The organism is Streptomyces sp. NPDC051105, from assembly GCF_040682795.1.
In the GTDB taxonomy this organism is placed as follows: domain Bacteria; phylum Actinomycetota; class Actinomycetes; order Streptomycetales; family Streptomycetaceae; genus Streptomyces.
Map to the genome: position 1 here is coordinate 230,687 of NZ_JBFBBR010000012.1, position 48,162 is coordinate 278,848.

A 48,162-nucleotide genomic window follows, 5' to 3' on the forward strand; every position below is an offset into this window, starting at 1 on the left:
GCGCGGCTCCGCCGCCCCGCGGGTCGCGGGACGGCGGGGTGGTGACACGGCGCCCCGACGGTGCCGCGCGTGGGCGGTCAGTCCCGTCCGGCGCGCGGCAGGACCTGGACCGTGTCGCCGACGGCACGCTCGCCGGTGGCGTCGGACGTGACGTTGACGAGGCTGCCCTCGACGGCCATGGCGGTGGAGCCGCCGCCGTCCAGGTTGAGTGCCTGTACCGCGCCGAGTGAGCGCATGAACCGGGCGGCCTCGGCGAGCGTGAAGCCCTCGCTGACACCGGGCTGCCGGCCGTCGACGGTCACGAGGAGCAGCCGCCCGCGACCGTCGATGCCGGCCAGGGTGCGCGGCTGGCGCACGTTGGACCAGGCGAACCCGAAGGAGAGGTCGAGCGGGTCGAGTGTGCCCTCGGTGGCCGCGTCGATGTGGACCCGGCCGTCCTCGACCAGAGTCGGGGCCGCGCTGGCGATGCTGTCGTCGGGACCGAGCCGGACCTGCCTGCCCGAGGCGTCCCGCACCGTCTCGCGCAGCTCCAGCCGGCTGCCCGTTCCGGCGTGCTCGGCGAGCCAGGCGGCTGCGGCCCCGGTGCCCTGGAGGACCGAGCCGCCGGCGGGCACGGAGCCGCCCCGGTCACCGCGGGAGACGACGACACCACGCCGGTCGAGGACCACCTGGACGCCGGCGCCGGTCGGCAGTGGCGCCCCGAACTCGGAGGTGAACTTCACCAGGTCGTCCGCGAGCGAGCAGGTGATGTCCTGGCGGGGGAGTTCGGTGGGCACCGCGCCGGGGCGGCCGCAGTTGCGCACCTTGCCCGGAACCCGGTTGATGCCCTCCACCGCGCGGACGGCGGAGCCGGAACGGACGGTCACGGTGGTGGACAGGTCCGCGACCCGGACGTGCCGTCCACCGTCGGCGAGGATCAGCGCGGCACGGGAACCGGCCGCCATGGACTGCAACTCACCGTGCACCGCGGACAGCCCGGCCGAGGTGCCCTGGACGCCGTCCGCGTCGGAGGTGACGAAGAATCCGCCGTTGACGCCGACCAGGGAGCCCAGCCGGGCGGCCACCGTCGAGGTCTTCTCGCGGTCGGCGGCGTCACCGCCGTCGCTCACCTCGATGGTGCCGCGCAGCCGGGCCGGATCGACGACGGCCACGTGGATGCGTTCCGCGTCGGCGCGCCGGCGTCCGTCGTAGCCCGTCCACTCGACGGAGGTACGGAAACCGGCGGCCGAGATCGCCGAGGCCCCCGTCACCGCTTCGGCCTGCGTGGCGTACCGGCCGACCCTGACCTGCCACCCCATCGTGCCGTGCGGCGTGTCGGTGTACTGGTCCCATGTCACCCGTTCGAGGCGCGGTGTGAGCCCGGCGGCCCGCAACTGCCCGGCGGTCGTGTCGGCCCAGCCGCGGTCACCCAGCGGGGCCCAGGTGGCGGCACCCGTGAGGCGGTTGACGGCCGGAGCCTGGACGGTGACCGTCCACACGCCGGCGGCCCGAGGGTCACTGAGCACCCCGGTACGGACCTCGACCCCGGGCGCCACGTAACGAGTGGCCCACGCGACGGTATCCGCGGCGGGGTCCCCGGCCCGTGCGCTCGCGTCGGCCGGCGGAACGAACGCGACCAGGGCCAGCACGGTCCCCAGCACGAAACCCCGTCCCGCCCTTCGGCGCACACCCCGTACCGCACACCCGAACGTCTCGGCTCTGACAGACATGCCTCTCCCGACGTACGACTCGCTTGTGCGGCGCCACCCGTCATACCCGCACCGCCCCGCCATCCCACGCCGACACGAAGACCCGTGAGTGAAGCGCCGGACATCTGGCGGAAAACCCTGTCTGACATCCGACACACCCTCATGTCCCGCCCTATGAGCGAGCATCGGCCTCCGCGATCTCCGCGTACCGTGCACGGCTCACTCGAAGCCGCGGCGCTCGCCGCGCCCCGCGTTCGGGAAGGTCCCTGCCCTCAGATATGGACGGCGCGTTCATTTCATGGTTATATGAACGAGTCGTTCATATGAGTGAGCCAGAAAAGGAGACCCCCATGAGCACCCCCACCACCGACCGTGTCGCACTGGTCACCGGAGGCTCGGGCGGCATCGGCCGCATCGTGGCCGAGCGACTCGCCAAGGACGGTTTCGCGGTCGCCGTGCAGTACGCCGGAAACAGGACCAGGGCCGAGGACACCGTCGCCGCGATCACCGCCGCCGGCGGCAGGGCCCTGGCCGTGGGAGGCGATGTCGCCGACGAGAGTGCGATGAGCGCGGCGTTCGACGCGGTCGAGTCGGCCCTCGGCGGCATCGACGTGGTCGTGAACACCGCCGGCATCATGGTCCTGGCACCGATCGCGACGTTCGACCTCGCCGACCTGGACCGGATGCACCGCACGAACATCCGCGGCACCTTCGTCGTCTCCCAGCAGGCGGCACGCAGGGTCCGCCAGGGTGGCGCGATCGTCAACTTCTCGACCTCGGTGGTCCGTACCCAGCTGCCGGGCTACGGCGCCTACGTCGCCAGCAAGGCCGCAGTCGAGGGCCTGACCCTCATCCTGGCCCGTGAGCTGCGCGGCCGGGACATCACCGTCAACGCCGTCGCGCCCGGCCCCACCGCCACGCCGCTGTTCCTGGACGGCAAGGACGACGCCACCATCGCCAACTTCGCCAAGGCGACCCCGCTCGAGCGGCTGGGCCGGCCCGAGGACATCGCCGACGTCGTCTCGTTCCTGGCCGGCCCCGCGCGCTGGGTCAACGGACAGGTCCTCTACGCCAACGGCGGACTCGCCTGACCCCGGCCGCACCCGCACCACCCCGCCCCTCCACCGTCACCGCGGAAAGGAACCACGTCCATGTCCACCACCGGCAACGTCGTCGTCATCACCGGCGCCTCCAGCGGTTTCGGAGCACTCACCGCCCGTGCGCTGGCGGACGCCGGCCACACCGTCTACGCCGGCATGCGCCAGACCACCGGCCGCAACGCGCCCCAGGTCCAGGCCGCCGCCCTCTACGCCGACGAGCACCACGTCGACCTGCGGTCCATCGAGCTCGACGTGAATTCCCAGCTCTCGGTCGACACCGCCGTCGCACGGATCGAAGCCGAGCACGGCCACATCGACGTGCTGATCCACAACGCCGGCCACATGGTCACCGGGCCGGCCGAGGCTTTCACCCCCGACCAGCTCGCCGAGCTCTACGACGTGAACGTCCTGTCCACCCAGCGCGTCAACCGCGCCGTGCTGCCAGGCATGCGCCGGCGCCGGCAAGGGCTGGTGCTCTGGGTGTCCAGCACCAGCGTCAAGGGCGGCACCCCGCCCTACCTCGCCCCCTACTTCGCGGCCAAGGCCGCCATGGACTCCCTCGCGGTGTCCTACGCCGGTGAACTCGCCCGCTGGGGCGTGGAGACCTCGATCGTCGTCCCCGGCTCGTTCACCAGCGGCACCAACCACTTCGCTCACTCCGGCCACCCCGACGACACCACCGTCGAGGCCGAGTACGAGAGCCGCTACCCCGGCCTGATGGACCAGGTGGCGACAAAGCTCGCCGCCCTCGCCCCCGAGGACGCGCCCGCGTCGCTCGTATCCGACGAGATCGTCCGCATCGTCGCCCTGCCCGCCGGACAGCGCCCCTACCGGGTGCACATCGACCCCGCCGACGACGGATCCGAGGAGGTCTCCGAGACCGCAGACCGTATTCGCCGCGGCTTCCTCACCCGCATCGGCCTTGCCGACCTGCTCACCGTTCAGAGCTGAAAACCCCTGGCCCGGGACGGCAGGAGGGACGTCAGGCCCAGCGTCCCCGACCTACTCACGGAGGAGGCACCTACCATGAGCACCATCGAGATCCCCGCCGCCATCCAGACCTTCGTCGAGGCGACCAACCAAGGCGACGCCGAGGCGTTCGCCGCCGCCTTCACCCACGACGCCGAGCTCAACGACTGGGGTCGCGACTACCACGGCCGCGACGGCGTGCGCGCCTGGGACCGGACTGACAACATCGGCGTACAGGCACACCTCGCGCTGGACGCGATCGAGGCCGGCACGTCATCCGACACCTATGTCGCCACCCTGACCGTGACCGGCAACGGCTACAACGGCACCGGCCCCATGACGTTCCGCCTGCGCGACGGGCTGATCGCGAGCCTGCGCATCGCTCCGTGACCGCGCGACATGACCCACGCGGACTCGACGCGGGCAGCGCCCACCCCACCTGGAAAGCCACACGACACGCCCCCGGCAACCGAACAGGAGCACACATGGCGAACGACGCGAACCGACCCGCCGCCGGGGAGGGCAACGCTCGCGGACGGGGGCGCCGGCCCGCGGACGAGGTCCGGGCAGACGTACTGCGCACCGTCGGGGACCTGCTGCTCAGCGAAGGCGTCGGCGACCTCACCTTCGAACGTGTCGCCCGGGCCTCGGGCGTCAGCAAGACCACCCTCTACAAATGGTGGCCCTCCAGAGGTGCGCTCTCCCTGGACGGCTACTTCCACGCCGTCGAGGACACGCTCGCCTTCCCCGACACCGGGGACATCCGCGCGGACCTGCTCGCCCAGCTCCGCGCCTTCGCCCAGGTCATGACCCAGACCCCGGGCGGTCGCATACTGGCCGAGCTCATCGGCGAGTCACAGACGGACCAGGACCTGGCCACGGCCTACCGGAAGCTGTACTCGTCGCAGCGGCGCCGGCTGGCGGGACAACGCCTCCACCGCGCCCAGGAGCTCGGCCAGATCCGCACCGACGTCGACGTGCAGATCCTCGTCGACCAGCTCTGGGGCGCCGTCTACCACCGGCTGCTGATCCCCGACGAACCCGTCACCGACGACTTCATCATCGGCCTCGTGAACAACCTGCTGGACGGAGTCCGCCCGAAGTAGTCCGGTGATGAACCCGGTGACAGCGGCGGGAATGCGGTCCGCCGCCGTCCGAAAGACGGCGGCGAACCGTACCCCTCTCATGGATGACGGCGGACCGCACCCTTTTTCACACACGGCGCAGGACACTCGGCGCGGCGCGGGGAGGCGTTCGCCGATTCCGGGCGGCCGTCAGGCGCACCCGGCCGGGGTGGCCCGTGAGGCGTCGGAGATCAGCGCCTGTTGGGCCGTCCTGAGCCGCTGGACATCGGGCTTGACGACCTTGCGGTCATACGTCAGCAGGCCGTTGAGCTCACCCTCGACGTCCGAGATCTGGGTGTACACCGCGCCGTTGCCGCCCTCGCAGGCCAGCGCGTGGACCTCGGCGAGCTTGGCCAGGTAGTCGTCGGTGTAGGTCGCCGGGTCGACGTCGACGTACGACTGCTGCACGGACCAGGCGTGTCCCGGTACCGCCAGGCCGAGGCCGCCGTACTCACCGCTGACCAGGGCACGTCGGCCGTCGGGGTGGGGCGGCAGGGCAGGACTGGGATAGCCGTGTTCGTCCATGATGTCGCCGGTGCCTCCGTCGTCGCCGAGGTTGAGCCCGGACATGGAGTTGACCAGCCGGGTGGGGTCCCAGGACTTGGCCTGGTCGGCGATGCGGGCCATGTCGTACTGGCCCCAGCCCTCGTTGAAGGTGACCCACATGACGACCGACGGGCTGCTGTAGTGCTCGTCGATCATCTGCTTCATCTCGCGTTCGTACTCGGCGCGCGCCTGAGTGGACGGGTTCACTCCGGCCGTCATCGCGGGCATGTCCTGCCACACCATCAGGCCGAGCCGGTCGGCCCAGTAGAACCAGCGGTCGGGCTCGACCTTGATGTGCTTGCGCACCGCGTTGAAGCCCATGCTCTTGTGCATCTTCAGGTCGTAGGCGAGCGCCTCATCGGTCGGGGCGGTGTACAGGCCGTCCGGCCAGAACCCCTGGTCCAGAGTGGCCATCATGAAGACCGGCTTGCCGTTGAGGAGGGTGCGCGGGACACCGTTCACCTTCTCGACCCTGATCGACCGCATCCCGAAGTAGCTGCCGACACGGTCGGCGCCGACGCTCACCTTCAGGTCGTAGAGGAACGGGTCGTCGGGCGACCACAGACGCGGGTTCCGGATGCGCAGGGTCAGAGGTGTGCCGCTGCGACCGGTGACGGTGGCCACCTCGCGGTTGCCCTCGTAGGCCGTCGCCGTGACCGGCAGGCCGTCGCGGACGCCCTGCGGCTCGACGGTGAGAGTGCCGGCGTCGACGTCCGGGGTGAGCTTGAGCTGGTCGACGTGGTCGGCGGCCACCGGTTCCATCCACACCGTCTGCCAGATTCCGGAGGTCGGCGTGTACCAGATGCCGCTGGGGTCCAGGCGCTGCTTGCCGACCGGCGGGTTCTCGCCGTCGGCCGCGTCGGTGGGGTCGTAGACGCCGACGATCAGCTCCTGAGTTCGGCCGGGCTTGAGGGCGTCGGTGACGTCGGCACTGAACTTGTCGTATCCGCCCTGGTGTTCGGCCACCTTGGTGCCGTTGACATAGACCTCAGCCCGCCAGTCGACCGCGCCGAAGTTCAGTTGCAGCCTCTTGCCGGAGCCGATCTTCCAGCCGGCCGGGACGGTGAAGGTGCGCCGGTACCACATGCGGTCCTCGTGCCGTTCGAGCCCGGACAGCTGCGACTCGACGGGATACGGGACGAGGATCTTCTCGCCGAGCCTCTTGCCCACGGGCGGCTGTTCTCCCGCCGTGGCCGCCGCGAACTGCCAGGTGCCGTTGAGGTTCTGCCAGGCACCTCGCGTGAGTTGGGGCCTCGGGTACTCCGGGTGGGCGTTGCCCGGCCCGACCTGGTCGGCCCACTTGGTGCGCAACTCGTACGTCGACCTGTTGGCACCGCTGCTCCAGAAGGAGCTGACAACGTTGCCATTCGTGCCGGTCAGGCCGCCTTGACCGTCGTAGCGCAGGTCGGCGAGGCCGGACGCGGTGCCGGTCTTGTTGCCGACGACGGGCTCCTTCAGCGTGATCAGCAGCTTCCGGGGGTCGGTGGAGTCCAGCCGGGCATCGCCCAGGGGCCAGGCGGCGCCCCCGATCACGGCGTCGAGGTGCTCGCCGAGACCGGTCGGCGGGGTGCTGAGCGGCTGCGCGAACTCGAGGGCGAGGGTACGGCCGCTCGCCAGGACGGCGGTGGAGACGGCTCCGTCGTAGTCGTAGCCGTCGGGCAGGCGGAACGCCGACTGCGGTACGGCGGTCTTGGTGCCGCCGGGCGCGGTCCAGCGCAGGTGGAGGTTGGAGCCGCCGTAGTGCTCGAAGTACTCGACCTTGATGTCGTAGGCCTTGCCCGCCGTCAACTCGACGGGCTGGCCGGTCTGTTCGCGGTCCCAGTCGTCCACCCAGTGGTCGATGACCGCCTTCCCGTCGACCCACAGCCGGAAGCCGTTGTCGCCGATGATCGAGAAGGTCGTAGGGCCGGACTTCTCCGGGACGATCTTCCCGGTCCAGCGGACGCTGACGTCGTCCGACTGGCCGGTGGCGAAGTTCAGACGCGGCTCCAGGGTGTCGAAGTCGAGGTTCGGGTCGAACCCGGTGGCTTTGAGCTCGTGGAAGTCGAAGGCGCCGGGGGCGGACTGGGTGTAGTACTCGCCCTTGAGGCCGTGGACTTCGACGGGATCGTCGGCCGCGGTGGCCGCGGGTGCCGCGGTGAGGCCGGCAAGGCCCAGTGCCGCGGCGAGCAGCAGGGCGAGGCGTTGTCCGAGAGGTCTGATGCGCACGAATCCTCCTTGGGTGAGGAAGGGTGGCGGCTCGTTGCTTCAGTCTGTACAACGTTGGAAGGAACGGCAGTTGGCATGAGAGCACGGCTCTCGACCTCTGTCCAGGGCCATGACAAACCCCGGGGTACGGGGCACTCGTCGACGCTGAGGAGATCCCTTGCGGGTCAGCCTGAGGGACGTGGCGGAACGCGCGGGCGTTTCGATCAAGACCGTGTCCAACGTTGTGAACAACTATCCGCACGTCACCCCGGCCATGCGCGCCAGGGTGCAGGCGGCGATCGACGAGCTGGGCTACCGGCCCAATCTGACCGCGCGACATCTGCGCAAGGGCCGGACGGGGATCATCGCCCTCGCCGTTCCCGAGCTCGGCAACCCGTACTTCGCGGAGCTGGCCGGCGCCGTGATCGACGCGGCCGCGGAGCACGAGTTCACCGTTCTGCTCGACCACACGCGGGGCGAGCGCGAACAGGAGATCCTGGTCAGCCGAGGCTTCCGGGGCGGTGTGATCGACGGGCTGATCCTCAGTCCACTGACCCTGGAGGCCGAGGATCTGCGGGGCCGGTCCGGTGACGTACCGCTGGTGCTGCTCGGCGAGCGCGAGTACGGCCTGCCCTTCGACCACATCGCGATCGACAACGTGGCGGCGGCCCGGTGCGCGGTGCGTCATCTGCTGGGCCGCGGCCGGACCCGGATCGCCTACCTCGGCGTGCGCACCGACTCCGTGAACCAGCCCGCCCACCTCCGACTGGACGGCTGGCGAGCGGAGTTGGCGGCGGCCGGGGTGCCCGCGCCGGACAGCCTGGTGGTGCCGGTCGGCGGCTGGGACCGGGACGACGGGGCGCGTGCGATGGCCGAGTTGCTGGACTCCGGCGTCCGTCCGGACGCCGTCTTCGCCTTCAACGACCTGATCGCGATCGGGGCGATGCGGGTGCTGCACGAGCGGGGTCTGCGGGTGCCCTGGGACGTGGCGGTGGTGGGTTTCGACGACATCGCGGAGGGTCGTTTCGGTGCTGTCACCCTGACGACGGTGTCGCCGGACAAGCAGGCCATCGCGAGGATGGCCGTGGCCTCGCTGCTGCGCAGCCTGTCAGGCCGCGAGGATCCCGGCGGCCGCGAACTGACCGCGAAGTTCGAACTCGTCGAGCGGGAGAGCACCCTGGGCCGACGGTGACGAGATTTCGGACGGAAGGCTTTACACGCCCCTTCCAACGATGTAAAAACCTCCCCTGAACGACGAGCACGCCGAGTTGACGCAAGAGCAAGCCTCCCCGAGAGCGCTCTCAGCTCCGGGGCCGTGCCGTTTGGGGACACTCATGAAGCCCACCGCACTTGCCCGTCGCACCTCCGCTCGAACACTTCTCGCCGCCGGCCTTGTCACGAGCCTCGCGCTCGCGACTGGATGCACCAGGTCCGAGGACGACTCGGGCACGAAGCCCGCCACCTCGAAGCAGGACGACGCCGGCCAGGTGGTCGCCTCGCCCGGCGCCGCCACCGGCCCGACCTGCACCATCGACGCCTACGGCGGCCGGAAACTCGATCTGAAGAGCGCCACGGTCGGCTTCTCCCAGTCCGAGAAGGAGGCCAACCCCTTCCGGATCGCGGAGACCGCCTCCATCAAGGCCGAAGCCAAAGCCCAGGGCGTCAGACTGCTCACCGCCAACGCCCAGTCGCAGTTCTCCAAGCAGATCAGCGACGTCCAGGACCTCATCGCCAAGGGCGCGAACCTGCTGGTCATCGCCCCGCTCAACTCCGACGGCTGGGAGCCGGTGCTGCGCACCGCGGCCGCCAAGCACATCCCGATCGTGACCATCGACCGCAAGATCAACGCAGCGGCCTGCAAGGACTATGTGAGCTTCATCGGCTCCGACTTCGTCGAGCAGGGCAAACGGGCCGCGGACCAGATGATCCAAGCGACCGGCGGCAAGGGCGAGATCGCCATCCTGCTCGGCGCGGCCGGCAACAACGTGACCACCGAGCGCACCGCGGGCTTCGAGGACCGCATCAAGGAGAAGGCACCCGGCCTGAAGGTCGTGTTCCGTCAGACCGGCGATTTCGCCCGTGAGAAGGGCCAGTCGGTCACCGAGAACCTCATCCAGTCCAAGCCCGGCATCACCGGGATCTACGCCGAGAACGACGAGATGGGTCTCGGCGCCGTCAACGCCCTCAAGGGCGCGGGCAAGAAGGCCGGCGACGTCAAGATCGTGACCATCGACGGAACCCGCAACGCCGTACAGAGCATCGTGGACGGATGGATCTACGCGGTGATCGAGTCCAACCCGCGCTTCGGGCCGCTCGCCTTCCAGACCCTCGACACCTTCACCAAGGGCGAGAAGGTCGGGCAGGACATCGTTATCAAGGACAGCGCCTACGACAAGAGCAACGCCCGGTCGGACCTCGGCAAGGCCTACTGACGTGCTCTCGGTGACCCAGCTGTCCAAGACCTTCCCCGGCGTGCGCGCGCTGTCCGACGTGGACTTCACCGCGCGTGCCGGACAGGTGCACGCGCTCGTCGGCGAGAACGGCGCGGGCAAGTCGACGCTCATCAAGGTGCTCACCGGGGTGTACCGGCCCGACCACGGCGAGGTGACGTACGACGGAGAGCCCGTCCGCTTCACCACACCGCTGCAGGCCCAGCAGGCCGGTATCTCCACCATCTACCAGGAGGTCAACCTCGTCCCGCTCATGAGCGTGGCCCGCAACCTGTTCCTCGGCCGCGAACCGCTGGGCCGGCTGGGCCTGATCGACTTCCGGCGCATGCACCGCGAGGCCGACGAGGCACTGCGCGGACTCGGCATCCGGGTCGACGTGCACCGACCGCTACGCGAACTCAGCGTCGGCGCACAGCAGATGGTCGCGCTCGCCCGCGCCGTCGCCGTCGAGGCCCGCGTCGTCATCATGGACGAGCCGACCTCCTCCCTCGAACCACGCGAGGTCCAGACCCTGTTCGAGGTGATCCGCATGCTGCGCGAGCGCGGCGTCGCGGTCGTCTACGTCAGCCACCGCATGGACGAGCTGTACGAACTCTGCGACACGATCACCGTCCTGCGCGACGGACGCGTCGTGCACACCGGCCCGCTCGCCGAGCTCGACCGGCTGCGGCTGGTGGCGATGATGCTCGGCCGGGAGATCGGCGAGGTACGGGCGGAAGGCATGACCAAGTTCTCCGGCTCGCACGATACCGACGCCGAACCGGTGCTGACCGCGACCGATTTGACGGTACGTCACAGTCTGCGGAACGTGTCGCTGTCGGTACGGCCCGGCGAGGTCGTGGGCCTCGGCGGCCTGCTCGGCTCCGGCCGCAGCGAGACCGCGAAGGCCATCGCCGGGGCCCTGCCCACCGACACCGGCCGGGTCGCCGTCGCCGGCGTCCCGGTACGGGCGGGCTCGACCGCCGCCGCGATCCGCGCCGGCATCAGCCTGCTGCCGGAGGACCGCAAGAGCGAGGGCATCCTGCCGGGTCTGTCGGTCCGCGAGAACATCGCGCTCGCCGCGCTGCCCGGGCTGTCGCGCTTCGGCCTCGTCGCCGATGCCCGCGTCGACCGGATCGTGGACACGTTCATGAAACGGCTCCGGATCAAGGCCGCGGGAGCGCACCAGAAGGTCGGCGAACTCTCCGGCGGCAACCAGCAGAAGGTCCTGCTGGCCCGCTGGCTCGCCCTGCACCCGAAGGTCCTGCTCCTGGACGAGCCGACCCGCGGCATCGACGTCGGCGCCAAGGCCGAGGTGCAGGCACTCATCGACGAACTCGCCGACGACGGACTCGCCGTGCTGCTGATCTCCTCCGACACCGAGGAACTGATCGAGGGCAGCGACCGTGTGGTGGTCCTCAAGGACGGCGTCGTGGTCCGCGAGCTGACCGGTGACGCCGTCACCGAGGGCGAGCTGATGCGCGCCATCGCCGCCGTACCCGCTGGAGAAAGCGATGACTGAACTCACCTTCGCCCGTGGCACGCTGGACCGTACCCGGCTGCTGCGCCTGCTGCAGGACTACGGCGTGTACGCCGGCGTCCTGGCGCTGCTGCTGTTCAACTTCGCCTTCACCCCCCACTTCGCCTCCTCGGAGAACTTCCGCACCCAGGCCGTCCAGGTCGCCCCCGTCCTGGTCGTCGCGCTGGGCATGGCGCTGGCGATCGGCACCGAGGGCGTCGATCTGTCGGTGGGCTCGGTGATGGCCCTGGCCACCTCCCTGCTCTCGCTCTACCTCGGCTACGGACCCTGGGTCGCCGCGTTGATCGCGTTGTTCGCGGGTGCCGTGGTCGGCGTCGCGAACGGCGCGCTGATCGCGTTCGTCGGCGTCCAGCCCATCGTCGCCACCCTCGCCCTGATGGTCGCCGGACGCGGACTGGCCCTGGTCCTGCTGCCCCAGCTCAAGGACGTACGCGATCCGGGCCTTGCGGCACTCGGCTCCGGCGACGTGCTGGGCGTGCCCTACCTGGTCCTCATCGCCGCGGCGCTCGCGGTGCTGGTCGCGTTCGTGATGCGCCGCACCACCTTCGGGCGGCAGGTCCTGGCCATCGGTGACAGCCGGCCGGCGGCCCGGCTCGCCGGACTCCCGGTACGCCGGGTCCTGGTCGTGGTCTACGTCTGCTCCGGCGCCCTCGCCGCGATCGCGGGCGTGCTCGCCACCGCCCGTCTCGCCGCGAGCGACCCCACCTCCCTCGGCACCCTGATGGAACTGTCCGCCATCACCGCAGTGGTCGTCGGCGGCACCCCGCTCAGCGGCGGACGGGTGCGCATCGGCGGCACCGTCGCGGGCGCCGTGCTCATCCAGTTGCTCACCACCACCCTCATCAAGCACGATCTGCCGCCGTCGTGGACCCAGATCGCCCAGGCCGTGGTGATCGTCCTCGCCGTCTACGCGGCCCGGGAACGAGGCAGGCGATGACCACGCAGACCGAAGAGGCCGGAATGCCGACCGACACCGTGAGCCGCAAGGGCGCCGGTCCCGGGCACATGAACCGTTCCGAGCGGCTGAGCGGGCTCGCCCAGCAACACGGCGCCCTGGTCACCCTCGTGGTCGCCATGGCCGTGGCGTCGCTGAGCTTCGACACCTTCCGCACGGGCGACAACCTGGAGAACATGGCGCTGTCCTCGGCGTTCCTCGCCGTGGTCGCCCTCGGCATGACGTTCGTGATCGTCACCGGCGGCATCGACCTGTCGGTGGGCTCGCTGTTCGCCCTCGGCGGCGTCCTCGCCGCCTGGGGCTCGCAGTACGGCACGGCGGTGGCCCTGCTGCTGCCCCTTGCCGTCTGCGGACTGATCGGCCTGGTCAACGGAGTACTCATCGCGCACGTCCGGCTGGCGCCGTTCATCGTCACCCTGGCGGCGATGCTGGGCGCCCGGGGCATCCTGCTGGCCATCACCGACGAAGGCTCGAAGACGTATCTCGTCGACAAGGACTCCTTCTTCGCCACCCTCGGACAAGGCTCCTGGGGCGGCATCGGAGTACCCGTGTGGATCACCGCGGCACTGTTCGCGCTCGGCGCCGTCGTGCTGCGCCGGACCAGATTCGGCCAGTACGTCTACGCGGTCGGCGGCAACGAGGACGCGGGGGCCCTGATGGGCGCACCGGTGGCCCGTACGAAGATCTCCGTCTACACGCTGTCGGGCCTGTGCGCCGGGCTCGCCGGCGCGCTGAACGCGGCCTGGCTGCTGTCCGGCGTGACCATTCTCGGCAGCGGCATGGAGCTGGAGGCCATTTCGGCCGTGGTCATCGGCGGCACCCTGCTCACCGGCGGTTTCGGCTTCATCAGCGGCTCCCTCGTCGGGGTGCTGCTGCTGAAGGTCATCCAGAACGTGATCAACCAGATCGGCTCGCTCGACTCCGCCTACCAGCAGGTCGTCAGCGGAGCCTTCCTGGCCGTGGTGGTGGTTGCCCAGACATGGCTGGGCCGGAGACGGAGAGTGCTGTGAAATCATCCTTGTCGAGATCCCGCCGCAGGCCGGGGCGCCGCGCCGTCGTCGGGACGGTGGCCATCGCGGCGCTGGGGCTCTGCCTGGTCACCCCGGGCGTGGGGGCGGCGGACACCGGGAGCCGGCCGAACCGCCCCTCCGCCGTCACGGTGCAGGACGCCCGCTTCGAAGTCCTGTCACCGACACTGATCCGTACGGAGTACGCGGGCGACGGCCGCTTCGAGGACAGCCCCACCTTCAACGCCGTCGGCCGGGACGCCTTCACACCGCCCCCCTACACCTCGTCCGTCAGCGGCGGTGTCCTGACCATCACCACCAGCGCCATGACCCTGCGCTACCGGGTGGGCTCCGGACCCTTCGACGCCGACAACCTGACGACCACCTTCAGGGCAGGGCAGACGCCGGTGCTCGCGGCGCCCTGGCAGCACGACATCTGCGCCGTCGGTGCCCTGTGCGAGGCGGAGGACCAGCTGTACGACGGCCCGGGTCTGGCCACGGATCACAGCGGGTTCACCGGCAAGGGCTTCCTCGCCGGTTTCGAGGTCGACAACAACTCCCTGGCCACGGACGTGCAGGCATCGTCCGCCGCTACCTACGATCTCGCCGTGCGCTACGCCAACGCGGTGGGCGGCGACGGACACCACGAGGCACGCACCCTCAGCCTCAGCGTGGACGGCGGCGCGGACAGGACGTTCACGCTTCCCACGACAACGGACTGGAACACCTGGGGCGTGGCCCGCCTGCCGCTGACGCTCGGCGCCGGACCGCACACCGTCAGACTGCACCGCGCCGCCGCCGACTCCGGAAGCGTCAACATCGACAGCCTCGCCCTCCTCACCTCCGGTGCCACCTACCCCACCCGAGCGAAGACCACGGTCAACGGCTGCCGGTTCGGGACCAGTTGCGAAGCCGAGGACGCCCTCCTGTCGGGCTCCGCCGTCATCGCCACCGATCACAGGAGTCATGCCGGCTACGGCTTCACCGCCGAACTCAACCAGGGATCAGGTATCTCGGACCGGATCACCGGCGTACCCGGCGACGGCACCTACCTGCTGAACCTGCGCTACGCCAACGGCACCGGCAGCGACGGCCTGCACCAGCCACGGACGATCGAAGTCGGCACCGGCGACGGGACCTCCCACACCCTCACCCTCCCGGCCACCGACAACTGGGACACCTGGCAGTCGGCCTCCGTCCCCGTCCACTTGAAGTCGGGAACCGACCAAGTAACCCTGAACTGCCCGGAGTCGACCAGCTGCCACGTCAACCTGGACACCCTCGCCCTGAGCCGGCAAGGAGAGGCCGCCCCCGCACCCCACCTCGCCCTGGGCGGCTACCGTCGCAGCCTCGACGGACTCAACGGCGACACCGAACCCACCCCCTGGACCACGCCCGGACTCCTGCACCGGGACGGCTGGTACCTGCTCGACGACACCCCCTCAGCGCTCTACGACACCGGCACGAAGAAGGCCACTCCACGCCCCGCCCACGGCGGCCGGCCCTACCAGGACGGCTATCTCTTCGGCTTCGGACACGACTACCAGCAGGGTCTGTCCGACCTCGCCACGCTGACCGGGCCGTCACAGTTGCTGCCCCGCTGGGCCTACGGCGTCTGGTACTCGGAGTACATCGACCGCACGGCGAGCGACTACGAGAACACCATCCTGCCCGCGTTCCGCGCCGCGGACGTCCCGCTGGACGTGCTGGTCACGGACACCGATTTCAAGTCGCCGAACACCTGGAGCGGTTGGAACTTCGACCCGGCCAAGTTCCCCGACGCCAAGGCCTTCTTCGACTGGTCCACCGGCCAAGGGCTGCACAACACCCTGAACGTGCACCCGAGCATCCTCGGCTCCGACCCGCAGTTCGCGAAGGCCCAGAGCACGGCCAAGGGCAAGCTGAGGAAAGGCGGTTGCGCAGGCAGCGCCGGCTCGGACTGCTACACCTTCGACTTCGGCGATCCCGACCAGCTCAAGGCCTACCTCGACCTGCACCGTCCGTTGGACCAGGCCGGCAACGACTTCTGGTGGCTGGACTGGTGCTGCGACGCCTCCCGCTCCTCCCGCTCCGGAGCCACCCCGGACGCATGGATCAACCAGAGGTACGCCGACCTCACCTCCGAGACCAGCGACCGCGGCTTCGTCCTGTCCCGCGCCTACGGCTCCCTCCAGGCCGGCGGCTACAGCGGCGGCGTAGGCCTGCCCACCGGCCCCTGGGCCGACAAGCGCAGTACGCTCCACTTCACCGGTGACACGACGTCGAACTGGGGCACCCTGCGCGCCGAAATCGGCTATACGCCGGGGGAGTCGGCCGCCACCGGCCTCGCCGCCGTCAGCCACGACATCGGCGGCCACAACGACGGATACGGCATCCCCGGAGCCGAGACGTACACCTCGAACGGCCAGACCCACCGCACCACCAAGCTGCCCGACGACCTGTACGCACGGTGGGTGCAGTTCGGCACCTTCCAGCCCGTCGACCGTCTGCACAGCAACCACAGCGACCGCCTGCCGTGGCAGTACGGCCCCCAAGCACGGAATTCCGCGGAGAAGTTCCTCCGGCTGCGCGAGGCGCTCGTGCCGTACACGTACACCCTGGCGCACGAGGCCAACACCACCGGCGCCCCGATCGTCCGCCCGCTGTACCTGCGGTACCCGGAGGAGGAGAACGCCTACACCAAGGCGGACAGCGAGTACCTCTACGGCCCCGACATGCTGATCGCACCCGTCACCACACCCGGCACCGACACCACCACGTCGGTGTGGTTCCCTCCCGGGCAGTGGACGGACTACTTCACCGGCCGCACCTACACCGCACCCGCCGGCGGAGCGACGTACGACATCACGACCACCCTGGACACCATGCCGGTCTTCGTCCGGGCGGGCGGCATCGTCACCACCCGGTCCGACAACGTGCCCAACGACACCCAGAGCCCGCTCGACAAGGTCAGCATCACAGTGGCCCCGGGAGCATCCGGCGCGTTCTCCCTCTACGAGGACGACGGCACCACCTCGCATGCCGGTCGTACGGCAACCACCCGGATCCGCTACACCGAGCACAAGGACGCACACCTGCTGAAGATCGCCCCTGCCAAGGGAACCTTCCGAGGACAGGCGGCCCACCGAACCTGGACCGTGTCCTTCCTCGGCGTGAACGAACCACCGACGGAGGTGACGGCGGGCGGCACCCGCTTGACCCCCTCGGCCTGGCACTGGGACGCCGACACCCACGTACTGCGGATCACCACACCCGCGCACGATATCCGGGCTGCCACGGCCGTCGCGTACAAGTAGAAGGCCGGGACTGGTGCAGGCCCTGCCGCGCATGTCGTGCCTGGCGGCAGGGCCTGGTAGCCCTCGTCATCACCCCTCGTCGGCCAGGGGCGGGGACCAGGGCTACTCCTCGGGGGCGGCCTCGGTGCGGGTGACGATACGGCGGATCGTCTCCAGCGGCAGCTTCGGCGAACCGTCGGTGTAGAGGAGGCCGTTGGTCTCCTGGGCGGTGTCCATGAACTGCGTGTAGCAGAAGCCCGCGACGATCGGGCTCGTGTGCAGTACCCCGAAGATCTCGCCGAGCAGGGCGGCGTACTGCGTGTCCGAGCTGGTCCGCGTGTAGGAGAACTCGTCCTCCTCGGCGCCCACGGAAAGACCGCCGAACTCCGTGACCATCAGAGGGACTTCACCGGCGCGGTAGCGCTCCGTCTGCCGTGCGTCGAGGGAGAGGGTCCGCCCGGCCGGGCCCGGCGAGGCCAGCAGCGCTTCCAACCCGGCGACGTCGCCGTAGCGGCGGGTGAGCAGGCCCGTTATCTCTACCTGGCAAATGTTTGCGCAGGTGGAGAGAACCATAGCGACGCAGGCACATTAGACATGTGATGGGGCACGCCATGATGTGCCAGAGCCGGCCTCGCTCCCAACACCTGCAATGACCGGACTGTCGCACAAACGGTCCATATCAATCATTAAGCCTCAAAATGGTGCACGGGGCGTAGACCGGCTTCACGAGGGAAAGCCAGACCTACGCGGTGCCGCCAGGGGGTTGCACGGCGCCATGGGGGGAGTCGGGGGGCATGCGCAAGTCACAAGAGACTCGAGTCATCGCGACCATGTCGAAGATCGACGGCGCGACCTGCGCGGGCCTCGTGGTGGGCACTCCGGTGCAGTGGTCCGTCGCGCCAGTGAGCGGCCGCTCGCCCAGCATGCTCATGCAGGCGTACGAAGGAAGACTCCCGCGTATACCGGCAATGGGACGCGAGATGTTCACCCTTGAGGCGCCGCCCGGCTGGGCGGCCCGGCTGGACCCGGTGATGGAGGAGCTGTACGTCACCTCGCCGGTCAATCCCCGGTTCTGCCACGGGGCTGTACCGCCGCTGCCGCCCGGCTGGCGGGAGACGGCTGTGACCGCAGGGCGTGTCCTGCTGTTGGTCACCGACTTCCTCAAAGACTATCCAGCCGGGTCTGGCGCCGACTTGGCGGATGCGCTGACTGGACTGGCGACCCATGGTCTGCTGCACGGCGGCATGATCGAGTTCGTCGAGTCTGCGGTGCCAGCGGAGCCAGACTCGGGTCTTGCCCTTCTGGAGGAAGACACTCCGCCTCCACTCACCCTCGTCCGAGCGCCAGCCGACGCCCTCGTGGAACTGGCTGAGCTCGTGGCCGACCGGGTCTTGACACTGGATCAGGCGAAGTCTCGTGCGCGCCAAGTTGGCTGGATCACTTTCGAGCAGCGGAAAGCCGACAACCGGCCCAATCCACCAGCGGTACCTGGTGGCGACTCAGCGCGCACTCTGATGAGTGGTTCGCTGACGATGCGCCCCGGGGACGACCCGAGGGAGCTGCTGCGGGAGATGACGGACAGGGAGATCGCTGCCGTGACCCTGCCCAGCGGCCCCATGCCGCTGGAGCACGCTTTGCGGGAGCACTACTACTACTTGTGCCTGCTCGTAGAGATCGCCGACGCCCGAGGAGGACCGGAAGGCTCGCCGCTTTGGCTGGCCGCCGCTGCCCCCGCCGTTGAGGCCGCCGCTCATCTGGTGTCCGTCACCGGCGATAGGGCGGCGTTCGAGGAGGCGGACGAGTTGGCCCGGCGGCGCGTTGCGTTCCTTCGGTCACAGCACCTCATTGAGCCCCTCGACGACGCGCTGATCGCGGCGGCCGAGCTGCGGCTCGCTCTGCTCGGCCCGCTTCATCTAGGTGGCGACCAGTACGCACGTAGCGGCCTGCCTTGCACGACCGCCGAGCTGGTGTCGCAGGCGTACCTGGCCCAGGAGGACGGTCTTCAGCCGCCCGACATCAGGACGCACATATCCGACGCGAACGCCTTCCTGGATGAGGCGCTGCAGACCACCCAGGGCCGGGCACGCGCGCGTGCGCTTGTTCTGCGCATCCAGGCTGGGATTCCGCGAGACCAGCCGTACTCCCTGTCGGGAGAGCAGATCCGGGCTCTCGCGGGGGAAGCCCGATCTTGTTTTCGCGGTGCGGAAGGGCCGGTTGTCGACCTGTTCCTCGCCCGGCTGCTGGAGGACATGCCTTCGGGTGCCGTTGCTGGTCTCTTCGCACGTCCGCTGGAGTCTGTCGTGGACGCCTACGGCGAACCGGGCACCCGCGCCCTCCTGTCCCAAGGTATCGAGATGGCGCGTGCTCTGGGGGAGCGGGATCTGCTGCACCGGATGCTGCCCTGGTCCGACGAACTGCCGGAACCGCTGTCGGACGCCCACGTCCGGCAGGAACTGGAAGCCAGACTGCACTGCCTCCCCGACGACAGCACCCCATGTCCGCCCCGAGGAGCCGATCTCGACGCCCTAGCAGGCCGGCTCTTCTCCTCCAGGCCGCGCTTTCTGTCCTCCTCTCACAGGACACGCCGCGAGGCGGCGGCGCGGACACATCTCGCTGCACACGCCCTGGCCGAGGGCCAGACGGAACTCGGCCTGCGTCTGCTGCCTCCCTTCGAGTCGATACGCACCCTCGGCCACAGTTACTCCCTGCTCTACGCCGACCTGCACTACCAGGCGGCCACAACGTGCCCGGCGCTTCCCCAGACGCCGCGGGGCGACCTGGACATGCAGGGCCCCGGATTCCTTCTGTGCCAGGCGGCACAGAAGTACTCGCTGCTCGGTCTGTACGGGCTGGCTCGGGCCTGTTTAATTCAGGTGCTGGAGCACGTCCAGGATTCCTCCGACGACGATTTCCCCGCCGTCGCATCGGCTGTCGCGGCAACCACGCCCGTGATCTACCCGATCCGGGACCGAGCACTCGCCCGGATCTGCCGGGACGTCGTGCACGCCACCACACTGCGCGCCTCCATGGAAGCGGAAGGGGTGTCCTTAGCAGCATTGATGGCGCTGCATCACGCGGCCAAGGGCGCCACGTTCTCCCAGTGGTACGGCATCCGGGAACCCTTCGAGATGCCGGAGGCCGTCATGCATCAACTGACGCGGTTGCGGGCGATCGCTGATCGCGGAGAGGCCGGCCCCTATGCCTCGAACGAGGGTGACTACGACGTCGGCCTGCCGGGCACGTCGCTGGGAGACCTTCTTGTGCCGTTGTCCGACCAGGAGATCGCGCCGGGGCGGACTGGGGCCGAGATCGAGCAGAACGTCAGGCGCCACATCGACGACATGATCAACCGGGTGCTAGTGCAGGCTGGTGTCAACGGCTCCTACGCGGAGACCGACTGGGACCGCGTGCAAGAGAGCCTGGACGGTCAAACGGTGTTCCTCAGCTGGTTCGTTCCGGCGACGCCCGGATTCGAAACCGACTATGCCGTCCTCGCGATCACGCAGGAATCGGTAACCGGCGCGTTCGTACATTCTGGCCCCAGCACCCGAAACTCAGGCGCTGAAGGCCATGATGGAGACGAGAGGATGCCGCCACCGCACGACCACCTCTTGGCTGACACGGTGGACAAGATACGGGTCGAGGTAACTGACGATCCTCAGTTTGATCATGTCACACCGGAGGCGGCGGACCTGCTGGCACGTCCGCTGATCCCGCCCCAATGGCTGGAGGAGTGGCGCGAACAGGGCAAGGACCACCTACGTATCTGGGCGCATGGGCCCCTGCACTACCTTCCGTTCCATTTGCTCACGTACGGCCCCGAGGCGCGGCTTGTTGCCGACGACTTCACGGTGTCGCTGATCGGCGGGCTAGGCACGTCCTCCCCACGGGGCTCTGCGGCACGCCGCCCGCCCCGAACCGCAGTCCTGGCCGCAGCCAGTGGCGGTGAGGCGTTCGGACTGACCCGCGAGACTGTTCTAGAGGAGCACGCGGCCGATATCGCTGACCTGATCGGCGCATCGGCGGTCGTGGGTCCGGCTGCCACGCGGCAGAGACTGCTCGAAGAGCTGTCTACGGCGGACGTGGTTCACATCGCGGCCCACGGCACGCAGGACGCGGCAGCGCCCTGGTTTCACTGCCTCTACCTGAGCCCGGACGAGGACGACGACGGCCGGGTATTCGCACAGGACATCCTCGCGACCGACCTCCGAGGGGTCCGGCTCGTCACGCTCGCCTCCTGCGAGTCCGCGCTGGGCCGCTACGACATCAACGACAACCTGCGCGGCATGCCAGCGGCGCTGCTCCTCGCCGGAGCGCAGGCAATCATCGGCTGCCTGTGGCCTGTAAGACCCGAGCCTGCGACGCACTTCTTCGGAGAGGTGCACCAGCGCATCGCGCGGGGCTCGACACCTCTGGAGGCCTTCCGCGGGGCCCAATTCGCCACACGGGCCTGCTGCCCCGACTACCGGGACTGGGGCGCCTTCACATTTCTTCAAGGCTGGCACCACACCACGCTGGAGGCGATGTGACCAACACAGACGGCTGGACCATTCCCCTGCAGGACGTCGAACTTGTCCCAGAGCGGACCCTCGGCACGCCCACCGCCCAACAACTGGCGCACAGGCTGTCATTCGGCCAGGACATCCTGCCCGTAGCCGAGCCTTACGCTTTCCCAGAGTGGTGTTCCTACGCTGAGGGACTCGCCCATGCGCGTACGTTCCGGCTACTCGCCATGGTGTGCTCTTTTCACCCCGAGGAACCGGACAGTTCGTGGATCATGGAAAAGGGTAAACTTGCACTGTCCCTCAGGACGGAAGGTGAGACACCCCCCAGGGCCATCGGCCGTCGTATCGATCCCGGGGAACGGACACGGCCGGTGAACTCGGTACCTTCCACCGTATCTTTCTCGTTCAACGCAGGGCTGTTCGGCGCTGGGGTGCAGCATCCGCTAGGAGGCTCCGCCACAGGTTACGACTGGATCGTGCAGGGCTACGGGGAGAACCAATCTCAGCTCCGCTGGCGCTTCCGGAGTACCAAGCATCACCCACTCGTTGGTGATCACCCGCTGGCAGTGTTGATCGAGTACGACCCCGCGAAGGAGCACCGGGTCGAGATTTTGTTCTCGGCCGAGCTGAAACACCCGACCCTCGGACTTCGCCGGCACCGAGGCCAACTTCCCGTTCGCAGCATTCCTTTGACAACCTGACCGAACCACGTCAGCGGAATCCGGGTGAAGCTGTCGCCGTCCCGGGGCAGTGGCAGACTTCGGTCTGCCACTGCCCGTGCAGTCAGTTCTGGTCCTCGGAGCGGATCATGCGCCGTAGGCTGGCGCGGGCCGCCGCCAGGTCGTCCTGCGTTTCGCTGAGCTGTCCGGTCAGTTCGTCGACGCGGGCTAGCGCCTGTGCGAGGTCGCCCTCCAACTGCTGCTTGTCGGCAGTGAGCTCGTCGACGCGGGCGCCGAGGTCGGCGGTGCCGAATTGCTCGACCTGCTGACCGAGGCTGCGCCGGACAGCGCTACCCAGGCGCTCGACCTCTTCGCGTAGGCGTCGGTTGTCCTCCCGCAGAAGTTGCTGCTCGACCTTCCACCAGGCCGGCGCCTTGGCGCCAGCGCGCGCGTAATTTGTCGCCGCGCGGTCCTGGCGACGGCGGGCCGCCTCAACGTGCTCGCGCACACCTTCGGCGTAGACGAGCCAGTGGGAGACTTTCGCGGCGCGGGCCCCGCCAGTAAAAGTGACCGGCTCGTTGTCGGCGAGCATCTGGTCGACGACCGACAGGACGCGGGCGCGCTTGTCGCGTGAGTCCTTCTGCCGGGTCTCGCGCAGGACCTGGGCGGGGGTGCGGGACTCACTCATCGGTGCTTCTCCGGGCAGGGATGGAGGGGACGGGCAGGACAGGTGGAGGTGCTGCGGCGCGGACCTTCCGCAGGACTGCGGACGCCTCTTCGAGGTGGCGGCGTTCATCGTCGGGTATCGCTTCAAGTTGGCGGCGGATGCTGGCGACGACGTTCTGGAAGGAGTCGATCTGATCGGTGAAGTTGCGGACGACGAACTCCGCGGTCCCCAAGGCCCTGGCCATCTCGCGGTCGGCCTTGAGGGCCCGGATGTGGTCCTCGACCGCAGGGAGGAAGGAAGGGTCGGGCCGGTAAAAGGCGCACCCGGAGCACTGGAAGCAGATCGGGCAACGCCCGCCGCCGGCCTTCACGTTCGACGGCTCGGTGCAGTTGCCGAACGGTACGGCGACCGAGCGCGCTTCGTACGCGGTCGCGGACGCGGTCGGTGTGGGGTTGCCGGAGCGGTCGACGACGTGCTTGCGCATCGTCTCGACGGCCTTGCGGCGTTTCTCCATCGACACCTTGAAGTAGCCCATGCGAAGGCCTGCGAGTCGGCCAGGAGGTGCATGTCCTCACGGCGCAGCCCGAGCGCCTCGCCGATCCGCATGCCGGTGCACCACAGCAGGAGCACCAGGAAGTGGTCCCGCGCGTGGCGCGTGGCGTCGATCAGGCGGGCGATCTGCTCGACCGTCAGCCACTCAATCCCCGAGTCGACACCTGCGAGCTTCAGTATTCGGGAGCGGACCGTGCGGTGCTGGTTGTTCTCTCCCGGATGGGGGGGCCGCCAGGCCCGCGAGGCGCTGTCACCGGCTGGGGCTAGGGTCCCTGGTGTGAGTGACTACTACGACCTGTTCCTGGCGGTGGACCTGCCGCCGGACCTGCCCGAGCCGGTACTTCTGGAACTGAGGTGGCTCCTCGGGCAGGGGGACGTGCCGACAGAGTTGAAGTCGACCGACTGGGAGTCATGGGGCGGTCCTTGGCAGGCCTTCGCCGGTGGCTCGGCGAGCCACTCGTTCGACGGGGCCGATGTCTCCCTGCTGGTCCGTGCCGTGGACAGGCCGAACACGGACGGCGGCGAACCGTGGGCCCTGACGGTCCGGACCTGCGTCCACGAGGACGATTTCGGGGTGACGATGGACGTCGTCGGGTGGCTTCTTCGACACGCGACCACACAAGGGTGGGTCGGGTTCGTCCGCGACTCCGGCCTGGGCCAGGTCCAACACCTCCTGCGCCGCGAGGACGGCTTCGATCTTGTCGATGTCCGCCCGGCCGTCATCCAGAGGAGCGTTCCCTGGTCATCGGGGTAGCCCGTCTCGAAGCGGGGCATGGGAAACGACGGGACAGGCCGACTGGCGGTGTTCTCGGCTGGGGCTGGGCTGGGCTGGTGGCGAGGCGAGGCGGTAGGAGTCGGTGCCGGTACCTGGGCCGGTTCCCGTCCCGGGACGGGATGTCCCATCTGTGTCAGCTCCTCATCGGCCCTCGACGGACCTGTCGGTGCGGCCTGTAGGGAGGACGGTCGATTCGAGCGGCTTCGAAATACTGACGAACCGGGAGCTCTGCAAAATGGGTCAGTCTCCGCAGGTGTGGGATGGGACACCTGGCTTGAGGGAGGTAAAGGGAGATGCCAACCCCTTCGAATAATGGCACGAGTTCGAAGAGTGGCGCGCGTTCCGTCGTCATGTTCAAATCCGATCGGACCTTCAGGGTCTGGCGTTATGGGGTCGGCCATTCTCAACTGCTCCTTCGGGCCGTTCCCGACAGCGTGGATACCGTATGCCTGGACCTGCGTTTCGAAGGTGTGAGTGCCATGCAGTTGGTCCAGCACTACAAGTCGATCGAGCTCTGCTCCGCGAGCATGGCCGAGGCCGAGGAGATTCTCGGATTCTCCGGAACCAGCCCGTCCGGCAGAGAGATCCATCTGCCTGTCGTCCTGCGATCCAGGAGCGGATCAGGGTTTGTACTGTGCCGAACCGTTACCGCTGAGCGTGGCGGAGAAGACCCCGTCGGATCCGACTTCGCATGCGAGCAGCGCAGCGTCATCTGGAGTAGTCGCCCACGGTCGTAGGCGGACGGCGAGACGGCGACGACGAGTAGCGCCCCGCCGGAGCAGCCGTGACGATGACGGGCAGGCTCAGCGCAGCACGACGTCGAACACCATGTGGAAGAACGCGTCGATGGGGGAGGAGGACTTGTCGGCGCGGGCCGCGATCAGGGCACCTTCCCAGGCGCTGAGGACGAAGAGCGCGGTCGCCGGCACGTCGAGCGAGGCGCTGACCTCGCCCGATTCCTGGGCCTCGGCAAGCACGCGCTCGATGTGCGAGGCCCACTGCTGGAAGCCGCGCTGGACCGCCGAGCGGATCTCGTCGGAGTGGTCGGCCACCTCGGCGCCGAAATTGCCGACCAGGCATCCGCGGACGAAGCCGCTGTCCATCGTGTCCGAGCCCATGAACTCGAAGTGCGTCCGGAGCCGTTCCAGCGGAGGACGCCCGGCCGTGTCGAGCATGTCGAAGCGCAGACCGGCGGCATAGCGGTCGAGCGCCTCCAGAGCGCAGTCCTCTTTGCTCGCGAAGTGGTTGTAGAAAGAACCCTTCGGGGCGCCGGCGGCCGAGGTGATGTCGCTGATGCCGGTGGCGTTGAAGCCCCGGGTGCGGAACTGCTCCAGTGCCGCCTGCGCGATCTCCTCGCGCTTCGATGCGCGTGCCATTCTGATCACCTCCCCCTCAATATGTCCGGTCGTCTTAGGCGCTGTCAAGCCGGGGTCGCGGGGCCCGTGTGCTTGCCCGGCCGGGCTTGACGCCGTCTAAGACGACTGGTCATATTGAAAGTGACATCGCCACACCGAACCCCGCCGGCCCGTGCCGGCCGGGCGGTACCAAGGAGCCCTCCATGTCCACCACCTACCGAGCCTTCGAGGCCACCGGAGTCCACAACCTCCAGCTGGTCGAGCGCGAGCTGATCGACCCGGCGCCCGGACACGTCCGGCTCCGGGTGCACACCTGCGGCGTCTGCCACACCGACGTCCTCGCCGTGGAGGGCCTGCGTGCCGACCCGTCGAGTCCGATCGTGCCCGGCCACGAGATCGTCGGCGTGATCGACGCCGTGGGGCCCGGCGTCACCGCCTGGCACCCCGGCGACCGCGTCGGGGTCGGCTTCCTGAACGGACACTGCGGGGAGTGCGAGCCGTGCCGCCGGGGCGACTTCGTCAACTGCCTCGACCAGGGGCAGACCGGCACGAACATCGACGGCGGCTACGCCGAGGTGACCTACGCGCGTGCCAGCGGACTGGTCCGCATCCCCGACGGCATGTCCGCGGCCGAGGCCGCCCCGCTGCTGTGCGCCGGACTGACCACCTTCTCGGCGCTCCAGCAGGACTCCGTCCGGGCGGGCAGTCTGGTGGCCGTGCAGGGCATCGGCGGCCTGGGACACCTCGCCCTGCAGTACGCGCGCAGCCTCGGATACCGGGTCGTCGCCGTCGCTCGCGGCAAGGACAAGGAGCCGCTCGCCCGTGAGCTGGGCGCTCACGAGTACATCGACAGCTCGGAGACCGACCCCGGCTCGGCGCTGGCCGACCTGGGCGGCGCCTCGCTCGTCGTCGCCACGGCGTCGAGCGGCGCGTCCATGAACCCGCTGCTGCGCGGTCTGGCCCCCGGTGGGAAGCTCGTCGTCGTGGGTGCCGCGCCCGACCCGCTGTCGGTGTCCACCGCCGACCTGATCTTCGGTACCCGGAGCATCGTCGGCAGCCTGACCGGCTCGTCGATCGAGAACGAGGACAACCTCGGCTTCACCCTGGCCCACGGCATCCGCCCCGCCATCGAGACGATGCCCTTCGAGCGGGCCATGGACGCCTACGAGCGGATGCTCTCCGGCAAGGCGCGGTTCCGCGTCGTCCTCGACGTCGCCGCCTGATCGTCGTCCTCGCCGTCACCGCCGGACCCGGCTCCCCCCTCGCGCGGGGGCCGTACGGTCACGGCGGTCCGGCCTCGCGAGCGATGGCCGAGGCCGCCGGCCACGCCATGCCGGGGGCCGCGCGGGTCCCGCAGATACAGGTCGCGTGCCGTGCGGTTCTCGGGGCGCGACCGTGGTGACGGTGGATCTCGGCACCAGGTCCGTTGCCGGGCACGCGTCCGCCGGGGTGGGCGTCCGCTCCGGACGGTGCTCCCTCGGTGCCTCCCCTCCGCCAGGGCTGACTACAGGTCCAGCAGCGCCTGCTCGACGGCCTCCGTCAGAGCCGGGTGGATGTACAGGACGTCGTGCCCGATCCGGTCCACCGTCAGTCCCAGGGACATGGCCTGGATCAGGGGCTGGATGAGCGTCGCGGCCTGGGGCCCGATGATGTGCGCGCCCAGGAGCATGCGATCGGCCGGACTCGCGAGGAGTTTGACGAAACTGGTGGTGTCCTCCAGGGCCCATCCGTAGGCGGTCTGGGCGTAGTCGCGAACGCTCACCAAGCGGTCGATGCCGCGGCGCCGCGCCTCCTGTTCCGTGAGACCGACACTGGCGATCTGCGGACTGGTGAACACCGCGTGCGGCGCCACCCTGTTCGGCAGCGTCCGCACGTCCCGCGGATGGAGGATGTTGTGCCGCACCACCCGCGACTCGGCGTTCGCGACGTGCTTGAGCTGGAAGTGGTTCACCGCGTCGCCGAGTGCCCACACCCCGGGCACGGACGTGCGGTAGGCGTCGTCGGTGACGATGTGACCGTGTTCGTCCAGCTCCAGCCCGCCGTCGACGGCCCGCAGCCGGTCGGTGTTGGGCCTGCGGCCGACGCACACCAGCAGCATGTCGGCCTCGACGGCGTGCTCACCGTCCGGACCCGCCACCACCGCCGCCACACCGTCGCCCTTCGGTGCGAGCCAGGTGATCTCGGCGCCGAGCAGCACACGGTGCCGCTGTGAGGCGAGTTCGGTGAAGCGCTGCGACACCTGCTCGTCCTCCGCCATGAGCAGGCGTGGCCCGCGCTGCACGATCGTGACGTCCACGCCGAACGAAGCGAAGACGTGGCCGAACTCGGCCGCGATGAAGCCGCCGCCGAGCACCAGCATGGACGCGGGCAGGGCGTCGATCCGCATGATCGTGTCCGAGGTGTGGAAGGCGACGGTGTCGAGGCCGGGGATGTCCGGCACCACCGGCCTCGACCCGACCGCGACGACGAACGTCTCGGCGGTGATCCGCTCCGTCCCGACCTCCAGCACCTTCGGGGCGACGAAGCGGGCAGTCTCGGTGAAGACGTCGACGCCCTGTCCTCTGCGGTACTCCACCGCACTCTCGTGCAGCGGATCGATGCGGTCGAACACGCGGTCCCGGACGGACTTCCAGTCCACGTGCGCGACGCTCGCGTGGACTCCGAGGCGCCGCGCCGCCCGCGCGCCCTCGGCGGCGTCCGCGGCGACGACGAACATCTTGCTCGGTATGCACCCCCGGTTCAGACACGTGCCGCCGAAACGGTCCGGTTCGACGATGGCGGTCCGCAGGCGATCGAATTCCTCGGACAGCAGCATGTTGCCGCTGCCTGCCCCCAGGATGACGAGATCGTAGTGCCGCATGTCTTCCACCTTCCGTGGGCGGGACACCGGCCTTGCGCCGCATGGCTGTGAGCGTGCGGTCCTACTGACCACAATTCTGTCCGCATGTGCCGCTTACCACCACTGCCGGACGTGAGGGCGGCCCGGCCCGCGGCCGGCGCGCCAGGACACCGTCCCGTCCCGCCGGTACGCCGATGGTGCGCTGGTCGGCCCTGCCGCCGTAGGTGATGCGCACGATGGCGCGCCAGATCCCGCGAGCCGGGGCGGAGTGCGCCTGCGGAGAGGTGTCACGCCGTGGTCTGCCATCCGGGTTCCAGGCAGTCGAGGAGGGCGTGGAAGGCTTTGTGGGCCCGGTCCCAGTGGCCGTCGGCCAACGGGGCGATCAGCAGGCCGAGGGAGGCGTCGGTCAGGAGGGTGGCCTGTGTGCGCGCCCGCTCTTCGGTCATGCCGAGGTCGCGGAATACGGAGGTGTACAGGAGGTTCCATTCGGTGACGATGTCGCGCATGACGTGCCCGTAGCGGCCGGGGTGAAGCACGCTGGCGCTCATGATCTCGAAGTAGAGAGGGAACGTGGCGCGTACGTGGGGGTCGCTGAATTGTCGCCACACCTCCTCCACGAAGCGGCGGAGGTCTGCGGGGCTCGCGGGCGGGCCGGTGGCTTCCAGTAGTGCGCGGGTGCGCAGCAGGGGCCGACGCTCGTAGACGTCGAGGGCCTCGGCGACCATTCGTTCCTTGGTGCCGAAGTAGTACAGGAGCATGCGGTCGCTGGTGCCCAGGGCCTTGGCCAGAGGTCGCAGGGACAGGTCCGCGACGCCGTTGCGCACGACGTACTCGCGGATCCGGTCGAGAAGGTCGCGTCGCTTGGCCGGATCGGGTGGGCGAGGCATGTGCAGGCTCCTGGGTGAGCGTGATCGAGCATTCCGTGATGTCGGTTATTTAGTCTTTGTTGCGGTATTTACTGTAGCGGGGGCTACGTCTATATTTGAGATGTAGCGACTGCTACGTGCAGTGGCCTGGCGTGCGCCTGGCCCTTTCACCGGCCGACCGGCCGGTCGTCAGTGAAGGGACTGATCCCCGTGGCCACCTGGGTCATCGGCTACCGCGTCGCCGCCTTTCAGCGGGGCGGGCGGCCCTCTCGTGCCGCTGCGCCGTCGCGGCTCGCCCGGCAGTGGGCTCTGTGGTCCCGCCTGCTCGCACCGCTGCGGCCGTTGGACGCACCACGTGGCTGTGCCACCGCCTGGGATGCCTCCTGGCCCCTGCAGCGGGAACTGACCTCCGTGCGCCAAGCCCGACGTCTGGTGACCGCGCAACTGAGCGACTGGGCTGTCGGTGATCTCGCCGACACCGCTGAGCTACTCGTCAGTGAACTGGTCACCAATGCTCTGCGTCACACGCGCGGTCCGCTCCGGCTCAACCTGCAGTTGCGCGATTCCCGCCTGCTGTGCGAGGTCGAGGACACGGAGTCCACCAGCCCCGCGCGCGGCCCGGCCGACCCGGACGCCGAGAACGGCCGGGGCATCGAGCTCCTCGACCTGCTCGCGGACGCCTGGGGTAGCGTCCGGACCGCCACCGGCAAGACCATGTGGTTCGAGCTGCAGGCCGAAGGTCATCCTCGTGAGGCGCAAGCACCGTGCTGATGGTGGCCTGTGGAAGTCGCGGTCGGCCGAAGCGGAAATTCAATCGGACGCCATTACTTGATCGTGAGGCCGGTCCTAGGCTGAAGGCATGGTGACCAGGGGCGAGCGTTCAGGTCCAGATCCTCGAAGCGTGATGCGGTGGTCGCTGAGCCTGCACGTTGCTGTCGTGCTGTTGCTTTCCGCCTTCCAGTCGGCATCGTCGCGGCCGCGCTCTGGCTGCTTCTGGGTACGCCTCGGCTGCACGTAGCCGGACCACTCAAGCCCGGAGACATTTACGACGGCATCAAGATCGCATTGGCGGTCGTTGCCGGAACTGCGGTGTCGTGGCTCTGGTCGTCGGCTACCGGCGCCAGCACCTCAATGAGGTGCGTGAGGAGCGTGAGCATGGCAGGTCCTTCACCGACCGGTTCGGGGCCGCAGCCGATCAGCTCGGGGCGGATCAACCAGCGGCCCGGATGGCGGGTGCGTATGCCATGGCCCGGCTCGCCGACGAGTGGCGCCAGGAGCGTCAGACCTGTATCGACGTGCTGTGCGGCTACCTGAGGATGCCCTATGCGCCCGATCCGCCGGCCGACGAGTCGGCCCTCGTCGCCTGGCAAGGCGAGTTCCGCGGCGCCCGCTTCACCGGCGCCGACATCATCTTCATCAACGCGCTCTTCGCTGGCCACGACGCCGGCGGATATCCGCGCCGGAGGGCGCCTCAGTCCGCAGGCCCGCCGCCGAACGGGATGCCCAGCCGGTGGGCCACGGTGGTCAGGGCCGGTCCCAGGGGGAGCGCGACCCGGGTGAGGGCGTGCGGGTCGCCCCGGGTCGGGTCCTGGTTGACGATCAACACCGGCTTTCCCTCCTGGTGCGCCTGGCGGACGAACCGGAGCCCGGACATCACCGTCAATGACGATCCCAGGACCAGCAGTGAGGACGCTTCACGGACCAGCCGTCGGCAGTGCTCGACGCGCTGTGGCGGAACCGCCTCGCCGAAGAACACCACATCTGGTTTGAGTACGCCGCCGCAGTCGGCGCAGGGCACGATGCGGAAATCCCCGACCTGCGCGTCGGTGAGGTCGGCGTCACCATCCGGGTTGATCCCGGCGGCCACCGGGTCGAAGCCGGGGTTCTCGGCCTCCAGCCGCCGGGCGAGTTCGCGGCGCGGGCTGAAGGCGCCGCAGGAGAGGCAGACGACCCGGTCGAGGCTGCCGTGGAGTTCCACGACGCCCTCGCTGCCGGCGGCCTGGTGCAGGCCGTCGACGTTCTGGGTGATCACACCCGAGACGTGGGCGTGCCGTGCGTAAGCGGCCACGGCCCGGTGCCCGGCGTTGGGGAGGGCCCGGCCGAAGGTGCGCCAGCCGAGGTGGCTGCGCGCCCAGTAGCGGCGCCGTGCGTGGGCGCTGCCGGTGAAGTCCTGGTAGGTCATCGGGGTGTGCCGGGTCAGGCTCCCGCCTTTGCCCCGGTAGTCCGGGATGCCTGACTCCGTGGAGATGCCCGCGCCGCTGAGCACCAGCACACCGCCGGTGCTCAGCGCGTCGACGACCGGTTGCAGGTCGGTGGTCCCCGGCGGCAGATCCGCAGCGGGGGTCCAGCTCAGGGTGGGGCGCATGCGCATGCCGCCAGGGTACGGAGTCGGCGGCGGCTCAGGGCCGGCTCAGGGGGAGCAGGACGACCCGACACTCTCGGGAATCAGGGTCAGCGGCTCAGGCAACCACGGCAAAGCCGCCACGGTCTGCGCCGTCACAGCGGCATGCGAGGACACCTGGCTCGACCCCCACCACTCTCTCGATCCGAACATGATCGAGGGCGCCTTCGACCTCCACGCGCTGATCCTGGACGACATCGACCGACTGCGCATGCGCTGGGCCGATGACCTGTGCGCCCTGGGCCTGAGCCGATCGCTGATGAGCTTCCAGGTCACAGCAGGGATACACCGCCCAGACACGAGTCCGAAAAACTCGTCGGCCGACTGAAGCGCTCCGTCACGCCGGGGCAGTCGCCGGTGGCACGGGCGACGTCGATTCGGTATGTCTTCCGTTCGCCAGGTGTAGATCAGGGGTGTCCGGCATCGGCGGGCGGGGACTCCAGCCGGCCGCGTCGCCGACCTGTCCGAAGAGCACCGCTAGGCCGAGTCGCGGATCACCAGCTCCGGGTCGAAGATGACGGACGTCGCATCGGTGCGGCCGCCGTGGATGTGCTCGTCGAGCAGGCGGGCCATCTCCGCCGCCATGTCCTCCACCGGCTGGCGGATCGTGGTCAGCCGGGGCCGGCAGGTCACGGCGATGCTGGAGTCGTCGAAGCCGACGACCGCGACGTCCTCGGGGACTCGGCGTCCGCGCTCCCGTACGACCTGGCAGGCGCCCTGCGCCATGAGGTCGTTGGCGGCGAACACACCGTCCGTGTCGGGGTGGCGGTCCAGCAGGTCCGACATGGCCGCGAGACCGCTGTCCAGCGTGAACCCGCCCTCGGCGACCGGGACGTAGGGATGGCCGTGGCGGGCGAGCGTGTCACGGAACCCGGCAAGACGCTCCTGGCTCGCCGCCACGTCCAGGGGGCCGCAGACGGTGGCGGGTCGTCGACAGCCACGCGCGAGGAGGTGCTCCGCGGCGAGGCGCCCGCCGTCCCGGTGCGCCAGGTCCACGTAGCTGAGCGGGACCGGACGGGAGGGACGAGCGAAGAGCACGGCGGGAAGCCGGGCGTCGGCGAGAAGGGCGGGCAGCGGGTCGTCCGCGTGGGTGGAGACCACGAGGGCGCCGTCGGCACGGCCCTGACGCAGGTAGGTCAGCACCTCCTCGCGTGCCTGGGCGGACTCGGCGAACATGAGGACAGGGTGCATCGAGCGAGGGCGCAGGAAGCCGACGATCCCGCTGACGACCCGTCCGAAGAAAGGGTCTGCGAACACCGACGCGGCGAAGGCGTCCTGGCCGGCGTCGCTGGTGTCCCCGGCGCCGGACATCACCAGGGCGACGGTCTCGGCCCGCCGGATCACCAGGGAACGGGCGGCCCGGTTGGGCGCGTAACCCGTCCGCTCGATGGCCCCGCGGACCACCTCCTGTATCTCGGGATCCACGTTGCGGATGCCGTTGACGACCCGGGACACGGTCGCCCGGGAGACACCGGCCTCCCGGGCGACGTCCTCCAGAGTCGGGGCCCTTCTGCTCATGCAGGCACCCTAATGGACCTGCGAATCAGGAAATAGAGCGCTCTCCCGGAGCGGGGCGTGCACTCCGGGAGAGGTACGTCCGTCAGGCGTAGACGCCGAACTCGTAGAGCGAGTAGCCCCAACCGGTGCCCCGCGCCGTGCCGTTGACGCGGACGTAGCGGCCGGTCCCGGTGACGTCGAAGTCGTCGATCCCGCCGTTGCCGTCGGACACGGTGTGTACGGTCTGCCAGGTCTGGCCGTCGTCGGAGGTCTGGATGGTGTAGGCCTTGGCGTACGAGGCCTCCCAGGACAGCTGGACGTGCCGGAACGTGGTGCGGGTGCCGAGGTCGACCTGGAGCCACTGGGGGTCGCTCCAGTCACTGGCCCAGCGCGTGGCCTGATCGCCGTCGACCGCGTTGGCCGCGGTGCACGGGCAGTCGCCGTAACTCGCCTGGTAGGACGAGGCGGTGGCGGGTTTGCCCCGTGCCACATTGGTGCCGGACGGAATCGGCGGGACGACGCGGATCGAGCGGGTCTCGACGCCGACGTTGCCCCGGCCGTCCGTCGCCTTGACGTAGACCTTCCAGACGCCGGGGCGGTCGGGCGCGGTGATCCTGAGGCGGCCGCCGCCGAGGTCGGTGGAGGGCAGCGAGGCCAGGTTCTTGCTCTGGTCGATGTAGTTGCTGTTGTCGAGGACCTCGTAGGAGATCCGGTCGCCGTCGGGGTCGGTGGCCTTCACGGCCAGGACGAGGTCATGTCCGGCCTGCACCTGGCCCGCGCCGCCCTCCACGGTCAGCTCGGAGATGACGGGCGGGGTGTTGTCGTGGCTGGTGTCGCCGCCGTAGGCCTTCTTCACGGCGTAGTACGACAGGCGCTTCTGGCCGGCGGGGAGCAGGTTGAACCAGATGCCGCCGAAGTCGTACTCGGTGCCGTAGTGGAACATCGTGGCGCCGAGCGCGACCCCCTTGTGCCCGGTGACGCAGCCCCAGGCCCGCGTGTAGCCGTCGGCCTTGGCCTGGTCGGAGGGCTCCGACGGGACGCCGTTGGCGTCGTCGGGGACCTCCCACTCGCCGGCCGGCCCGGTCTCGGTGACGATGTAGGGCTTGGTGTAACCCCCCTGCTGCCAGGCGGACTTGATGTCGCAGACCGCGTTGTAGGAGTTCACGGCGTACAGGTCGAGGTCCGGCGCGTTCTTCTTGAAGTAGGGCCAGGCGCCGACCCAGGCGTCGGTGGACGTGACCGGGTGGTTGGGGTCGACTGCGTGGATCCTCTTGGTGATGTCGTTGACGAGGGTGGTGTAGGCGTCGCGCTGTCTCCCCAGTTCGTCGCCGCTGTAGCAGTTCTGCAGCCCGAGTACCGACTCGTTGCCGACGTCCCACATGAGCACGCCGGGGTTGTCCTTGTAGGTCTGGACCCACTTGGGGAACTCGTCGAGCACTTGGTTCCTGTAGGCCGTGTCGGTCAGGTAGTTGACGCAGCCGCCGCTGCCGGGTCCGCCGCCCGGCTGCAGCCAGAAGCCCGCGACGACCTTGATGCCGTGGGCGGCCGCGGAGTCGAACAGCGGCTTGCTGGTGGCGTCGGTGCCCCAGGTGCGGATCGTGTTGACGCCCATGGACTGGAGGTCCGGCAGGTACTTCTCGGCGTCCGCGACGCTCGGGCCCCAGGTCAGGCCCTTGATCTGGTACTGCTGCCCGTCCACCGTCAGCTGCCAGGCGCCCTGGCTCCCGGTGACCTTGACGACACTGCCCGCGGCGTGGGCCTGGGCGGCGGGCAGAGCGGCGAGGAATCCGGCGGCCAGTACGCCGGCGGTGAGGGGTGCCGCGATACGGCGCGTGCGGGTGAGCGTGCGGGTGCGGGGTCGTGGGGTCATGCGCGAACTCCTCAAGGCAGTCGGTAGTGCTCGTCGAGCGCGGCGCCCGCCTCCGGGTGGGTCTCGTCGTAGCCGCGCGCGTCGCACTGGAGCCCGCCGACGACGCAGTGGTCGACCAGGGCCTTGAGCGTGGGGGAGTCCCAGGCGTTGAAGAAGTCGTAGTGGAAGCTGTGACCCGCTCCGCTGGACAGTCGCACCTTCGACATGTCGCCGTTGACCGGGAAGGCCATCTTGAACTCGATCATCGGCAGCGCCACCGGGTGGTCTGCCGGGCACATGGTGTCGTTCGTGCCGGGCTTGACCACGGGGTAGGCCATGTGGCTCTTGTGGTCGGGGGTGTCGAGATACTTGCCGTCCCAGCAACTGGGCGCCTGGAACCGGATGTTGAGCTGGACGTCCGCGCGGTCGGGGCAGGTCGCGGGGAACTCGGTGTTGAAGTAGCTGTCACCGCACTCCCAGCCCTCGACGAAGCCGGGGTGGTGCCGGAAATCGTCGGCGCTCTGCATGGGGCTGCCGACGACGAAGCGCAGGCCCTTGGGGAAGGGCCGGACGCTGGTGTAGTCGGTGACGCCGGCCTTGTAGTAGATGACCTGCGGGCCGACGGGCAGGATCTGCTGGTCGCCGTTGTAGAGGGTGGGCATCCAGTAGCCGGACAGGTCGCCGGGGGCCTTGCACGTGGTGCCGCCGGCCGACAGCGAGGCGGTCGTGCTGTTGGCGTCGGTCGTCGTGTTGCCCATGAAGGTGTGGTCGTGGGACTTGCCCGGCTGCTGCGGGTAGACGATGGGGTCGTCCGGCCTGGTGTGGGTGACCGAGCAGTTGGCCTGGAACTCGTGGAAGTAGCGGTGCGGCGGGTCCTGGGTGGACGGCGTCACGCCGGTGACGGGCGGGTTGGCGGGGATGTAGCCGTCGCCGTCCGGATCCTCCGGGGAGTTGGCCGTGGACGCGGCCATCGCATGACCGGAGTGGGTGGCCGCGAACGACTGCGCGGCCGCGCTGTGCGGTGCGGGCGGCCCGGCGCTGACGGCGACGCCGCCGAGGCCGAGCGAGGTCAGCAGGAGCGCGCCGGTGATCAGCGTGGCTGACAGGCCTTTCGATCTCCGTGGCATGGAGACCTCCTCCTGAACGGTGGGGGTGTCAGAGGTCGTCGCCGGGAGTCCCCATGACGTGACGTCAGGCGAGCCGACGTGGGGGCGCCGGGGGACGTTCGGGAGAGCGCTCTCCCGCCGAGGAGTGTTGAGGGCATGTCATCAAGGTGTCAAGGGATCCGGCAGAAGAGGACCCGGAAAGATTTCAGCTTCAGAAGGCTTGCCGAGCGCCGGAACTCATGAGTTAAATCAAGTCATGAACTAAGCGAGCCCGCAGCGCTCTTGGTGCACCCTGCCGGGCTCCCTGCAGGCTCCCCTCCTCACGCATCCGCAGAGACCTCCATGAGACTCAGATCCGTGGGCGTCGCCATCGCTGCCCAGCGCCGGCCCGCCCTTCCCGTTCGCCGGCCGACCACTTGCCGTCGACCGGTTCGGGGGCCGCCTTGAGGGGCGGCCCCGACCACACCGACCACACCGATTGGGCGACTTCCAGGGCAAAGGCGCAGTTCATCGGGAATGATGCCGCCCGGGTTGAGTACCGGGCACCGGTGGAGCTGAGTAGATGCGCTCACGCCCCGCCCCCCCCCGCTGGCCCTCAAAGATGAAGGTCTCGTCATTGAGACCGGGAGACCTCATGCTCAGCCGCCTTGCCGACGTCCTGTTGCCGGCCGTCGGCCGACTCACCGTGACCGCCGACGCCGGTGCCGCCTTCGCGCCTGGCAGCATCATCGTCGCCAACCACACCTCCCTCGCCGATCCGGCCATCGTTCTCGCCGCGCTGCGCCGCCTGGGCGCCGAGCCGGCCGTCATGGCGGCCGCGGGCCTGTGGCGCGTCCCCCTGCTGGGCCGCGCGCTCGCCCGCGAGGGCCACATCCCGGTACACCGCAACGACCGCCATGCTGCTCGCTGCCTTGATCTCTCCGCAGCCGCCCTGGGCGAAGGACGCATGGTCCTCATCTACGGCGAAGGCAGACTCCCGCTCCGCACGGACGCCGCCGAAGCCGCGCCCGCCGCCTTCCGCAGCGGCCTGGCGCGGCTGGCCGAACGCACCGGCGCCCCCGTCGTACCCGTCGGCCAGGCAGGAGCCCGGCGCATCACCTCGGGCGGGACCGGCAAGCAGATCGCAGGGCTGGTCACCGCGCCACTGCGCCGCCCGTCCCTGTACGTCCACGTCGGGGCGCCGATCACACTGACCGGTGACCGGGCAGCGTGTACCGCACAGGCCCACGGCGCGGTGACGGCCGCATGGAGGACGGCGGCCGGACGCCTCGGCGAGCCCGCTGTACCGGCAGCCCGTCGAAGCTGACCGGCAAAGCGCTGAGGCATTCCGTACGACGGTTCCACCGCGCGCATGGTCGCGACCGGCTCACTACCGGTCGGCCTGCCCGACAGCGCTCCCTGGCGCGACCAGGGGTTCTACTGAGAGCCCTTGGAGGGCCGCTCTTCCCCGGTTCGAGACGAACTGGCCGCGCGACGGCACGCGTTCACCTTGAGCCGTTCCGGTCGCCGACGCCGCAAGCGGGTTCGGGCCGAAGGCGCCACTGCAGCGACCAAAACCGGTCGCGCCGGCAGTCCTCGCCCATCAGGATGGCGGCCATGCCGAGCATCGAATTCCTGCACTACCCACGCTCCGAACACTCCTCCCTCCTTCTATGGGGCGTCCGGATCGACGGCACGGATCTGCGCGTTCACGTCGCCGACGCCACCCGCGCCCTGTGGAGCCGGGAACACGACGAGGAGACTCCGTCGGAGCAGGAACGCTTTCTGCTGTCTCAGCACGACGGCCTTCCTGTCCCGGAGGTCGACGACCGCATGCGCCATTTTCTCGGGGATCCAGCCCCGGAGTTCGCCGACGCAGCCGGTACCACCCCGGTTCTTGGCTGCTCCTGCGGCATCTGGGGCTGCTGGCCCCTACTGGCACTCATCACCACTACTCCGACGACCGTCACCTGGTCATCGTTCCGACAGCCCTTCCGCAAGGAGTGGGGCGAACTTGCCATGGGGCCCTATGTTTTCGCCCGCAACCGCTACGAGGACGCACTCGCAGAACCAGTCCGTCTGCTCAAGGACCCACTGGAAGGCCTGCACGAGGAGACGAACCCGTGATCGCGGCAGTTCACGCGTTGCCAGGGTGCGCGGTTCCCGTTCCCAGCGAGGCCGTCCGCGCCGGGTCTCGTCGATGCCCAGGACTGCGACCTGCGGCAGAGGTGCCTCGGTGACGTTGCGGGCCTGCGTGCGGACTGCTCCCATCACAGTCGGCCGGGCCGCAGATGCAGCATCCCGCGCGGCCTGGATGACAGTGGAGTCGGCATCCCCTACGCGGCGCCCGGCCGCACCCCGCAGCCGGGCGGTCAGCCTGGCACCGGCCGGGATCTGCGGGATCTGCTCGGTGAAGGACCGGCGAGGGCAGCCGCCTCGCGGCACCTCCAGCGGCGATCGTGCCGGCGGAACTCCAATCCGCTCTCGCCGTAAGGGAGATCGCGCAGCCGGGGCACCGCAGAGTGTGCCGAACACTCCGAACACTCCGCAGGCCGGGCAGGCCCTGGCTGTCTCGTCGGCCGTGACCAGGTGACCTCGGCGCCTTCTGCCGTCCAGCCGCTCCACCCGCGCGACGGACACCCCGTCGAGGTCGAGCAGCAACGTCGTATCGTTGCGCAGGCCCGTGGCTCCTGGATGATCGTTCTGCGTCGAGAACAGAGATGATCACGCAGGTCCACGGGGGGCATCCTGCATCCGGGACCGTGCCCGAACGCGTCATGGCAACCGGCCGGGTGTGGTTCGCTGTCGGGGTGACTCAGGACTTGGAGACCGTCGCATTCGAATCCGCCGAGGCATTCCAGGCATGGCTCGGCGAGAACCACGCCGTCTCGTCCGGCATCTGGCTCAGGCTTCGCAGGAAGGGCCCCGGAATCGTCGCGCTGGACTACGCCCAGGCGCTCGACGTGGCACTCTGCTACGGCTGGATCGACGGCCAGAAGGCCAAGTTCGACGACCAGTGGTGGCTCCAGCGGTTCACCCCGCGCAAGCCGCGCAGCAAGTGGTCCAAGGTCAACCGGGACAAGGCGGCCGCCCTGATCGAGCAGGGCCGGATGCATCCCGCGGGGCAGGCCGAGGTCGACCGCGCCAAGGCAGACGGCCGCTGGGAGGCGGCCTACGACGGCGCGAAGACCGCCACGGTGCCGGACGACCTCACGGCGGCCCTGACCGCCGACCCGGCCGCAGCGGAGTTCTTCGAGACACTGGACCGGCAGAACCGCTACGCGATCCTGTACCGCGTCCAAGACGCCAAGAAACCCGAGACCCGGGCGCGCCGGATAGAGAAGTACGTAGCCATGCTGGCGAAGGGCGAGAAGCTCCACCCGTAGTCACGGAGAGGGACCGCAGCCGTGTAGTGCCCAGGTCCCGGCGCGCCTGCGGCAGGGAAACCAGGCGCTGGGAAACGACGCCAACGGCTGAGCCGGAGGTCAGCTCGCGGGCTCAAGCGCAGCCGTCTCCTCGTCGTGCTCGCGCAGCATCCGGATGGTAGTCGCAACGCCGAATTGGGGCAGGACGACATGTCGCGCCCTCAACTGTGCGCCCTCCAACGAGCTATGGACGCGCAACGCACGCATGTTTTCGCCGCCGGGCGAACTTCGAGGCGCTCCGTCGGGATCGGCTCACCGCATTGCTCGCAGCGCCCGTAGTCGCCTCTCTCCAGCCGTTCCAGGGCGCCATCGAGATCGTTCAGATGCTCGCGCGCCTGGGACAGCAGAGCGGCGACGTGCGCCCGCTCGAAGGCCGTGCTCGCCCCCTCCGGGTCGTGCTCGTCGTCAATGGCCACCAACGCGTTCGCCTCGACGATCCCTTCGAACTCACGGCTAAGGGCGGATATCTGGTGCAGCGTGCCCACACGGTCGGCCGCGAGCAGCGCCCGCATCGACTCGCCCTGGGGCGCGGGAAAAGCGGCATTGATCCATTGATCGCTCATATCGGGGGAAACCTCATTGTCTTATGACGAATTCCCGGGTGCTCGGGCGACGACGGCCTCAGCGATGACGTGGGCGGCCACGCTGGTACTGCTTCGGCCACGGGACGTCGTCACCGAGCACATGGGCCGCGCGGAGCGGCCAGGTCGGATTGCGCAGCAGTTCGCGCGCGAGCATGATCGCGTCGGCCGAGCGGTCCACGAGGATCTGGTCGGCCTGCTCCGGCGCGGTGATCCTCCGGCCACTGCGCCCGTACGGCGTCGGTGACCTGGACCAGGAAACGGCTGCGCCCGTCGAGATCGCCTCCGTACTCGTCGCTGCGGTGGTTGGACAGCGGTGACAGGAACTGGTGCAGCAGATAGCCGTGCGCGGCGTGGATCTCCAGGACCTCGAAGCCGGCGGCCAGCGCCCGCGCGGCGGCCTCGCCGAAGGCCCGGACCAGAGCGCGGATGTCGTCCGCGCCGAGTTCCCGCGGGGTAGGCCAGTCGCCGAAGGGCAGCGGTGACGGTGCGACCGTCTGCCATCCTCCGTCCTCCGGTTCGACGTACACGTCACCCTCCCAGGGCGGTGCCGTCGACGCCTTGCGGCCGGCATGGGAGATCTGGATGCCGGCAATGGCCCCTGCCCGTGGACGAAGTCGGTAATCCGCTTGTACGCGGCGGCCTGCCCGTCATCCCAGATGCCGGCGTCGGAAGGGGTGATCCGGCCCTCAGGTTCCACTGCCGTGGCCTCCTGCATGACCAGGCCGGACCCGCCGCGTGCCAGGGAGCCGAGATGCACCAGATGCCAGTCCTGCGGATAGCCGTCGACCGAGCTGTACTGGCACATGGGGGCCACCCAGGCCCGGTTTGGGAAGGTCGTGCCGCGGAGGGTGAGCGGCGAGAGGAGACGGCTCATCGGAGGCCTCGCAGGAGGGATGGGGGACGCCGGGTGGCCCCGCAGCCGTCGAGCCGTGACTGCCTGGGTTCGTGCGGGGCGCGCCGCACGGTGGGTGCACCCGAGTACCCCGGCCGCTCGTGGCACACACACCACCGGCCAGGCGTGCTCACCCGCGCGGATGTCCGGGCACGTGGCGGTCCCGGGCCGTGATCGCGTGCACACCTGGGTCGTCGTCCTGATCGCCCTCTTCGGCTCTGGCTCTCGCACACCTTCCTGGCCCCCGCCATCGAGTCCGGTACGTGCTCCGGAGTGAGCGTCGTGAACGGCCCACACACCTAGACGAGCAGATAAGGGGAGGTCGCGGTAATTCCTGCCCGCACCGGACCCGGCCCCGTCCATGTGTCGGCGTGCCCGCACCGCGAGCTGGTGACACGCCGCTTCCGATCCCCTGGACCGCCGCGTCCGCGACCACCTCGCCCACCTGTGCCTGCCAGGTATCCGTCAGGAAGCCGGGGCGGAAGTCCTGTGCGATCTCCGCAGGTCCCAGGTCCGCAGGCTCCAGGTGAGGTGCGATGCAAGGCGACCGCTACCTGACGCTGAACTTCATACTGCAGACGTCGTCCAGCCGTGCCGGGTGTGCCTGCGCCGGCTCACCGAGAACCGCGCAGTCGAGTGTGTGACAGCCGTCGAGTGTGTGACAGTAGACCCCCGCGTGCGCGGCCATCGTGGACATGGATTGCGCACCTGTGGCTGTCCGCTCGGGGCGACGGTCAGGGCACGATGTAGTTGGCGGCGCGGAACAGTTCGTACCATTCTGCCCGGGTCAGTGGTACGTCCGATCCGAGGGCGGCGTCCGCGACGCGCCCCGGTGTGGTCGTACCGATGACCACCTGCATCCGGGCGGGGTGGCGGGTGATCCAGGCCGTCGCGATGGCAAGGGACGGCACACCGTACTTCGCCGCCAGGCGATCGATGACGGCGTTGAGCTCGGTGTAGCGATCCGAGCCGAGGAACGGTCCGTCGAAGAAGCCGGCCTGGAACGGTGACCAGGCCTGCACGGTGATGTCGTGCAGTCGGCAGTAGTCCAGAAGCCCGTCGTCACGGCTGACCGACTGGTCCAGGCCCTGCATGTTGGCCGCGACGCCTTGCGCGACGAGCGGGGCGTGCGTGATCGACAGCTGGAGCTGGTTCACCACCAGCGGCTGTGTGACGTGGCGGCTCAGCAGATCGATCTGCCGGGGGGTGTGGTTCGAGACACCGAAGGCCCGCACTTTGCCCGCCGTGGCGAGGTCGTCGAAGGCACGCGCGACTTCTTCGGGTTCGACCAGGGCGTCGGGGCGGTGCAGCAGCAGGATGTCGAGGTAGTCGGTGCCGAGAGCCTCGAGCGAACCGTCCACCGACTCCACGATGTGTTCGTAGGAGAAGTCGAAGTAAGGGCCCTCGCGGACGATGCCCGCCTTCGACTGGATGATCAACCCTTCGCGCTGCGAGGAGGTCAGCCGCATCGCCTCGGCGAAACGGCGCTCGCAGCCGTGCAGCTCGCTGCCGTACACGTCGGCGTGATCGAGGAACGTGACGCCGGCGTCCATGGCGGTGGCGAGGAGTTCGCGCACCTCAGCGTCGCTCTTGTCTTGGATGCGCATCAGGCCGAGCACGATGTTCGGGACGACCATGTCGGTGCCGGGCAGTTTGAACGTCTTCACGATCGGGTCCTTGTCCGTAAGTGGGTGTGCGGTGCCGAGAGCGGGCGCCTCAGGCCGCCGACAGGCGGGAAATCTGCTCGAGTGTGAGCTCGACATCGGTGGCGGCCGCTGAGTCACGGATGCTTTCGGGGCGAGAGGACCCGGGAATCGGGACCACCACGGGCGCGAGGGCAAGCTCCCAGGCCAGGGTCACGCGGTAGACGCTGACGCCTGTCTCGTCCGCGACCTCGCGGAAAGCGGCGTGGCGCGACGAGAGTTCGGGCGCGTTCGCTATGCCGCCCAGGGGGCTCCAGGGCAGGAACGCGATCCCTAGTTCGGCGCAGTGTTCCAGCTCGCGCAGGCTGGAGCGGAACCTGGGCGAGAACTGGTTCTGGACCGAGACGAGGCGACCGCCCAGGATCTCGTTCGCCTCGTCGATCTGCTCCACGGTCGCGTTCGAGATGCCCGCCATGAGGATCACGCCCTCGTCGAGCAGGTCACGGATCCCACCGATCGAGTCGGCGTACGGGACGCGCGGGTCGGGGCGGTGGAACTGGTAGAGGCCGATCGCCTCGACGCCCAGGCGCCTGGCCGACTCCTTGGCGGCCTGTTTGAGATAGGCCGGATCGCCGTTCACGGTCCAGCTGCCGTCGCCGGGCCGCAGGTGACCACCCTTCGTCGCGACGAGCACGTCGTCCGCTCCCCGGCCATACGAATGCAGAGCCCGGGCGATGAGCTCCTCGTTGTGTCCGACCTCGTCGGCGCCGCGGTGATATGCGTCCGCTGTGTCGATGAGCGTGACACCGGCGTCGAGCGCGGCGTGGATCGTCGCGATCGATCTGCCGGCGTCGGGGCGGCCCTCGATGGACATCGGCATGCCGCCGAGCCCGATCGCCGAAACCGTCTGTCCGCCGATCGTGCGTTGCTTCATCGGTCGTCTCCTCCGGGTGTGGAAGACAGGTGGTCGAGGTCTTCGCGTACGGAAGGCCTTCCTGGCCGAGCCTAGGAATCGATGATTCAGAGGTCCAACAGTTGTTGCTCATAGCATTGAGAAACGAAGTCGATGAATATATCTGCGGCAGACGCGATACGGGCTCCGGCTCGGGCACGAGTGTCGTCCGGCGATTCGGTACCTTGACCGGGTTGGTATGCCCGTCGACCACGTCCGGGCTCCAGGACCGCCGCTCGGAGGGCGAGATCGACGGCGCCGAGGGGCAGCGCCTGCTGTGGATCATCGGTGCGGGGTCGATGATCCTCTCGTTCTCCGCAGGCAGACGCCCTTACTCAGTCGTGTTCCGCCGCCCCCGAACCGCCCTTGGCCTGCCTGATTGCCGACCGGGCACCCCTGGCACGGGGGAGACTCCGAAGCGACCCTGGACATCGGTCCGATCGCCTGCATGGAGTACCTCAAGCATGCCGACGACTTGGTGCTGCTCCCGGACATCGCGGTGGGCAGCGAAGGCGCGGGGCTAGCACATGGAGAAGCGCGCCTGGGCTGGCAGGCGCTTGCCGACCTCCTTCGTCGGCTTCTGGCTCTCTGCCCCGGTTGTCCGCAGACGAGAGGGGCCCGGCAATCGCAAGGGGGCACGGCGAAGGGGAGAGAGGGAAGGTGTCGTCCGTCTGGAAGCTGACTGCCCGTCGGCGTCCCCTTGCTGCGGGCTGCGGGGGACGCCGAGGGGAGTGGTCAGCCGGGCCAGGTCCCGGTCAGCCGGCGGATGGCGGTGGCGCCGCCGCGGTCGACGGCGGCTTTGACGCCGGCGAAGATCGCTCCTTGCAGGGCGGCTGCCGACAGGACCTCGGGCCAAGTGCGGTGTTCGTCGGTGGCGTTGGGGGTGTCGTCGTCGTGGCCGAGCCTTTTCCAGACCTGCTTGAACGCCGCACCGGCCACCATGCCGCTGAGGGCGCCCATGGCCATGCCGAGTGGCTTGTAGGCGATCTTGCTCGCTTTCATCGGTGCTTCCTGGAGCGGCGGATGAGCAGCAGGGCGACGAACGCGCCAGCCGCGGCGAGCAGCGGGGCGCGGTTGGCCCGTGCCGCCTGCAGGCCCTGGCCGGCCTTTTCGCGTGCCGGCTCCGGCGTCTTCTCCCAGGCCAACTGACCGGCGTGAACTGCCTTGTCACGGACCTGCTCCGTGGCGGCGGCGGCCTTGGCCCGCACCGGCTCCGGGGTCCTGTCCTGCACCTTGTGGACTACGCGTGATGCTGTGTCCCGCAGTTGGGTCTTGGCCTGTGCCGCCTTCTCCTCGACCTGTTCCCTGACGGCGTCCGTCTTCTCCTGGGCGCGGGCTCTGACATCAGCCTTGGCCGCGAGCGCCTCAACGGTCTCGCCGAGCTCCTCGCGGGTCGCCTCGACCTGCTTACGGAGTTCCTCCGTGGAAGGTGCTGCCTCATCGCCCGTGTACGGCTTGTCCTGGGTCATCGCTGTGCCTTCTCCTTGATTTCGGCTACGTCGGCCTTGACGCTGTCGATGGTCTGTTCGGGTGCCGGCGGGGATGCCTTGCTGATCTGCCGCTTGCCGAGAACCGCCATCAGCGCGGTGACGGCGGCCAGAACGGCCGTGACGATCAGCGCCGCCGCCCACACATCCATGACGAGCGAGAGCGCGGCGATCACGGTGGCCACCAGCGCTTGCAGCGTGAGAACACCCACTAGTCCCGCACCGCCGAACAGCCCGCCGCCCTTGCCGAACCGCTGGCCCTTCTCGGTCATCTCCGCCCGCCCCAGGCGCATTTCGTCGCGGACCAGCTGCGACAACTGCTGCGAGGCACGTTGGACCAGCTCGCCGACCGGTTCCTGTGCTCCACTGTCGGCGCGTGGGGAACCCTCTGCGGTCATGGGCGCTCACCTGTCCTTCGTCGGCGTTTCGGCAGTTCCTGTGACGTCCGGCGTCCGTTCGTGCTCGTCGGAGGCCGTGAACCGCCGTGGGCGGCGACCAACCGGTCTTCTTCTGCCGCCGTTTGATCCTGTCTCCGTGTACCCCGGTAACGGCACCTCACCGCTGCTCGGAGCAGACGTCACTACGGCGGTCCTGAGCTGACACCGTGATTGCGGGGCGTTGCCGAACCCCAGGTGCGGTACGCCTCCAGGTTCGACAGCTTCAGGCCGTAGCCGGTCAGATGGAGCTGGATGTACAGGGTCAGGCTGGAGTGCCGGCAGGAGAGGACGAACCGGTCGCGGCCCAGCCACTGGTGGTCGCCCGGGTCAGCCACATGACGTTCTGGAACAGCAGGTGCGCCAGCGGGGCGAGGCTCATCGCCGTCCCGGGATGGCCGTTGCCGACCTTCTGCACCGCGTCGGCCGCCGGCACCCGGACGGTGTCCACCGCCCGTACATCCACCGCGTCCCACTCGGCGTCGTCCGCCATGGGCAGCGTCACGGACCGGGCCGGTGAGGTCGGGTTGCCGGACTGCTCACTCGTCATGCCGTGGCTCCTCGGAGGGGCCAGTCGTCGGTTCTGCCGTCGTGTCCTCCGTCATTCATGCGCGCTGGGAACCCGTAGGGGGTCGTGAGGGGCGTCGGGCTTGGCGGCGGCGAGCTGCTCGCCCAGTTCGCCCAGCCGGTTGCGGCCGAGAGCGGAGCGCACCTGGGGGAACCACTCCTTCTCCTCCTCCTCGACGTGGTGCCGCACGTTCTCCATGAGGACCGTCATCTTGGCGTCGAAGCGCTCGTCCTCGGGGTCAAGGCCCGCCAGCTCGGACAGCATCCACAGCACGACGTGGTGCTCCTCGACGCTCTCCAGCACGTGGTCGCTGGTGTCCGGCACGGCGGCGCGAGCAGCGGGGTAGAAGATCTTCTCCTCGATCCAGGCATGGACCGTCAGCTCCTCGATCACCTTGTCGGCGATCTTCCGCTTGGTCTTGTAGGCGCGGTCCCCGGCCTGCTCGAAATCCTTGAACAGCTTCTCGACCGTCTTGTGGTCTTCCTTGAGCAGCGTAATCGCGTCCATGGGCCCGCCTTCGCCTTGTCCGGCACTCCGAAAGCCGATCGGCTCTCACGGTCCGGCTACCCCCGGCATCGCGTCCGACCCACTTGAAGCGCACCTTTTGCCGGGATCGGCTGTGGGGTCAGAGGCGATCTCCGGGGAACTCGTTCTGGACCAGCGGCCCGGGAGGCAGAACACGACCACGATCCATGCGGCCAGTATCCGCGAGTGACGCAACCACAACGTCGTCGACCCCGAGGGACAAAGGTGGTGTTCCGTGATGGTTCTTCCTGCTGCTCGCGGCTGCGCCGACACTTCGCGGTGAACGTCTTCGGCCCCCTTCTGCTCACCCAGAACATCGCCCGTCAGATGGCGGCACGCCGCAGCGGACGTATCGTCTCCATCTCCTCGGTCGCCGGACTCACGCACGCTGTGCAGGCGTTCGCCGACGCGCTGGACCAGGAACTCGCCGAGTCCGGCGTCACCGTGGCGACGATCAACCCCGGCCCCTTCCTCACCGCTTCAACGACACCATGCTCGAGAGGTGGCAGGAATGGCGCGACAGGCCCGCCGACCGTCTCTACGACTACCCCGCTCTCGCCTTCCCGTTACGAGCAGCACGACCCCGAACTGGTCTACGAGTGAACCGTGCAGGTCCTGCTCGGCGGGGACCGCCGCTACCGGCACCTGCTCCCCGCCGAGAGGGAGTCGCAGCCCCGCGAACAGGGATTCCCCATGCATCGATGCATGGCCGGCGACAGCCGGGGCGACCGGGCAGTGCCGGTACCGCACCGGCGGCAGGACGCGATACCTGAGCAGAGTGCTGGGAAAGCCGGTATGTCCGAGGATTTCTAGACCGCGCAGGTCGATGTCGGTGAGGCTTCCGCCTTCGTGCGCTTCGGGGGTGAAGGCCCGCCCGTGGTGGTGCTGCTGCTGCACGGACATCCCCGCACATCGGCGACCTGGCACCGGGTCGCACCGCTGCTCGTCCGAGCCGGTCACCCCGTGTTCTGTCCCGACCTGAGGGGGTACGGGCGCTCCAGGGGGCCGCGCTTCACGGCGGACCACCTGGGCTATTCCAAGCGGGCGGTGCCGGGGACGTGGTGGCCGTGATGCGCTACCTCGGTCATGACCGGTTCGCGCTGGTCGGGCACGACCGTGGGGGCGCTGTGGCGCTGCGCCACACGCTCGACCACCCCGAGATCGCCTCCCGGGTGGCGTTCGTGGACTGTCTGCCGTTGACGGAGCGTCTGTCGCGGATCACCGCCGAGTTCGCCACCCGGTGGTGGCACTGGTTCTTCTTCGCCCACGGGACATCCCCGAGCGAGTCATCGCCGCCGATCCCGACAGCTGGTACCGCGGCGACCCCGAGGTGATGGGGCAGGAGAATTACGGCGAGTGGCGGCACGCGACGCGCAATTCGGAGGTCGTGCGGGCGATGCTTGAGGACTATCGCGCCGGCCTCAGCGTCGACCGCCGGCACGAGGACGCCGATCGAACCGCTGGTGCCCGTCTCGCCTGCCCGACATTGATCCTCTGGTCCCTTCAGGACGACCTGGAAGAGCTGTACGGAGATCCCCGCACGATCTGGAACCGGTGGGCCGACGATGTCCGCGGCTACGGCATCGACTCCGGACATCTCGTCTCCGAACAGGCCCCCGAAGCGCTAACCTCTGCCCTCACCGACTTTCTTCAGCGGGGCCCGAACGGCCTTGGCAGTGGCCACTCCTAGTAGGACTCCGTTAGGTCTGTCTGGATCTTGGAGTCGTGGGTGGCCTTGCGGGCAGGACTTGGTGGCAGGTGCTGCAGACGCCGGTCCAGCAC

39 protein-coding genes and 6 pseudogenes are annotated in these 48,162 nt (G+C 69.1%); 22 read left to right on the forward strand and 23 right to left on the reverse strand.

Features of this window, described 5'->3' with window-relative positions; translation table 11 throughout:
* Positions 1 to 77: 77 nt before the first annotated feature.
* On the reverse strand, positions 78 to 1,709 hold the full coding sequence (locus AB0N16_RS28465; RefSeq protein WP_365801501.1) for a phosphodiester glycosidase family protein: 1,632 nt from the start codon (positions 1,707 to 1,709) through the stop codon (positions 78 to 80).
* A gap of 329 nt (positions 1,710 to 2,038) precedes the next feature.
* Between AB0N16_RS28465 and AB0N16_RS28470 the strand changes: the two genes are divergently transcribed.
* From AB0N16_RS28470 to AB0N16_RS28485, 4 genes are all read left to right on the forward strand, one after another.
* Entirely contained in the window at positions 2,039 to 2,779 is a 741-nt protein-coding gene (locus tag AB0N16_RS28470; RefSeq protein ID WP_365801503.1) for an SDR family oxidoreductase, read from the forward strand.
* 60 nt (positions 2,780 to 2,839) lie between these two features.
* Positions 2,840 to 3,739: an SDR family oxidoreductase gene (locus tag AB0N16_RS28475; RefSeq protein WP_365801505.1), complete on the forward strand. Its 900-nt coding sequence runs from the start codon at positions 2,840 to 2,842 to the stop codon at positions 3,737 to 3,739.
* 75 nt (positions 3,740 to 3,814) lie between these two features.
* The gene (locus tag AB0N16_RS28480; protein WP_365801507.1) at positions 3,815 to 4,147 is read left to right on the forward strand and encodes a nuclear transport factor 2 family protein; all 333 of its coding nucleotides are present in this window, start codon (positions 3,815 to 3,817) and stop codon (positions 4,145 to 4,147) included.
* A gap of 95 nt (positions 4,148 to 4,242) precedes the next feature.
* On the forward strand, positions 4,243 to 4,863 hold the full coding sequence (locus tag AB0N16_RS28485; protein ID WP_365801509.1) for a TetR/AcrR family transcriptional regulator C-terminal ligand-binding domain-containing protein: 621 nt from the start codon (positions 4,243 to 4,245) through the stop codon (positions 4,861 to 4,863).
* Between the two features lie 168 nt (positions 4,864 to 5,031).
* Here AB0N16_RS28485 and AB0N16_RS28490 read toward each other — a convergent pair whose 3' ends face one another.
* Positions 5,032 to 7,635, reverse strand: coding sequence for a PA14 domain-containing protein (locus AB0N16_RS28490; protein WP_365801511.1), 2,604 nt, complete (start codon positions 7,633 to 7,635; stop codon positions 5,032 to 5,034).
* 157 nt (positions 7,636 to 7,792) lie between these two features.
* On the opposite strand from AB0N16_RS28490, the gene AB0N16_RS28495 reads away from it, so the two are divergent.
* The 6 genes from AB0N16_RS28495 (at position 7,793) to AB0N16_RS28520 (ending at position 16,841) form a co-directional block, all read left to right on the forward strand.
* Positions 7,793 to 8,806: a LacI family DNA-binding transcriptional regulator gene (locus AB0N16_RS28495; protein WP_365801513.1), complete on the forward strand. Its 1,014-nt coding sequence runs from the start codon at positions 7,793 to 7,795 to the stop codon at positions 8,804 to 8,806.
* A 142-nt stretch (positions 8,807 to 8,948) separates the two neighbouring features.
* A complete protein-coding gene (locus tag AB0N16_RS28500) occupies positions 8,949 to 10,046 on the forward strand; it encodes an ABC transporter substrate-binding protein (RefSeq protein ID WP_365801515.1) in 1,098 nt (365 codons plus the stop codon).
* Position 10,047: 1 nt separating this feature from the next.
* On the forward strand, positions 10,048 to 11,565 hold the full coding sequence (locus AB0N16_RS28505) for a sugar ABC transporter ATP-binding protein (protein WP_365801517.1): 1,518 nt from the start codon (positions 10,048 to 10,050) through the stop codon (positions 11,563 to 11,565).
* Entirely contained in the window at positions 11,558 to 12,520 is a 963-nt protein-coding gene (locus AB0N16_RS28510; RefSeq protein ID WP_365801519.1) for an ABC transporter permease, read from the forward strand. The genes AB0N16_RS28505 and AB0N16_RS28510 overlap by 8 nt, the downstream gene beginning before the upstream one ends.
* Positions 12,521 to 12,543: 23 nt before the next feature.
* Positions 12,544 to 13,548, forward strand: a complete 1,005-nt coding sequence (locus AB0N16_RS28515; protein ID WP_365801590.1) for an ABC transporter permease — start codon at positions 12,544 to 12,546, stop codon at positions 13,546 to 13,548.
* Complete coding sequence (locus AB0N16_RS28520; RefSeq protein ID WP_365801521.1) at positions 13,518 to 16,841, forward strand: TIM-barrel domain-containing protein; 3,324 nt, start codon at positions 13,518 to 13,520, stop codon at positions 16,839 to 16,841. Before AB0N16_RS28515 ends, AB0N16_RS28520 begins: the two co-directional genes overlap by 31 nt.
* 102 nt (positions 16,842 to 16,943) lie before the next feature.
* Here AB0N16_RS28520 and AB0N16_RS28525 read toward each other — a convergent pair whose 3' ends face one another.
* Positions 16,944 to 17,393 (reverse strand): hypothetical protein, encoded by a 450-nt coding sequence (locus AB0N16_RS28525; RefSeq protein ID WP_365801523.1) that lies wholly within the window; start codon positions 17,391 to 17,393, stop codon positions 16,944 to 16,946.
* 221 nt (positions 17,394 to 17,614) lie between these two features.
* On the opposite strand from AB0N16_RS28525, the gene AB0N16_RS28530 reads away from it, so the two are divergent.
* Positions 17,615 to 21,349, forward strand: a complete 3,735-nt coding sequence (locus AB0N16_RS28530; protein ID WP_365801525.1) for a CHAT domain-containing protein — start codon at positions 17,615 to 17,617, stop codon at positions 21,347 to 21,349.
* Positions 21,346 to 22,026 (forward strand): hypothetical protein, encoded by a 681-nt coding sequence (locus tag AB0N16_RS28535; RefSeq protein ID WP_365801527.1) that lies wholly within the window; start codon positions 21,346 to 21,348, stop codon positions 22,024 to 22,026. The genes AB0N16_RS28530 and AB0N16_RS28535 overlap by 4 nt, the downstream gene beginning before the upstream one ends.
* Before the next feature lie 82 nt (positions 22,027 to 22,108).
* On the opposite strand, the gene AB0N16_RS28540 is transcribed toward AB0N16_RS28535, so the two are convergent.
* The 3 genes and pseudogenes from AB0N16_RS28540 to AB0N16_RS28550 all read right to left on the reverse strand — a co-directional run.
* Positions 22,109 to 22,672 carry a DUF6262 family protein gene (locus AB0N16_RS28540; protein ID WP_365801529.1) on the reverse strand — a complete coding sequence of 188 codons (564 nt, stop codon included), beginning with the start codon at positions 22,670 to 22,672 and terminating at the stop codon, positions 22,109 to 22,111.
* Entirely contained in the window at positions 22,665 to 23,186 is a 522-nt protein-coding gene (locus AB0N16_RS28545) for a hypothetical protein (protein ID WP_365801531.1), read from the reverse strand. Before AB0N16_RS28545 ends, AB0N16_RS28540 begins: the two co-directional genes overlap by 8 nt.
* Positions 23,187 to 23,221: 35 nt before the next feature.
* A pseudogene (locus AB0N16_RS28550) lies at positions 23,222 to 23,383 on the reverse strand (tyrosine-type recombinase/integrase); the annotation flags it as partial.
* A 97-nt stretch (positions 23,384 to 23,480) separates the two neighbouring features.
* Here AB0N16_RS28550 and AB0N16_RS28555 point away from each other — a divergent pair.
* Positions 23,481 to 23,957, forward strand: coding sequence for a hypothetical protein (locus AB0N16_RS28555; protein WP_365801533.1), 477 nt, complete (start codon positions 23,481 to 23,483; stop codon positions 23,955 to 23,957).
* An 824-nt stretch (positions 23,958 to 24,781) separates the two neighbouring features.
* On the opposite strand, the gene AB0N16_RS28560 is transcribed toward AB0N16_RS28555, so the two are convergent.
* On the reverse strand, positions 24,782 to 25,354 hold the full coding sequence (locus tag AB0N16_RS28560) for a TetR family transcriptional regulator C-terminal domain-containing protein (protein WP_365801535.1): 573 nt from the start codon (positions 25,352 to 25,354) through the stop codon (positions 24,782 to 24,784).
* A gap of 182 nt (positions 25,355 to 25,536) precedes the next feature.
* Here AB0N16_RS28560 and AB0N16_RS28565 point away from each other — a divergent pair, with 182 nt between their 5' ends.
* Positions 25,537 to 26,556 (forward strand): alcohol dehydrogenase catalytic domain-containing protein, encoded by a 1,020-nt coding sequence (locus tag AB0N16_RS28565; protein ID WP_365801537.1) that lies wholly within the window; start codon positions 25,537 to 25,539, stop codon positions 26,554 to 26,556.
* A gap of 281 nt (positions 26,557 to 26,837) precedes the next feature.
* On the opposite strand, the gene AB0N16_RS28570 is transcribed toward AB0N16_RS28565, so the two are convergent.
* Together AB0N16_RS28570 and AB0N16_RS28575 are read right to left on the reverse strand one after the other, a co-directional pair.
* Positions 26,838 to 28,193 (reverse strand): mycothione reductase, encoded by a 1,356-nt coding sequence (locus tag AB0N16_RS28570; protein ID WP_365801539.1) that lies wholly within the window; start codon positions 28,191 to 28,193, stop codon positions 26,838 to 26,840.
* Positions 28,194 to 28,459: 266 nt separating this feature from the next.
* Positions 28,460 to 29,059 (reverse strand): TetR/AcrR family transcriptional regulator, encoded by a 600-nt coding sequence (locus AB0N16_RS28575; protein WP_365801541.1) that lies wholly within the window; start codon positions 29,057 to 29,059, stop codon positions 28,460 to 28,462.
* A gap of 189 nt (positions 29,060 to 29,248) precedes the next feature.
* On the opposite strand from AB0N16_RS28575, the gene AB0N16_RS28580 reads away from it, so the two are divergent.
* The gene (locus AB0N16_RS28580) at positions 29,249 to 29,809 is read left to right on the forward strand and encodes an ATP-binding protein (RefSeq protein WP_365801543.1); all 561 of its coding nucleotides are present in this window, start codon (positions 29,249 to 29,251) and stop codon (positions 29,807 to 29,809) included.
* Between the two features lie 272 nt (positions 29,810 to 30,081).
* Here AB0N16_RS28580 and AB0N16_RS28585 read toward each other — a convergent pair whose 3' ends face one another.
* Together AB0N16_RS28585 and AB0N16_RS28590 are read right to left on the reverse strand one after the other, a co-directional pair.
* Entirely contained in the window at positions 30,082 to 30,477 is a 396-nt protein-coding gene (locus AB0N16_RS28585) for a hypothetical protein (protein ID WP_365801544.1), read from the reverse strand.
* A 32-nt stretch (positions 30,478 to 30,509) separates the two neighbouring features.
* Complete coding sequence (locus tag AB0N16_RS28590; RefSeq protein WP_365801546.1) at positions 30,510 to 31,409, reverse strand: NAD-dependent protein deacetylase; 900 nt, start codon at positions 31,407 to 31,409, stop codon at positions 30,510 to 30,512.
* On the opposite strand from AB0N16_RS28590, the gene AB0N16_RS28595 reads away from it, so the two are divergent.
* Positions 31,402 to 31,767, forward strand: coding sequence for a hypothetical protein (locus AB0N16_RS28595; protein WP_365801548.1), 366 nt, complete (start codon positions 31,402 to 31,404; stop codon positions 31,765 to 31,767). The two genes, AB0N16_RS28590 and AB0N16_RS28595, sit on opposite strands and share 8 nt — an antisense overlap.
* 149 nt (positions 31,768 to 31,916) lie before the next feature.
* Here the strand turns inward: AB0N16_RS28595 and AB0N16_RS28600 are convergent, their stop codons facing one another.
* From AB0N16_RS28600 to AB0N16_RS28610, 3 genes are all read right to left on the reverse strand, one after another.
* Positions 31,917 to 32,957 (reverse strand): LacI family DNA-binding transcriptional regulator, encoded by a 1,041-nt coding sequence (locus AB0N16_RS28600; protein ID WP_365801550.1) that lies wholly within the window; start codon positions 32,955 to 32,957, stop codon positions 31,917 to 31,919.
* A gap of 82 nt (positions 32,958 to 33,039) precedes the next feature.
* Positions 33,040 to 34,806, reverse strand: coding sequence for a discoidin domain-containing protein (locus AB0N16_RS28605; protein WP_365801552.1), 1,767 nt, complete (start codon positions 34,804 to 34,806; stop codon positions 33,040 to 33,042).
* An 11-nt stretch (positions 34,807 to 34,817) separates the two neighbouring features.
* Positions 34,818 to 35,912: a DUF1996 domain-containing protein gene (locus tag AB0N16_RS28610; protein ID WP_365801554.1), complete on the reverse strand. Its 1,095-nt coding sequence runs from the start codon at positions 35,910 to 35,912 to the stop codon at positions 34,818 to 34,820.
* 613 nt (positions 35,913 to 36,525) lie between these two features.
* Here AB0N16_RS28610 and AB0N16_RS28615 point away from each other — a divergent pair.
* The 3 genes from AB0N16_RS28615 to AB0N16_RS28625 all read left to right on the forward strand — a co-directional run bounded on the left by AB0N16_RS28615 (position 36,526) and on the right by AB0N16_RS28625 (position 39,256).
* Positions 36,526 to 37,197 carry a lysophospholipid acyltransferase family protein gene (locus tag AB0N16_RS28615; protein ID WP_365801556.1) on the forward strand — a complete coding sequence of 224 codons (672 nt, stop codon included), beginning with the start codon at positions 36,526 to 36,528 and terminating at the stop codon, positions 37,195 to 37,197.
* 290 nt (positions 37,198 to 37,487) lie between these two features.
* Complete coding sequence (locus AB0N16_RS28620; protein WP_365801558.1) at positions 37,488 to 37,997, forward strand: hypothetical protein; 510 nt, start codon at positions 37,488 to 37,490, stop codon at positions 37,995 to 37,997.
* A 650-nt stretch (positions 37,998 to 38,647) separates the two neighbouring features.
* Positions 38,648 to 39,256 (forward strand): YdeI/OmpD-associated family protein, encoded by a 609-nt coding sequence (locus tag AB0N16_RS28625; RefSeq protein ID WP_365801592.1) that lies wholly within the window; start codon positions 38,648 to 38,650, stop codon positions 39,254 to 39,256.
* A 200-nt stretch (positions 39,257 to 39,456) separates the two neighbouring features.
* On the opposite strand, the gene AB0N16_RS28630 is transcribed toward AB0N16_RS28625, so the two are convergent.
* The 4 genes and pseudogenes from AB0N16_RS28630 to AB0N16_RS28645 all read right to left on the reverse strand — a co-directional run bounded on the left by AB0N16_RS28630 (position 39,457) and on the right by AB0N16_RS28645 (position 43,348).
* Positions 39,457 to 39,858 (reverse strand): TraR/DksA C4-type zinc finger protein, encoded by a 402-nt coding sequence (locus tag AB0N16_RS28630; RefSeq protein ID WP_365801560.1) that lies wholly within the window; start codon positions 39,856 to 39,858, stop codon positions 39,457 to 39,459.
* 58 nt (positions 39,859 to 39,916) lie between these two features.
* Positions 39,917 to 40,753: pseudogene (locus AB0N16_RS28635) on the reverse strand (hypothetical protein).
* Between the two features lie 752 nt (positions 40,754 to 41,505).
* Entirely contained in the window at positions 41,506 to 42,438 is a 933-nt protein-coding gene (locus AB0N16_RS28640; RefSeq protein ID WP_365801562.1) for an aldo/keto reductase, read from the reverse strand.
* A 49-nt stretch (positions 42,439 to 42,487) separates the two neighbouring features.
* Entirely contained in the window at positions 42,488 to 43,348 is an 861-nt protein-coding gene (locus AB0N16_RS28645; protein ID WP_365801564.1) for an aldo/keto reductase, read from the reverse strand.
* A 442-nt stretch (positions 43,349 to 43,790) separates the two neighbouring features.
* Here AB0N16_RS28645 and AB0N16_RS28650 point away from each other — a divergent pair.
* Positions 43,791 to 43,880, forward strand: a pseudogene (locus tag AB0N16_RS28650) (menaquinone biosynthesis protein); the annotation flags it as partial.
* Positions 43,881 to 44,101: 221 nt separating this feature from the next.
* Here the strand turns inward: AB0N16_RS28650 and AB0N16_RS28655 are convergent.
* The 5 genes and pseudogenes from AB0N16_RS28655 to AB0N16_RS28675 all read right to left on the reverse strand — a co-directional run bounded on the left by AB0N16_RS28655 (position 44,102) and on the right by AB0N16_RS28675 (position 46,362).
* Positions 44,102 to 44,368 (reverse strand): DUF4235 domain-containing protein, encoded by a 267-nt coding sequence (locus AB0N16_RS28655; protein WP_365801566.1) that lies wholly within the window; start codon positions 44,366 to 44,368, stop codon positions 44,102 to 44,104.
* Entirely contained in the window at positions 44,365 to 44,835 is a 471-nt protein-coding gene (locus AB0N16_RS28660) for a DUF3618 domain-containing protein (protein WP_365801568.1), read from the reverse strand. Before AB0N16_RS28660 ends, AB0N16_RS28655 begins: the two co-directional genes overlap by 4 nt.
* Positions 44,832 to 45,251 (reverse strand): phage holin family protein, encoded by a 420-nt coding sequence (locus tag AB0N16_RS28665; RefSeq protein WP_365801570.1) that lies wholly within the window; start codon positions 45,249 to 45,251, stop codon positions 44,832 to 44,834. The genes AB0N16_RS28660 and AB0N16_RS28665 overlap by 4 nt, the downstream gene beginning before the upstream one ends.
* Before the next feature lie 215 nt (positions 45,252 to 45,466).
* Positions 45,467 to 45,837: pseudogene (locus AB0N16_RS28670) on the reverse strand (transketolase); the annotation flags it as partial.
* Positions 45,838 to 45,888: 51 nt separating this feature from the next.
* Positions 45,889 to 46,362 (reverse strand): hemerythrin domain-containing protein, encoded by a 474-nt coding sequence (locus AB0N16_RS28675; RefSeq protein WP_365801572.1) that lies wholly within the window; start codon positions 46,360 to 46,362, stop codon positions 45,889 to 45,891.
* A 276-nt stretch (positions 46,363 to 46,638) separates the two neighbouring features.
* Between AB0N16_RS28675 and AB0N16_RS28680 the strand changes: the two are divergent.
* Positions 46,639 to 47,064, forward strand: a pseudogene (locus tag AB0N16_RS28680) (SDR family NAD(P)-dependent oxidoreductase); the annotation flags it as partial.
* A gap of 165 nt (positions 47,065 to 47,229) precedes the next feature.
* Positions 47,230 to 48,070: pseudogene (locus AB0N16_RS28685) on the forward strand (alpha/beta hydrolase).
* Positions 48,071 to 48,162 lie beyond the last annotated feature (92 nt).

Excerpts from the sequence above, each read along its gene's own strand:
- AB0N16_RS28465 (WP_365801501.1), bottom strand. The coding sequence starts at position 1,709 with ATGTCTGTCAGAGCCGAGACGTTCGGGTGTGCGGTACGGGGTGTGCGC.
- AB0N16_RS28470 (WP_365801503.1), top strand. The coding sequence starts at position 2,039 with ATGAGCACCCCCACCACCGACCGTGTCGCACTGGTCACCGGAGGCTCG.
- AB0N16_RS28475 (WP_365801505.1), top strand. The coding sequence starts at position 2,840 with ATGTCCACCACCGGCAACGTCGTCGTCATCACCGGCGCCTCCAGCGGT.
- AB0N16_RS28480 (WP_365801507.1), top strand. The coding sequence starts at position 3,815 with ATGAGCACCATCGAGATCCCCGCCGCCATCCAGACCTTCGTCGAGGCG.
- AB0N16_RS28485 (WP_365801509.1), top strand. The coding sequence starts at position 4,243 with ATGGCGAACGACGCGAACCGACCCGCCGCCGGGGAGGGCAACGCTCGC.
- AB0N16_RS28500 (WP_365801515.1), top strand. The coding sequence starts at position 8,949 with ATGAAGCCCACCGCACTTGCCCGTCGCACCTCCGCTCGAACACTTCTC.
- AB0N16_RS28510 (WP_365801519.1), top strand. The coding sequence starts at position 11,558 with ATGACTGAACTCACCTTCGCCCGTGGCACGCTGGACCGTACCCGGCTG.
- AB0N16_RS28515 (WP_365801590.1), top strand. The coding sequence starts at position 12,544 with ATGCCGACCGACACCGTGAGCCGCAAGGGCGCCGGTCCCGGGCACATG.
- AB0N16_RS28520 (WP_365801521.1), top strand. The coding sequence starts at position 13,518 with ATGGCTGGGCCGGAGACGGAGAGTGCTGTGAAATCATCCTTGTCGAGA.
- AB0N16_RS28525 (WP_365801523.1), bottom strand. The coding sequence starts at position 17,393 with ATGGTTCTCTCCACCTGCGCAAACATTTGCCAGGTAGAGATAACGGGC.
- AB0N16_RS28530 (WP_365801525.1), top strand. The coding sequence starts at position 17,615 with ATGCGCAAGTCACAAGAGACTCGAGTCATCGCGACCATGTCGAAGATC.
- AB0N16_RS28540 (WP_365801529.1), bottom strand. The coding sequence starts at position 22,672 with ATGAGTGAGTCCCGCACCCCCGCCCAGGTCCTGCGCGAGACCCGGCAG.
- AB0N16_RS28545 (WP_365801531.1), bottom strand. The coding sequence starts at position 23,186 with ATGGGCTACTTCAAGGTGTCGATGGAGAAACGCCGCAAGGCCGTCGAG.
- AB0N16_RS28560 (WP_365801535.1), bottom strand. The coding sequence starts at position 25,354 with ATGGCACGCGCATCGAAGCGCGAGGAGATCGCGCAGGCGGCACTGGAG.
- AB0N16_RS28565 (WP_365801537.1), top strand. The coding sequence starts at position 25,537 with ATGTCCACCACCTACCGAGCCTTCGAGGCCACCGGAGTCCACAACCTC.
- AB0N16_RS28570 (WP_365801539.1), bottom strand. The coding sequence starts at position 28,193 with ATGCGGCACTACGATCTCGTCATCCTGGGGGCAGGCAGCGGCAACATG.
- AB0N16_RS28575 (WP_365801541.1), bottom strand. The coding sequence starts at position 29,059 with ATGCCTCGCCCACCCGATCCGGCCAAGCGACGCGACCTTCTCGACCGG.
- AB0N16_RS28595 (WP_365801548.1), top strand. The coding sequence starts at position 31,402 with ATGCGCATGCCGCCAGGGTACGGAGTCGGCGGCGGCTCAGGGCCGGCT.
- AB0N16_RS28590 (WP_365801546.1), bottom strand. The coding sequence starts at position 31,409 with ATGCGCATGCGCCCCACCCTGAGCTGGACCCCCGCTGCGGATCTGCCG.
- AB0N16_RS28600 (WP_365801550.1), bottom strand. The coding sequence starts at position 32,957 with ATGAGCAGAAGGGCCCCGACTCTGGAGGACGTCGCCCGGGAGGCCGGT.
- AB0N16_RS28605 (WP_365801552.1), bottom strand. The coding sequence starts at position 34,806 with ATGACCCCACGACCCCGCACCCGCACGCTCACCCGCACGCGCCGTATC.
- AB0N16_RS28610 (WP_365801554.1), bottom strand. The coding sequence starts at position 35,912 with ATGCCACGGAGATCGAAAGGCCTGTCAGCCACGCTGATCACCGGCGCG.
- AB0N16_RS28615 (WP_365801556.1), top strand. The coding sequence starts at position 36,526 with ATGCTCAGCCGCCTTGCCGACGTCCTGTTGCCGGCCGTCGGCCGACTC.
- AB0N16_RS28620 (WP_365801558.1), top strand. The coding sequence starts at position 37,488 with ATGCCGAGCATCGAATTCCTGCACTACCCACGCTCCGAACACTCCTCC.
- AB0N16_RS28625 (WP_365801592.1), top strand. The coding sequence starts at position 38,648 with ATGGCAACCGGCCGGGTGTGGTTCGCTGTCGGGGTGACTCAGGACTTG.
- AB0N16_RS28630 (WP_365801560.1), bottom strand. The coding sequence starts at position 39,858 with ATGAGCGATCAATGGATCAATGCCGCTTTTCCCGCGCCCCAGGGCGAG.
- AB0N16_RS28645 (WP_365801564.1), bottom strand. The coding sequence starts at position 43,348 with ATGAAGCAACGCACGATCGGCGGACAGACGGTTTCGGCGATCGGGCTC.
- AB0N16_RS28655 (WP_365801566.1), bottom strand. The coding sequence starts at position 44,368 with ATGAAAGCGAGCAAGATCGCCTACAAGCCACTCGGCATGGCCATGGGC.
- AB0N16_RS28660 (WP_365801568.1), bottom strand. The coding sequence starts at position 44,835 with ATGACCCAGGACAAGCCGTACACGGGCGATGAGGCAGCACCTTCCACG.
- AB0N16_RS28665 (WP_365801570.1), bottom strand. The coding sequence starts at position 45,251 with ATGACCGCAGAGGGTTCCCCACGCGCCGACAGTGGAGCACAGGAACCG.
- AB0N16_RS28675 (WP_365801572.1), bottom strand. The coding sequence starts at position 46,362 with ATGGACGCGATTACGCTGCTCAAGGAAGACCACAAGACGGTCGAGAAG.